Consider the following 50,222-nt stretch of genomic DNA (forward strand, 5'->3'; position numbering starts at 1 on the left):
GCGACTACGCCTACCACCAGCAGGACGCCCTCTACACCGACGGCATCTGGGCCTGCATGCAGCCCGAAGACGTCCGCTTCGTCTTCGTGTTCGTCTCCAAGACCCCGCCCCACCTGATCACCGTGCGGGAGCTGAAGGACCAGGAGCGGGAGATCGGCCGCGCCCGCAACGAGCGCGCCCTGCGCATCTACGCCGACTGCACCGCCAGAGGCGAATGGCCCGACTGGACCGGGCCCGTCACCGAAATCCCCCAGATCGGCCTGCCCGCCTGGGACGTCATCCGCCAGACCGAGGAGTACATGCAGTGACCGGAAACGAGATCGCCCACCGAGACGAGCAGCAGGCCGTCGCCACCACCCCGGCCGGCCCGCAGCCGACCGACGGCAGCACCGCGCTCATGCAGTGGGCCCAGGAAGCCGACCTCGCCTACCAGATGGCGCAGAAACTCGCCGCCACCTCCTTCGTCCCCCAGTCCCTCCGCGGCAAGCCCGGCGACATCACCGCCGCGATCCTCGCCGGCGCCGAACTCGGACTGAAGCCCATGGCCACCCTCAAGTCCATCGACGTCATCCAGGGCACCCCCGCCCTCCGCGCGCACGCCATGCGCGCCGTCGTCCAGAAGCAGGGCCACGAGATCGAACTCGTCGAGTCCACCCCCGAGAAGTGCGTCATGCGCGGCCGCCGCAACGGCTCCGACAACTGGCAGACCGTCACCTGGACCATCGAGCGCGCCCGCCAGATGGGGCTCCTCGGCAAGGACCAGTGGAAGAAGCAGCCGCAGAACATGCTCGTCGCCCGCTGCACCGGCGAGCTGTCCCGGCTGATCGCCTCCGACGCCCTCCACGGCATGCCCTACGTCAGCGAGGAGCTGGAGGGCACCACCACCGGCGAAGTCCTCCCGCCGAAGAAGGCGCCCCTCTCCGTGGCCGCCCTCACCGCCCCCACGCCCGAGCCGCAGCCCGCGGTCGACGAGCCCGCCTACAGCGTCGCCCGCGACGACCAGCCCGGCGGCTGGGACCAGAACGCCATCGACGACTCCGTCGACTGGACCCCCGAACCCGACCAGCAGTAACCGCCCGCCGCCGGGGCCCGGCCCACCCCAAGAGGGCCGGCCCCCGGCACCACTCCACCACACCACACCGTGAAGGAGCCGACCATGGCCCGCAAACTCTCGCCCGCCGAGCGCCTCGCCTCCGCCGAGAAGGACCTCCGCCTCGAGGAGATCGCCGACCAGTCCTCGTGGGACCAGTTCCTCGTCGAGCAGGCCGTCTTCCACTACGGCCAGCGCCACGACGACTTCAGCTGCAACGACCTGCGCGACGTGCTCCCCGAGCTGGGGCACGGCTTCCTCGGCGCCGCCATCAACTCGCTGCGCACCGCCGGGATCATCGCCCACACCGGCCGCATGGTGCCCTCCACCCAGGCCAACACCCACGGCCACCGCATCAGCGTCTGGGAACTCACCGACAAGGGCCGGGCCATAGCCGACCAGCGCGCCGCCCGAGCACAGCGGAGGGCCGCCTGATGCAGGACCGCTTCCTTGACCTGCTCCTGGTCTACGGGCCCGGCTTCGCTGTCTGCGCCCTCGCCTGGCTCGCCCGCCAGACCTACCGCAGCACCCGGCACCACCTCCGCCGCGCCAACCGCCAGATCGACGACGCCCTCACCCAGCCCGTGCCCGCCGCGGCCGACAACCAGCCCGTCACCGACACCGACCTCCTCGACACCATCACCGCCGCCTGGAACGCCGACACCCGGAAGGAGACACCGTGACCACCGCCAAGCCCCTCCCGCCGCACGGAACCTACGCCCGCGGAAACGGCAGCCCCGGCCGGCGCCCGCCCTGCCCCTGCCCGCCCTGCCGCGAAGCCAAGCTGAAGACCCGCAAGCGCCTCAACGTCGCACGGCAGCTCGGCCGGGCCGCGCGAGTCGACGCCACCGCCGCACGCGAACACCTGCACAAGCTCCGCGTCACCATGTCCTGGAGCCAGATCCAGGCCACGACCGGATGCGACGACCGCGGCCTGCAACTCCTCATCAGCGGCCAGCGCACCGAGATCAACCGCACCACCCAGGACAAGATCCTCGCCGTCGCGCCGGGCGCAGAACCTAGCCCCGGCATGTACATCGACGCCACCGGGCCCCGGCGCCGTCTCCAAGCCCTCTCCGCGATCGGCTACTCCGGCCGCCAGATCGCGCAGCGCATCGGCACTGCGGAAGCACGCATCCAGAAGATCGCCAGCGGTGTCCAGCCCACCGTCCGCTACGGACTCGTCCGCCGCATCAACAGCCTGTACGACCAGCTGTCCCAGACGCCCGCCCCCGCCGGCCGGTCCCGGACGCGGGTGATCCGACACGCACTCGACAACCACTACGCGCCTCCCGGCACCTGGGACGACGACACCATCGACGACCCGAACGCCCACCCGGAATGGACCGGGCACTGCGGCACCGACCGCGGCTGGTGGATCCACCAGAACCAGCAGCTGCCCACCTGCGCCCGCTGCGAGCAGGCGCACCAGGCATGGCTCGCAGCCCACGCCCACCTCGACAACCGGGCCTTCAACCAGGCCAAGTTCCGGGCCCGCGCCGAGGCCTCCCAGCGCGAAGCCGCACTGGCAGCCGACGCCCGCGAACTCCTCAGCCTGAACGTCCACATCGAGCAGGCCGCCGAACGGCTCGGCGTCACCAAGAACCACCTGCAGCAGGCCATGAAACGCCACCCCGCAGCCGCCACCGAACTGGCTGCCTGACCGCACGACAAAGGCCCCGCCACACGGCGGGGCCCAGCAAGAAGAGAGGAGGAGGGGAGATGTCAGTCGTCGGACTCGGCCGGCACGGCGCGTTCGCCGAGCGCCTCAAGAGCGCGCTCGTAGAAGTCCATGGGGACGAGCGCGGCAATGGGGCGGCGCGCCTTGGTGCGATCGACCACGACGAACGTGGTGTTGAGGTAGCGGACCTGAGCGCAAAGCTCCGTCACGTTGGACCGCAGCTCACCCATCGTCCTCTCCTCCGGACTCAGCTCGCGCGGGCCGGGGGCCCAGGGCGAGCCGCTCACGTTGTGCCTGGGGCGCTCGGCCTTGATGGCCTTCGACTCTGCCGCCAGGGCCAGGGTGCGCGTGTCGTGCCACTCGATGCTCTCGCTGGCTACGTCCCGCCACCACGGCGAGCTGTTCCTGTGCGAGGCGAAGCGCTGCTCAGTGTCGTAGGTGATCCCGACATACAGCAGCGCGCCGTCGGCATCGAAGAACCGGTACAGCGCGGTGGGGTGGTCGTCCAGGTACACGCGGAGTCTCCTCGGTCAGGCCGGGGAGTCGTTGCCCTCCGGCTGCTTCTTCGCCTCGATGGCTTCCGCGTCAGGCACGGGGACGATCGCGGCTACGCGCCGGCCGCGGCTGGTCACGTAGGTGACGCGGCCGTAGACGGCGGTCTCGTTGACGACGTCGGACAGCGACGCCCGCAGTTCGCGGATGCCGATCTCAGCGCTTGTGTTCGCAGGCATACACCCAGGGTAGCTGATGGACACCTGCGTACCCAAGTGTACACTAGTGGACACGAAGAACCGCCCTGAAGAGAGGCGTGATCACGCATGCCCAAACACCTTCAGACCTCTTCCGACCAGCAATAACGAGAGAAGCCTTCTATGCCATGGGTCAAGCTCGACGACCGCTTTCCTTCCCACCGGAAGATCGCGCTGTTGTCGGATCGGGCGTTCCGGCTGCACGTGTCCGCGATCTGCTGGTGCGCCGAGAACCTCACCGACGGGCGTATCGCCGACCGTGAGCTGGCCCTCGTGACCCGCGTGCGGGGCGTCAAGGCGACCGCGAAGCAGCTCGAGGACGCCGGCCTGTGGGACCGCACCGAAGACGGGTGGGTCATCCACGACTACCTCGACTACAACCCGTCCCGCGAACAGGTTCTGCTCGAGCGGAAGAAGAACGCCGAACGGCAGGAGCGGTTCCGGCGCCGCAAGAACGGCAAGCCGACCCCGCCCAACGACAGCGACCGTAACGCCCGTAGTAACGGCGTTACGCGAGACGACGAAACGCAGAACAGCGACACGACGGAAGCACGACGGCGACACGACGGCGACACGACGGCGACACGAAGCAGTGCCGTTCAGAACGAAGAAGCCCAGGCCAGCGAAGTTCGTAACGGCGTTACTAACGACGCCCCGACCCGACCCGACCCGAACCCCATATCTATGGCTGATGTAGATGGGGAGAGTGACGGTAGTAGTGCAGCCGAGCGCGACGCCTTCGGCGCCCTCTCCCCGATCGACAGCGACGGATGGGCCCTCGGCGACGGCCTCCGCCGCTGGGTGCTCAACACCTTCGGTGCAGGCATTGACGCCGACTACGAAGCCGCCCAGTTCCTGAGCCACTTCCGTTCCACCGGCCAGACCCGCCGCAACTGGAACGACGAGTTTCAGAAGTGGGTCCGCCGCTCCGCGAAGTTCGCGTCCGAGCGCGCCGCCCGCCCCTCGAACGTCATCGCCCTCCCCAACGGCCAGCAGCTCACCGGCACCGACGCCAAGGTCGCCGGCTGGATGGCCATCGCCGAACAACTCCGCCAGGAAGGAGACCTCGCGTGAACGCCGAAGAAGCCGCCGCGCTCCTCGCGCACTGCTCCGGATTCGACAACCGGCAGCCCTCCCTCGCAGCCGCCAAGTCCTGGGCTGCCGCCCTCGCGGACGTCCCGTTCGACCAGGACACCCGCGACGCTGTCGCCGCCTACTACACGACCCCGCCGCAGAACCCCAACGAGCGGCTGTGGATCCTGCCCCACCACGTCCGCACCCTCCGCGCGAAGATCCGCAACGCCCGCCTGGAGAACTTTCAGTACGAGCCGCTGCCCGACGAGACCACCGCCGAGTACCTCGCCCGCTACCGCGGCCAGGTCCAGGCCATCGCCTCCGGCCGCATAGCCGCCCCCACCAACCGCCCGGCGCTCGAGGGCGGACCGTCCCGCGAGTTCATGGCCGAGCTCGAAGCCCGCGGCTGGCAGGGCAACCGCGCGGTCCCCGACAGCGACGACGATCCCGCTGCTGAACTCGCGGACACGGTGCGCCGGTCCGGGCCGCTGGGTGTCGTCTGCCCCGCGTGCAAGGCGGAGATCGGCTTTCCCTGCAAGTCCAGCCACGGTACGAGGAAGCACCCGCTCGGCCGGCCCCTCGCCAAGCCGCACACCGCCCGCCTCCGGGCCGCCGCCGGTGAACCGCAGCAGACCCCGGAGGAGCGGGCTGCCGAAGAGCAGCGGATCCGGGAAGCGTCCGCCCGCGCGCTCGCCCGCCTGCAGGCCGAGCAGGAGATCCACGACGCCGACATCGTCGAGGAGGCGTCGTGACCGCCGACTGGGAGCCCGACGTCGAGGACGTCAAGGCGATGCGCGCCGAGGGTGGGGGCGCCGACCTGCGGGCGTTCATGCGGCAGCAGATCGCCGCCGGGAAAGCCCGCCGCGACCCCGCACCGCCACCGGCCGCGCCGCGGCCGCCCGGACACCGGCCCGGCGCCTGGCCCGCCGGCACCCACCCGCCCGGCCGCCCGCCCGAATGGGACCTGCCGCCCGCCGTCTGGGAGGCCGCCGTCCGCCACTACCGCAACACCGAGCACTTCCCCGACCAGCCCTGCGACTGCGGCAACTGCCCGCCCAAGGAGACCCGATGACCACCCGCCAGCCCGCCGCCTCCATGCCCGAGTCGATCCGGCACACCCTCCGCGCCAAGCAGCACCCGGCCCGCGCCGTCGCCTGCCCCCACTGCGGGGCCGCCGCCCACCGGCCCTGCGTGCTCCGCACCCGCAACCAGGTCATGACCCAGCCCCACCCGCAGCGGGTATCCGCGTGGGCGCAGACCGTCGCCTGCTGCCCCGAGTGCCAGGTCGAGCCCACCACCCCCTGCCACGACGAGGGCCGCGCCCGCTTCACCGTCCACGCCCGCCGCTACACCGAAGCCGAGGAGACCGCCGCATGAACGTGATCGTCTGCAGGGCCAGGTACTTCACCATCCGCCGCATCTGGTCCTGCCCCACCTGCAAGACCCGCCGCCGCATGGTCTTCCACGACGAGGCCTGGTACGGCACGACGATGACCTGCTGTCACTGCGGCGACAGCTGGCAGGACGGCGAGCTCTACCCGCGGCCCAACCACCGCGGCTGGCGCAAGGAGGCCGCCGCCAAGGCGACCGCCGAGTGGAACGCCGCCGGCCCCTACGACCGCGCCGCGCACCGGGCCTGGCTCGCCGCCGAGACGGGAGTCGACCTGTGACCCCCTACGAGCGGCTGATGGCGGAGGCGGTCCCGACCGGCACCTTCGGCCGCGCCCGCCCCACCACCCAGCAGCATGCCGAAACGGCGCCCGCCTGGACGGCGGAAGAGCAGGCCGCCCACCGCGCCGAACTCCTCGCCGCCCTCGCCCCCGCCCGCCCCCGCCGGCCGAAGCTCCGCGTCATCGACGGAGCCGCGGCCCGCACCAGCCGAGAGGACGCCGCCTGATGTACCGCCACGACGACGAGCTCACCCTGATGGACTGGTTCTGCGGGGCCGGTCTGCGGCTGGGGGTGGCCGCGTGATCGTCGACCTGTTCGCTGGCCCCCGCGGCTGGTCCGAGGGCCTGCGCCTGCTGGGCCTCACCGACATCGGCCTGGAGCTCGACACGGACGCCGTCCGCACCGCGAAGGCAGCTGGCCACGCAACAATCCAGTGCGACGTCACCCAGTACCCCACCCGCCCCTTCGCCAGCCACATCAAGGGCCTGAAGGGCTCCCCGGTCTGCACACCGTTCTCGGCTGCGGGCAAGCAGGGCGGGATCGTCGACCTGCCGCTCGTCTACCAGGGCGTCCACGACCTGGCACACGGACGCGACACCCGCGCACAGTTGGCCGGCGCGTGCAAGGACAGCAAGTCGATCCTCGCGGCCGAGCCCATGCGCTGGCTGCACGACCTGCGCCCTGAGTGGGTGTGCCTGGAGCAGGTGCCTGCCGTCCTTCCGCTGTGGCAGCAGTACGCCGCTATCCTGCGCAGCTGGGGATACAGCGTCTGGGTGGGCGTGGTGAACGCCGCCGACTATGGCCTGCCGCAGACCCGGCGCCGCGCCATCCTCATCGCCTCCCGCGTCCGGCCGGTCACCGCACCCGAGCCCACGCACGGCGAGAACACCGACACCGACCTGTTCGGCATTGCCCGCCTGCCGTGGGTGTCCATGGCCGACGTCCTCGGCTTGGAGCCCGGCCTTCGAATCAACACCCGCGGCGAGCGAAAGACGCAGGGCGGCAACGAGTTCCCATGCGATCAGCCGTCGTGGACGCTCACGGAGAAGGCCCGCTCCTGGTGGGTGCTGCGCCAGGGCAAGCGGTCCAACGCCACCGTGCGGCGCCTGGACCAGCCCGCCGGGACTCTCGTCGCCGGCCATGCCCGACACGACTTCCAGTGGGTCAAGGTCGACGGCCGCGACGACCTGGAGAAGCGCCCCCTGCTCCTCGCCGAGGCCGCCGTCCTTCAGGGATTCCGCGCCGACCATCCGTTCCACGGCAGCGAGTCGAAGCGGTTCCTGCAGATAGCCAACGCCGTCCCGCCGCTGCTGGCCGCGCACATCGTGTCCGCCGCCACCGGCATCCCCGTCCAGGCGCCCGCCGACCTGGCCGCCGCATGACACGGCGCACCGGCTGTCCCTGCCGCTAACAGGGACAGCCGGCCATCCGATCCCACCAGAAAGGCACCACCATGACCAGCAGCCCCGAGCAGCCGCGCCGCGCAATGACCATGCGGGAGATCCGCGAAGGGCTCGGCCACGTCCAGCCCGGCCAGCCCGAGCCCTACGTCCAGGCGACCGGCTACGTCGTCTCCTGCCTCCCGGAAGGCCACACCGACCGCTGGACCTTCACTGTCCAGGTCAAGTACGCGGGCGGCGACCGCTGGTCCGTCCGGCACGGCCTGCGGCACTACAGCGTCGACGGCGCCTGGGAGTACGAGCCCGACCACGGCGAGGACGACGCCGCCGAGGCCGCGTGGAAGCAGGCCCACACCTTCGACCACGACACGGCGCTGTGGATCGCCCGGGAGGTCGCGCCGTCGCTGACGTACCGCGGCTACACCGTCGCCGACGCCCTCGCTGAGCACCGCACCCCGTGAACGCAAGGACCGGCCGCCCCGCGGCTATCGGGGCGGCCGGCCATCCGATCCCACCACACGAGAGGCAACGCGCATGACCCTGCACCTGGTGCCGGTCCGCTTCCGCGACGCCGCCGCCTACGTCGCCATGTGGCACCGACACCACCCGCCGCCCGTCGGCATGGTCTTCGCCGTCGGAGCAGCCGACGACACCGGCACCCTCCGCGGCGTGGCCATAGTCGGCCGGCCCGTCGCCCGCCTGTACGACAACGGCCAGACCCTCGAAGTCACCCGCGTCGCGACCGACGGCACCCGCAACGCCTGCTCCCTGCTGTACGGCGCCTGCCGCCGCGCAGCCTTCGCCCTCGGCTACACGCGGCTCATCACGTACACGCAGGCCGGAGAGACCGGCGCGAGCCTGCGGGCTGCTGGCTGGCGCGTCCTGGCCGAGCGCCCGGCGCGCCCCGGATGGGACCGGCCTTCCCGCCCTCGCCACGCGACCGGCACCGAACTCATCCCGCGAACTCTGTGGGAAGCCGACGAACCCGCCTCCGCCTGACCGGCCATCCGATCCCACCAGAAAGGCACCACCATGACCACCAGCCCCGCCGTCCGGCCGTTCGCCGCCGAGCCCACCGAAGTCCTGCGCACCGCTCTTGGACTCGCCACCCGGCACGCCGAGCAGGCCGCCCGCTTCCGCCCCGCCCAGCCCGACGACGCCCTGCCTGCCGTCGTCGGCCTCCTGCGGGCCGAACTCCAGCACCGCGAGGGGACGCTGCTCCCGCCGCCGGAAGGCCCGGAGTACACGCCGTGCAGCAGCTGCACGCACATCGAGCCGGACCACCAGCCGGACGCGGGCCGGTGCCTGCTGTGCGACTGCCTGAGCTACGACCCCGCCTCTGCCTGACCCGTCCGGCCGCCCCCACCACGGGGCGGCCATCCGATCCCACCACACGAGAGGCACCACCATGACCACCACCCTCACCGCCGTCCGCGGCCTCACCATCAAGCAGCCCTGGGCATTCGCCATCGCTGAGGGCTTCAAGACCGTCGAAAACCGCAGCCGACGCACCAACTACCGCGGCACGCTCCTCATCCACGCCGGTGTCACCGCCGATCGGACTGTTCCGATCGTCCGCTACAGCCGAGACGCAGCCATCCGCTTCGACGAGCTCGGCGGCTCCGGCAACTTCTGGGACGCCCGCAGGCTGGTGCCCAGCGCTTTCTACAAGCCTCAGCCCACCCTTGCCCTCGCCGCAGTCATCGCCACCGCGCAGCTCGTCGGCTGCCACGAGGCCGCTGACGGCTGCTGTGCGCCTTGGGGGTTCGCGGATCAGTGGCACTGGGAGCTCGCGGAGGTCCGCCCTTTGCAGAGTGCAGTGGCTCGGAACGGTGCGCTCGGCCTGTGGAAGCCGGACGCCGACCTCCTCGCCGACGTGACCGCCTCTGCCTGATCTGACCCGTCCGGCCGACCCGATAGCCGCGGGGCGGCCCCACCACCCGGAGACCACGATGACCCACCAGACCCAGCCCATGTTCGGCGTCGACGGCTGCACCTGCATCCCGTTCACCCAGCAGACGAACCCTCCGCGCCACCTGAAGCCGACAGACACCATCGACATGATCAGCGGCTGGGAGCGGGGCCAGGACTGCCCGCACCACGCGCCCGCCGCTGTGTCTGCTGCCGTGGCCCCACCCACCAACCGGGCCGCACTCCGCGATCGCATCGCCGCCGCCATCTACGAGTGCAACAACCCGGGCTACCAGTGGGCGGACGCTCACCCGGACGACCGGCTTGCCTACGGCTTCGACGCCGACGCGGTGCTCGCGGTGCTGCCGACCACCGACCGGACCGCCGTCCTCCGCGAAGCCGACTGGATCGTCGAGCACTGCCCCGACCACGGATGCGTCGAACCCGCGACCGAGGTCTGCCACTGCGAGATCGCCGACCGGCTGCGCCGCATGGCCGACGAGACGGCAACCGAGCCGCCCCAGCCGTCCCTGCGCGAACGCCACCGGGCCGCATGGCACGCACTCACCCCCGACCAGCAGGCCGCGCGCCTCGCCGAACTCGACACGCCCGACGAACCCGCCGCCGAGACGCAGCAGGACGAGACGGCAACCGAAACGCCCAACGTGTACCTCACCACCCCATGCGACGCCTGCAACCACACCCTGAACTGGCACAGCAGCGGAGAGACCGGATGCACCGTCCCGCGCTGCGCCTGCGCCCGCTACTACCACGCCGCCGGGGCGCGGCAGGACGGAGCCGAGACGTGACCCGCCCGGCCCGTATCCGCCCCGCCCTGTCCGAGTGGGCGACCGACGTCCTCCGCCGCTGCTACCCCGGCGAACTCCCCGAGGGGGTGCTGGACCGGGCGGTGCGGATGCTCGCCACCGCCGACGGCAAGCTCACCCCCGACGGACGCGTCAAGCGCGGTGTGGGCGGGCGACTCCCGCGGCAGGGAGGCCGGCCGTGAGGGGGCTGACCGTCCGGCAGCGGCAGACGCTGCTCCTCGCGGCGGCCGGCAACACCAACGCCGGTATCGCCGTCCGGCTCGGCATCCACCCCGACACCGTCAACCGGCATCTCAGCGAGACGTACCGGCAGCTCGGCGCCCGCGACCGCACCCACGCCGTCGCCCTCGCGATCTACCACGGACACATCACCCTCGCCGACCTCACCGCCATCGCCACCGCCAACCAGACGCAGGAGGCAGCCGCATGACCGACCAGGAAGCCCCTGAGGGGCCGCAGGAGCGCCCGGAAGGGGGTCCGGCGGGTCTCGGTCCGTCCGAGCCGCTGACGGGCGCTCAGGCGGGCGCTGACAGCCTCGCGCACTCCTGCACCAACTGTGAGGGCGTCGACCCAGACACCTGCCTCATCAACCCCGGCCGACACCTCCACCTCCACAACGCCGGCCCGACCGTTGCCGAATGCGCCGAAGCCGACCGGCTCTGGCCCCTCCAGAAGCACGGCGAATAGCCACACCGCCCAACCCACCGCACCACCGCACAAGGAGCCGCCGTGATGTACGACGACGCACCCGCCCCGGCCTGCACCATCTGCCACGGGAACCTGTACGAGAACGAACTCGGCCACCAGGCCTGCCGTCCCTGCACCGACCGCGTCGACCTCAACCTGCGCGCCCTCGCCGGGCCCGACGGCCTGTACGCGCGGCTCAACCGCAGCCTCCGCCCCGGCAGCAGCAGCGGCGGGCCCGTCGTCTCCGGCAGCCGCACCGCCCCCCTGCCCGTCCGCCTCGAGCCGCTGTCGTTGGCGGCCCGCGGCGGCGTCGTCACCATCCTCCAGACGTGGCTCGTCGACTGGCACGAGACGCTCGGCTACCGGCACCCCCGCTGGGAAGGCGACCTCCAGCAGCAGTGCGACCAGGCCGTCAAGCGGCTCCGCGTCCTCCTCCCGTGGGCGGCCGAAGCCCACGGCGCCTTCGACGAGTTCTTCCGGGAGGTCGCCCAGCTGCGGCGGCAGTGCGAGACCGCCACCGGCGGTGAGAAGCCGCCCCGGCGGATAGGCGTCCAGTGCTCGTGCGGGCACACGCTCCGCGTCACCCTCGACACCGCCGGCATCCGCTGCCCCGCCTGCTCCACCCAGTACGGGCACTCAGAAGCACTCCGGCTGCCCCTCGCCGAAAGGAGAGCCGCGTGATCCTCGCCAGCATCGCGTTCGCCATGGCGACCATCGCCCTCGCCTACGCCATCCGCACCGCCCGCCAAGCCAGACGGCTGACCAGGCGGACCTACGCGGACCTCTACCGTGCCGCCATCCACACCAGCGGCGCCAACTACTACCGACGGCACGCCAACGCCAAGCACTGAACAGCGAAGGGCCCCGACCGCATCCAGCGGTCGGGGCCCTTCGCTGCGCTCAGGCGCGCGACACCTCGAGTGGCGCCGGCACCGGCGGAGCCGACAGGCCCAGGCCCTCGGCCAGCAGCATCCGCGCCGCCGTGTCCCGCTCGAACTCCGACCGGCCGACCGGCATCGACAGGATCCGCGAGCCGTCCCGGCGCTCGACCAGCGCGCCGAAGAAGCCACGGTCGGAGATCGCCGACTCCACCAGCTCCACATCGAACGCGGCCAGCAGCTGGGGGAGCGGAGTATCGAGCAGGTTGAGACGAGACTCCTGCGCTACGCTCATGACAGACCTTCTCTCTGGCGAGGGATGGGCTACAGATCAGCGAGGTGATGACTCGCTGGTCGAACCGGCCGGGCGGGTGATGACCGCCCGGCCGTTCGCTTGTCCGGACGCTAGTCCAAGTTCGTGATCAGAATGTCGGGCCGTCACCCGAACGGGTGACCGTCAGTGCGGCAGGACTTCGTCGAGGTACTCCTGCACCGGCCCGTACAGGCCGTAGGGCACGTACTCCTTGATCTCCGAGTGGGCGACCCAGGCGACCGCGTCGAGCTCCTCGTCGTCCGCGACCCGCGCCTCGCCCTGCAGCGGCTGGCAGGCGGTGTACGACATCAGCCGGCCCGTCTTCGGGTGCACCCGCTCCCCGAGGAGCTTCGTCGCGGCGACGACCAGACCGGTCTCCTCGGCCGTCTCCCGTACTGCCGCCTCCTCGGCGGCCTCCCCGTCCTCGATCTGCCCGGCCGGGAACTGCCACATCAGCTCGCCCTCCGACACCCGACGCCGCACCATGAGCACCTTGCCGTCGGCGACGATGATGGCGGCGGAGATGCCGGGCTTGTCGGTGGTCGTCTCGGTCGTCATGCGATCGCCTCCAGAGCGGTCAGGACGGGCGGAAAGATCTGCTCCTGCGGGATGAAGCGGGTCAGGCTGGCGCGCGGCACCCAGGTCACGTCGACGTTCTCCAACGGGTCGAGGTTCGCGGCGTCGCCGGCCAGGTGGTCGGCGAGGTAGTACGCGGCCACGACGCCGGTCACGGGGTGGACGCGCTCGCCCAGTTCCTCGCGGACCGTGCAGTGCACCCCCGTTTCCCCGTGGGTTTCCTGCACGGCGACGGTGGCCGGGTCGGCGCCCGGCTTCACCATGCCTGCGGGAAACTGCCAGCGCAGCTCCCCATCTCCGCGCCTGCACACCAGCAAGACGTCCTCCCCTCGCAGCACCACGGCGATCGCTACCCGCAACGCCTGCGCCTCCATGCGCGGAACCGGCGGACGCAGCAGGAGAGCGAATCGTCGCTGCACCGCCTCACCCGCCTGATCGTGTGCCGTGTCGAGGATCTGCTGAACCTCGCTGCGATGGACCATGCCGGGCGAGCTGTGCCACCGGCTGACGGTGCGCGGGGAAATCCCGAGACGCTCAGCGAACGCCTCGTTCGTCATCCGCATGGCCTCCTGCAGGAGGCACGCCGTCCGGCCTGTCCATGTACCGATGTCCACTGTGGGGGCTCCCGTGCTCGCTGCGCTCGGGTCTGGCGTGCTCGTGGCGACCTGGTGTCGCCCCGGTGTCTAGCCGTGCTCGCTATGTCGCTGTCGTGTCAGGGCGGTGTCCTTCTGCCGCGCGCGCGAAGCGCGTTGGCTGGACGGCATGAGAACTCGTTGCCTACCGGGAAGCGCGGGAGATCTGCTCTGCGCGCGAGCCCGTGACTCCGAAGTACTCGCCGACCTGGTCCCAGGTCCGGTCGTTCTTGAGCTCGCGGGCGATGCGCGCGCGCAGTTCCTTGAACTCGACTTTCAACTGCTCTTCCTGGGTGGCGGCTTCTCGGAGTCGCTCGGCAGGGTCGCTGATGGCGTCGAGAGCGGCGATCAGCGTGCGGCGGGCGTCGTCCGGAGAAGGGGTCATGGGACGAGAGTAGGCCCGTTCGGATGCGACTTCAAGCATGCGCTTGACGGCGCATCAGGAAGGGTCTACCGTCGAAGTCAGTCCTCAAGCACGCGCTTGAGGACGCCAAGCGTCGTCCACTCCTACCGGGCCCAGCCCGCGGACGGCACACAAAAGAAGACGGGCCGGACACCGCGACTCCTACCTCGCAGGCCGGCCCTCACCACCAGGTTCTAACGAGGAGATCCTGTGGCTACGCAGATCGTACAGGCGCCCACGAGCGCCGATCACGCGGGCGACACCGCCCCGCTTCCCACCGCCGCGATGCCGGCGCTGGCCCGCCTTCACTCCGCGTTCCCCGTCGTGCAGGCCGTGACCGTGTACGAGACGGCCGCCGTGCACGCCGTGCAGCTCGCCGCCCGCGCCGAGTCCGGCCACATGTCCGACCTGGACGCCGACGACCTGGCGCACGCCGAGGAGCTCATGGCCGGCGCCCGCGCCACCCTCGCCGCCGCCGGCCGCCTCGACCTGATCGGCGGCGAGTGATGGCGGGCGAGCGGGAGCGGCTGCAGCTGCTGAAGGCGCGCGCCCAGGAGATCGTGGACGGTCTGCCCGCGTGGGACGGCGAAGCGCCGGCCGTGCTGGTAACGGTCCTCGACCCGGTCACCCGGCAGCGGCTCGGCCACTGGTTCACCCCCGCCACCGTCGCCGCGCCCCAGCCCGCGTCGAAGCCGAAGCAGAAGCCGTCGGGGGCCCGTCGGCACCTGCGGCTCGTCGAGGAGGCGTCGTGACGGACGCCGACCGCGAGCGGATGCTCCGGGAGCTGCGCGAGGTCAACAAGCGCAGCGAGAACCGGCCCCGCTAGCACCCCCCCAGTCCGCCGCGGGTGGCGGACGTTTTTGACTCCCCTCCGGCCCGCCACCCGCGGCCACCAACCCCACCCACCGCACCCCTGAAAGGCACCGCTATGTCTCCGTTCCTGTTCTCCGCCGACCACGGCACCACCGACCTGGGCGCCCGGTTCCGCTCCGCGATCACCGTCGCCGAGGCGCTGACCCTGTCGATCTCCGAGGTGTTCGCCGAGTACGCCGAGGCCCGCCAGTCCGGCGACCAGGCCCGCATGGCCGCGGTCCTCGACTACGCCGCCGCCCTCGACCCCGACCTGGTCGACGAGCTCACCGGCTTCGACCGCTACCCGGCCGCCGCCTGACCCCCAGACCGCCGCCGCGCGGGCCCACCCCCTCCCGCGCGGCGGCACCCATCCACACAACCCACCGATCACCAACCGAGAGGAGCCCGTTATGGGCCTGTTCAGCCGTAAGCCGTCCGCCCCGACCACCACCGTCGACTGGGACGTCGCCCGCCGTGCCGGTGAGGCCGTGAACCGCGGTGACCTCGACGAGGCCGACCGCATCGTCAAGGCCACCAGCGACCCGAAGGCCCACGCGTTCGCCGCGTTCCGCTTCATCGACGACGCGGAGGACTGATGCGGCTCCTCGCCTGGCTGGCCGTGGTCGTGCCGTCGCTGGCCGTCGGCTTCGTCAGCCTCTCCGCCGCCAGCTCGATGGGCCTGGTGGAGCCCGTTCCGCTGATCGTCGCCGAGGCGGCAGCACTCGGAGCGTTCGCCGTCCTCAACCGCCTGGTCAGCGCCCGACTCGCCTCCCGCGTCCAGAACGACAGCTGATCACCCAACCCGAGAGGAGCCCGTCATGGGCTTGTTCACCCGCCAGAGCAACGAGAAGGCCGCCTACCAGAGCGGCGCCGACCGCGCCGACCGCGCGATCGAGGAGGGCAAGGTCGCCGAGCACGAGCAGCTGCTGACCGACCTGAACGCCCACCCGCAGACCCTGCGCGGCTTCCGCGACCGCCTCGCCGGCCGCTGACCCCCAGCCCCGGACCGGCGTGACGCTGCCGGATCGAATCCGGCCCGGGGCACGCACCACCCCACCTGATCACCAACCGAGAGGACTCCTCATGTTCGGACGCAAGGCCGCCCAGAAGCTCGACAACGCCGCTGCTGGCCTCCACAGCCGCTACGGCAAGGCCGGTGACGCCGTGGCCAACGCGGTGATCGCCCCCGTCCGCCGCCAGATCGACACCGGCTGCACCCGCTGCTCCCGCGGCAAGTGCAAGAAGCACTGACCTCCCAGCCCCGGTCTGGTCGATCCAGGGCCTACGCCGCGAAGGCAGGCCGGGGCGCCACTCCCGACCACCGAATCCCGCCCGACCCCTGGAGAGGTCGTCATGATCCGCATTGTCTTGTGGGCGCTGGCCGCCCTGTACCTGCTGCTCGTCGGCCTGTGGCCGCCGGCCCTCGCCCCCGTCGCGCTGGCCCTGTCCGGCGGCGCCACGCTCATCGCCGCCGTCCCGGGCGTCGTGTGGGTCGCCCTCGGCGTCATCGCCTGGCTGAAGCGCAAGCCCACCCCCGCCAAGACCGCCTGACCCCGGAAGGACTGATCCACCGTGACCGCCACGTCGATCGAGAAGAAGGTCAACGGCCACGCGCCGGCACCGGGCTTCGACGCTGTCGCGCTGGCCAAGGCGGAGGCGATCCGGACCAAGGCCGCCGCCGAAGCCGAAGCGCTCCGCATCGAAGCCGAAGCGAAGGCCGAGGCCGAGAAGATCCTTGCCACCGAGAAGGCCGAGAAGGAGCGCATCGCCAACGAGCGCGCCGCCATGCGGCTGGAGAAGGAGCGCGCCGACCACCAGGCGCACCTGGCGAAGAAGGCCGCCGAGACCGCCAAGGCCAAGGCCGAGGAGGAGAAGGCCGACCAGGCGCAGGCCGAGCAGGAGGCCGCCGAGGCCGAGCGGGCCGCCGAGCAGAAGCGCAGCGAGAACCTGTGGAAGTGGGGCGCCCGCGGAATCTACCTCGTCGGGCTGATCATCGCCGCGCCGGTGCAGTTCCTCGCGTTCTGGGACCCGCAGCGGCCGTTCCTCGTCGCCGCCCCCGCCCTCCTCGAAGGGCTCGCCCTCGTTCTCGCCTGCGGTGCCGCCTGGGCCGTCGCCCACCGGCGGGACGTCCTCCCGTACCGGATCGGCATCATGGCCGGCGCACTCATCGCCGCCGGGATCAACCTGTGGCACGGGCTCACCGACCCGGCGATCGGGCTGAACGCCGGCCTCATCGGCGCCATCGCCTCGTTGGGCGGTCCGATCGTCCTCATGGCCTACGAGCACGGCATCGCGCAGAAGGTCGACGGCATCCCCTCGTTCCGGGAGCGGCGCGCCACCGAGCGGGCCCGCCGCGAGCAGGAGGCCGCGCGGGAGAAGGCGCGCGCCGAGAAGCAGGCCGCCGAAGCCCGGGTCGCCGCCGAGAAGGCAGCCGCCGAAGCGCGCGCCGAAGAGGAGCAGCGGCGCAAGGACAACGACCGCAAGCAGCACCACCCGGAGGTGTGGGCGCTCGCCGACTCGATGCGCTCCGCCCGCGGCTCCCAGTACGTCACCGAGCAGATCTGGGCCGACGCCTGGTACCGCAAGACCGGCTCCAAGACCGTCGGCATCACCGTCGAGACCGAGGCCGAGACCCGCGCCGCGCAGGCCCGCATGAAGACGGCCACCGAGCTGCCCATAGAGGGGCCGTTGTCGCTGGTCAATTCCCAGCGACCCGCCCGCCAGAAGAAGGACCCGGAGACGCCCGATGGGCGCCGCAACAACGGCGGCACCCCGCCCCGCCGCCGCCCCGGCGACAGCCCGCCCCCGCACCCCATCGCCCGCGCCCAGGCGCGCCTCGAGCGCACCACCGACCAGACCGCGAAGGACACCCCGTGAGCATCGAGACGACCCCGAGCAGCAACCCCGACGACCCCGAGTGGAAGAGGCTCGTTGCCGACCTGGAGGCAGAGCCCGCCGACCCGGTCGGCGACCTTCCCCTCGTCCCGGAGTGGGCCCGCGACGCGGACGCCCGCAAGGCCGTCGCCCGCCGCGCCGCGCGCCGCGCGCGCCGTGCCGGGCGGCGGTGGCTGGCCCGCCAGCGCACCCCCCGCGGCCACGCCGCCCAGATCGCCCGCGGCACCCGCCGCACCCACGAATGGGTCGTCGGCTTCCACGGCGTCCACGTCCAGGCGGCCGCCCACCAGGCGCACCTCGCCACCCGCGAGGCCCGCGCCGCCGCCCGCCGCGCCCGGTACACGCTGATGCCCGGCCAGCGGGACAAGGCCCGCATGGTCGCCGACCGTGCGCAGACGCAAGCGCTCGCCGCGATCCAGCTGCACAAGCAGGCCCGGCAGACCGTCCGCCGCGGCCGGCTGCTGCGCGGATCCCTCGCCTACGGCACGCCGCTGCTGGTCGACACCGCCGCCCTGATCGAGTTCGGCGGGCTGGGCCTGGCCGGCGGCATAGCCGCCACCCTGTCCGTCGCCGCGTGGATCGGCCGCAAGCCGCAGGCCGAGGAGACCTGGGACCTCGGCCGGCGCAGCATCGGCGACGGCGACCGCCTCGACGAGCCCATGCTCACCCAGGCCTACCAGGCAGCCAAGGTCATCGGCGCCGACCAGGCCCTCACCATGGTCATGCCGTGCATGCTCACCGCCGACGCCCAGGCATGGGAGGCCGCCTTCGACCTGCCCGGCGGCACCCCCGCACGGAAGGCGCTCAACGCCACCGAGGCCCTGGCCGGAGCGCTCGGCGTCGCCGTGCAGCAGCTCCACCAGGCACGCGGTGACCGTGAAGGGCGGGTCCACCTTCGGGTGTCGCTGCAACTGCCGTTCACCGGCGCCCCCATCCAAGGCCCGCTCCTCGCGATGGACCGCGCCAACCTGTGGGAGGCAATCCCGATGGGCGTGAACCTGCGCAGCGAGAGCGTGTGGACGTCCTGGGTGGAGCGGTCCGGCCTCTTCGGCGGCGAGCCCGGCTCCGGCAAGTCCGCCGCGGCCAACGACCTGCTGCTCGCCGCAGCGCTCGACCCGACGGTCCGCCTGTACCTCGCCGACGGCAAGGCCGGCGCGGACATCACCCCGTTCGAGCCGATCGCCGCCATGTACGACACCGACGGCAACCCCGAGAAGCTGCTCGAGATCCTCACCCACATCTGGGAGGAGGAGATCCCCGAACGGCGGGCCCTCGCCAAGGAGTACGGTTCCCGCAAGCTCACCGCCGCCATGGCCGCCCGGGATCCGCGCGTCTGCTTGGCCGTGCTGCTGGTCGACGAGTGGTCGTCCTACGGGGCCGCCGCCGACCGCAAGACCCGCGAGGAGTGCGAGCGGCTGCTCCGGCTGATCGTGCAGCAGGGCCGCGCACTCGGCATCATCACCCTCGCCGCCACGCAGAAGCCCGACTCGGACTCGGTGCCGACCGGCATCCGCGACATCCTGTCCATCCGGTGGGCGATGCGATGCCTCACCCCGCAGGCATCCGACACGATCCTCGGCCAGGGGTACGCGTCCGCCGGCCACAACGCGCAGGACATCCTCAAGTCCCAGCGCGGCGTCGGCATCTACATGGACGGCGAAGGCGCCGAGCCCGAGCTGGTCCGCAGCTACTACTACGAAGACGACGAGGTCGAGGTGATCCTCGAGCGCGCGTACAAGCTGCGCGAGGGGGCCGGCACCCTGCCCGGCTCCGGCCCGTCGCTCGCCGACCGGCTCCGCGACGGCGGTGCGGACGGGGAGATCCTCGCCGTCCTCGTCGACACGTTCGGCGCGCGCGGTGAGGACGTCGACTGGCTGCCCGGTGCCGTCCTGCTGGATGCGCTGCGCGCCGCAGGCGTGGACGTCACCCCCGAGCGGCTGGCCGCTCTGGTGGTCCGCTCCGACGCCGACAAGGCGAAGCGGATGTGGGACGGGAGCCGGGTGTCCGGCTATCCCCGCGCGCTGGTGTTCGACACCGCGCAGCGGCTCCTCGAGCGGGTCTGAGACCCGGACCCAACCCGGACGGCCGCCCCGTATGCCCCGGAATGCCCCCGGACGGGGCGGCCTCCGACCTGGATGCGGAACTGCCGACCCGGACCTGCACAGGCCGAGTCGACACCGCCCCCGTCCAGGCCCCGCCTGGCCTCTGACCAGCGAAAACCGCCCGCCTGTCCGGGCCTTGTCCGAGTCCCTGCACCACCCCAAACCGGAACATTAAGGAATGATCATGGATGCCACCCGTGAGCAGGCGCAGCACCTCATCGACGCCGTCAACGACGCCATGGCGACCCCCACCGCCTACCGCGACGACACCCCCGTCCCCAAGATCGGAGACACCCCGCCCGTCCCGCAGCCCGACTCCCGCCGCGTCCCCGCCTGGGCCACCGGCGTCGCCGTCGCCTCCATCGGCATCGGCGCCGGCGCCGTCGGGATCGGCTGCGCGGTCTGGCTGGCCGCCAAGGGCCTCGCCGCGATCACCCTGACCGGAGTCCTCGCCGCCCTCTCCCCGTTCGTCGGCCTCGCCGCCCTGGTCCTCGCCATCGGTGCCGCCATCGCACGGGTGGGCCGTGCCAGCACCACGAACATCTACCAGGGCGCGGTCACCGTCACGTCGAAGACCGAGGTGAGCAGCACCGCGAAGGGCCTGTTCGCCCGCAACCGCAACCAGATCCGGGGGACGCGGTGAACACGACCGCCGACCTGAAGCTGCTGGGCGTCGCCGAGGTCAACGGGCAGCCGCTGGCCTGCGCCGCCTGCGGCAACACCTTCTCCCTCGAGGTCCACAAGCGCGGGCCGTTCGAGACCGGCGGGACGTGGATCTGCTGCCTGTCCTGCGGCGCCGGCCGCGAGAGTGCCGACGTCACCAACGGTCTGGTCGACGCCGTCCTCGCCGGATGGTGCGAGAAGCGCCAGGACGTCCTCGCCCGCGACACGTTCACCGCCGAATGGCGCGGCATCGTCTTCGCGGGGGAGCTGGTGCCGACGCTCGACTTCCACCAGGCGAAGGTCGCCGTCGAAGCCTGGCACGAGGTTGCCGCGCCCGAGGTGAAGCGCTGGTGGCGCGGGAAGAAGCGGTCCGCGAAGGCGAAGGTCAAGGCGCCCGTCCGCAAGGCGACCGCCGCAGTGAAGGCGTCGGGGCGGGAAGCGACCGCCGGCGTCAAGGCGCGCGCGCTCGGCGCGGTCTGGCAGATGCAGACCGGCGGCGCAGGCCTCCCCGGCCCGCGGGCCGTCCGCGGCTGCCCGGTGAAGGGCTGCCGCCGCGGCTGGCTCACGATCCGCACCCGCGTCCACACCGGCAGCGGGAAGAAGGGCAGCGTCCGCGTGAAATGCGCCGTCTGCACACGCACCGACGACAACTAGGAGACTCACGGCATGGTGCAACCTCGTAGACCGCGCGTCAGTATGAGGGACGCCTACGGGACGAAGAACTCGTCGAACGTCGGCCGGCGAATACCGCATGCCGACAAGGTCGACCCCGACGACCCGAACCGCACGGACATCCTGATCACGCTCCACAGGTTCGAGCTCGCCGGTATTGAGATCGACGATCGGGCGGTGGAAATAGCCACCAAGCTGACGCGCTGGCACATCAGCAACTCCGAAGAGAGGGAGCGAATAGCGGAAGAAGAAAGAGAGCGCCGACTCGCCGAAGCGCGGGAGCGGGACTGCTGGGTCTACTACCTTCGCTGCGGCCGTCTGATAAAGATCGGCATGACGACCAACCTCGCAACCCGATTTGCCTCCATCCGGCCTAACGAGGTGCTGGCCATCGAGCCGGGTGGCGCCGAGCGCGAAGCGCAGATGCATCGGAGATTCGCCGGACTGCGGGCAGGTGGTGAATACTTCCGCCCCGGCGCCGACCTCCAGCAACACATCAAGGAACTCCGCGAACAGCTTGGAGAGCCGAACTGGACCGCATCCATCGTTCCCGACGGCGACAACTGGTTCCCGGCAGACACGCGGGCATCAGACGGCACTTGACAGAGCAGTCACACCGAAGCGATCATCTGCTCAGATAGCCTTCGTGCGCTTTGAGCCCCACCAGTCTGGTGGGGCTCGCGCCATTTCCGGGGAGGTGAACGGATGCCTCCCGGCTACGTCTCCGCCGCAGATGCCGCCTACTACGCGGGCGTCCCCGTCGGCACCATCTGGCGCTGGGCCTCCGAAGGCCGCATCAGCAAGACCGGCCGCGGCAAGACCGCCAGCTACCTCGTGTTCGACCTACCCAAAGCGCGCCGAGACGAGTACACGCGCGAACTCCTCGAACCCGGCAAGCCGCCCCCGCTGCCCGCCGGAGCCCGCGCCGCCTAAGACCGGGGCGGACCCGGTCGCCGCCCCGAGTTCCGCCGCCGGTGCGCCCCCCGCCGCCGGCGGCGGAACCGTCCACCCCACACCCCAGCGCCGTGCGGCGCCCCAACACAAGGAGGGCCGCACCCATGGCAGACAACCTCAGCAACACAGCGGAAAACAGGGCGCTCGACTGGCTGATGGGCAACTCCACCACCGCGCCCACCACACCCCTGCGCGTCGCCCTCGTCACCGCCAACGGCAGCGACACCGCCGCCGGCACCGAAGTCACCGGCGGGTCCTACACGCGGAAGAACCTCACCACCGCCGCCGCCGTCAACGGCGCCACCAGCAACAGCGCCGACCTCGTCTGGACCGGCATGCCCGCCGCAACCGTCGTCGGCGTCGAAGTCTGGGACTCCGCCGGAACGCCGGTACGCCTCTGGCACGGGCCGCTCGCCGCCTCCCGAACCGTCCTCGCCGGCGACGAACTCCGCATCCCCGCCGGGTCCCTCACGTTCTCCCTGTCGTGATCGGAGGCAGCCGATGCCTCTCCTGACCACCCTCGTCGACAACTTCAACGACAACGTGATCGGCCCCAACTGGGGCGACTCCTACGGCGGCGCGGTAGAAACCGGCGGCCGGGCCCGCGTGCCGCTCGTCGCCGGACAGTACGCCGGCTACCAGACCGGCCGCGCCTGGACCCTCGCCGGAGCATCGATCTACCTCAAGCTCGTCACCCGGCCCGCCGCCTCCACCGGCACCGACGTATCCGCGAACTTCCTCGTCACCAGCCCGGTCGAAGGCACGTCGATCGGCTTCAAATACAACGCCGTCACCGGCAAGCTGCGCCTCCAGGCCAACGTCGACTACTACGACCCCAACGCGATCGAGCTCACCTACTCGGCCACCGACCATCTGTGGCTGCGGCTCCGCGAGGACGGCACCAACGTCTACTGGGACACCAGCGCCAACGGGTCCACGTGGACCAACCGGCGCACCCTCGCCACCCCCGCCTGGGTCACCGCCGCCGTCGACCAGTGCGCGCTCGACCTGTACGCCTACCGCGACGCCGGCGTCACCGACTACGCCGAATACGACAACGTCAACACGCTGGCTGACGGCGGCGTCGTCGCCGGAGCAGCCGCCCTCACCGCCGACAGCAGCCTCACCGCCACCAGCAAGGTCGCCGTCATCTCGGATGCCGCCCTCACCGCGGACAGCAGCCTCGACACCGCGGCACGGCTCACCGCCAACGGCAGCGCCCAACTCCAAGGCGACAGCGACCTCGGCGCCGACGCTGCGGGCAGCGACACCGGCGACATCGACTTCGCGGTCAGCAGGCCGACCTCAGGCTGGGTGGTGAGCGCGCCGTGGAGATAGCCGCCAGCAGCACCGAGTACGTGAAGGTCACCGCCACCGCCAAGGTCGGCGGCAGCCTCATCACCGCCGCGTCCCCGCCGAAGTTCGCGTTCCAGCCCACGTCGACCACCGGCAACCCGGCCACGGAGGACTGGCTGACGGGGGAGTGGAGCGCCCCGCACGCGCGGATCCTCGTCGGCCCGTCCGGTGGCGTCGTCACCCTGGAGCCCGGCGAATACCGGGTGTGGCTGTCCTGGGCTGCAGGCGTCGAAGCGCCCGTCTACCGGGCCGGAACGATCACCGTCTACTAGGAGACCGTCATGCCTACCAGCGACGCCGAGGGCAAGGACTGGTCCCTTCGGCTGTTCGAGCAGCACAAGCCGGACACCGTGTGCGATGTCGGCCCCGGCGAAGGCACCTACGCCAAGCTGTTCCGGCCCGCACATCATGGCGTGTGGTGGACGGCCATCGAGATCCACAAGCCGTACATCCGCAAGTACGGGCTCAAGAACACGGCCAAGCGCAAGGACATGTACGACGAGGTCCACAACCTCGACGCGCGTGAAGCCCCCGACCACCTCTTCCACCGGGACCTCGTCATCTTCGGCGACGTCCTGGAGCACATGCCCCGCGAAGACGCCGTCGCCCTCCTGCAGCGTGCCGAGCAGGCCGGCTGCTGGAACATCCTCGTCTCCCTGCCGATCGTCGAGTCCGAGCAGGGCGAAGTCGACGGCAACCCGCACGAAGCGCACCTCCACCAGTGGGACGCCGATGACATGGACGCCGTGCTCGCCGGACTCAGCGGCCGGGTCGAGTCCATGCGCGGCGGGACGCTTGGCTGCTGGTGGTGGAGTCGGCGCGCATGAGCGGCGGCTGGGATGGCTCCGACCGGAAGCAGCGCCTGCCCCGAGGGTGGGACCGCATCCGAGCCGAGACGCTCGCCAAGTTCCCGACCTGCGTCCTCTGCGGCGTGCGGCCCTCCACACACTGCGACCACATCCAGGCCAAGACCGACGACCACAAGCAGCTTCAAGGCGTGTGCGAACCCTGCCACCTGCAGAAGTCCAGCCGTGAAGGGAACGCCGCCCAGCGCGCCAACCCCCGGCCCGGACGCAAGAGGCCGCCCGAACAACACCCCGGGCTGAGGTGAAGATGGCGGCCTACCTCATCACCCACCCCCGGGATCAGAAGCTCGACAACCTCGTCATCGAAGACCCCGCCCTCACCCTCAGGTTCGAAGCAGGGTGGGCCATCCTCGCCGACGAGCAGGGTGTGTGCCTCGCCATTTCCAGCGGGCAAGGAGCGTCCATCCAGCGGGTAGACGAAGAGGAGCCCGCGCCACGGAAGGAGTGATCCACTGTGGCAAGCCGAGGACGAGCCAGCAGGGGCAACGCCGAGACCCTGCGCAGGTACTGGACCAGCGGCCCCGGCGCCGCCAAGATCCGCTGGGGGACGGCCGGCGACTGGACGCGATGCACCCGCCAGCTGCACAAGTACATGGGGTCCAGGGCCAAGGGCTACTGCCAGCTCCTGCACCGCAGGGCAACAGGCGTGTACACGGGATCACGAGCCAACGTCGGCAGGCGCAGGCGGTAGCCACGCAGGCCGGCTGCTGGGCACGCGCTGCGGGGGAGAGTGGTCAGGGTGCTGCACGTCGTGCCGCTGGGCGACGCGGTGGAGCACGAGGCCGATGACGACTGCATCTGCGGACCGACACTCAAGCCGATCACCGGCGACGGCGGGACGATCGTCTGGCTGATGGTCCACCACAGCCTGGACGGCCGCGAAGCCACCGAAGACGATCACTGAACGGTCACCGCCGGCCGACCAGGGTGGGGGGCTACCCCCCTCCCCCCGGATCTCCCGGATCGGGGCCGTATAGCACCTGACTGTCTGTACGGGTTCCCAAGGCCGGGGCCCGCCTTCACGCAGTGTGACCGGCAGCCCTGGAGGCGGCCGGCCGCACGCGTCTACATCCCGCCCCGCGCCCTGGTGGCGCGACCCGACCCTGGAGGTCTACATGGGCGTAACCGGACCGATCCCCAAGAGGACCGAGGAGCGCCGGCGCCGCAACAAGGACGACGGCCCCGAGCTGGTGCAGGCTCCGTCGGCGCCGCCCGCCGAGCTGCCGGACCTGCCGGAGCCGGATCCGAACTGGCACGAGATCGCCACCGACTGGTACCTGTCCCTGCGCGAGTCGGGGCAGGCGGCGTTCTATCAGCCGTCGGACTGGGCGGTGGCCCGGTATGCGGCGGAGCTGATGTCTCGCGGCCTGTCGTCGGACCGGCCGCCGAACGGCCAGTACGTGGCGGCGCTGAACAGCGTGATGACGTCGCTGCTGACGACGGAGGGCGACCGACGGCGGGCGCGGATCGAGCTGGAGCGGAAGAAGCCCGCTGGGATGAAGCTCGCATCGGTAAGTCCGCTGGACTCCTACCGTGACATCGCAGGGGGCTGACGAGCAGGTCCCCGACGTCGTCGAACCCTTCACGCTCGGGCCAACCTGGAAGCGCGGCCCGGACGGCCTCTTCGTGCTGCCGGAGTTCACGCTGGGCTGGCAGGCCCTGGCCTGGACGAAGATGTACCTACAGCACTACGTCGGCGAAGAGTGGCAGTACACGAATGAGCAGGCCCGCCTGACGCTGTGGTGGTACGCGATGGACCCGGTGACGCACCGGTTCCTGTGGCGAGACGGCGTCATTCAAAGGCTGAAGGGTCACGGCAAGGACCCGCTGATTGCTACGTGGGGCGCCTTCGAATTCGTTGGACCGTGCCGTTTCGGCGGGATCGCAGACGAGGACAACGAGTGGCGTATCCCGGCGGGGCAGCCGCTGGGTGTGCAGCATCCGGCGGCGTGGGTGCAGATGGCGGCGGTGTCGCAGGACCAGACGCGGAACACCATGACCCTGTTTCCGTCGATCTTTACGAAGCGGGCGATTGAGGAGTACCGCATCGATCTCGGCAAGGAGATCATCTACGCGGACAAGGGGCGGGCGCGGATTGAGGCGGTCACGTCCTCGCCGCGGGCTCTTGAAGGTGGGCGTCCGACGGCTACCTATCTGAACGAGACCCATCACTGGGTGGAGTCGAATCAGGGCCACGAAATGGCCGCGGTGATCGAGCGTAACGCCACGAAGTCGGCGGATGGCCAGTCCAGGACGATGGCGATCACGAACGCCTACGAGCCGGGTGAGGACTCGGTGGCGGAGCGCACCCGGGAGGCTTTCGAGTTGGCGCAGGCCGGGCGTTCGGCGGACACCGGGCTGTTCTACGACTCGCTGGAGGCTCCGGCCGAGGCGAAGCTGACGGAGGAGTGGATTCGGCCGACGCTACTGGCGGTCCGCGGGGATTCCGTGTGGCTGGACGTGGAGCGGATCACGGCGTCGATCCTCGACGTCCGTAACCCGCCCTCCCGCTCGCGCCGATTCTGGTTCAACCAGATCACGGCCGCGGAGGACGCGTTCCTCGCCCCGTATGAGTGGGACGCCTGCCGCCGGGAGGGTGCCGGGCTGCAGCCAGGTGACGAGATCGTGCTGTTCTTCGACGGCTCCAAGAGTGATGACGCGACGGGGTTGGCGGCGTGCCGCATGTCGGACGGGTTCGTGACCGCGGTGGGTGTGTGGCAGCGGCCGGCGAACTGGCCTTCGGATGTGCCGTGGCGGGTTCCGCGTGAGGAGGTCGACGGCACCGTGGACCAGGTGTTCGCGGACTACCGGCCGATCGCGTTCTTCGCGGACCCGGGCGCCGGGCACGACGATGCGGACGGCGAGCGGTACTGGGACGGCTTCATCGACGCGTGGGCGCAACGGTACGGGCGGAAGCTGAAGCTGAAGGCGGTGACGGGTGGCGCGAACCGGCACGCGGTGCTGTGGGACATGCGCGACCGCCGCCGCCAGCAGACGTTCACGGAGGCCACGGACCGCTTTTACCGGGATGTGCTGGAGCGGCAGCTGACGCATGACGGGCACCGGGTGCTGCGGCAGCACGTGGCGAACGCCCGCCGGCGCACGAACCAGTGGGGTTACACGATCGGCAAGGAGCACCGCGAGTCCGCCCGGAAGATCGACCTGGCGGTGTGTGCGATCGGGGCGCGGATGCTGCGCCGGATGATGCTGAACTCGACGGCGTGGTCGAAGCGTGGCCGGCCCGGCAAGGGGAGGGTGGTGGTCCTGCGATGACTGCGACGATCCCTGAGCTGCCTCTGCTCACGCTGTCGGACGACGAGAGTCGGCTGCTGACGGCGTTGAAGTCGGACCTGGTTAACCAGCGGTTCAAGCTGGAGTTGCTGGACAGCTACTTCAACGGCGAGCAGGTTCTGCGGGACTTGGGTATTTCGATCCCGCCGCAGCTGCGGACTCTGCACACGGTGATCGGCTGGCCTCGCACGGGTGTCGAGTCGCTCGAGGAGCGTCTGGACTTGGAGGCGTTCCGCTGGGCGGATGGCTCAGATTCGTCGGAGCTAGAGGAGATCGCCGAGTCGAACGACCTGTACGACGAGGCGTCGCTCGCGCACCTGGACGCGCTGGTGTACGGCCGTGAGTACGTGGCGGTCGGCTCGGGCGAGGAGGGGGATCCGCCGCTCATCACCTTCGAGTCGCCTCTGGACATGACCATGTTCTGGGATGCGCGTCTTCGGATGGCGACGGCGGCCCTGCGCACGGCGGTCGAGGACGGCGTGGACGTTGTGACCCTGTACCTGCCGGATCAGACGGTGTACGCGGCGCAGGTGGATGGCGGGTGGGAGATCTACGACCGGGACATTCACCGGCTGGGCATGGTGCCGGTGCTGCGGATGGCGAACCGGCAGCGCACGGCGGACCGGATCGGCAAGTCGGAGATCACGCCGGAGGTCATGTCGATCACGGATGCGGCGTGCCGCAGGTTGATGGGCATCGAAGTGGCCGCGGAGTTCTTCGGCGCGCCGCAGCGGTACATCCTCGGCGCCTCGGAGACGTCGTTCCAGGACGCGGAGGGCAACGCCAAGTCCGCGTGGGAGACGTACATCGGCCGTGTGCTGGCGCTGGAGCGGGACGAGGACGGCAACGTGCCGCAGGTCGGTGCGTTCACGGCTCATGACCCGTCCGGCCAGACAAAGATCATCGACCTGTACGCGCGGATCATGGCGTCGCAGCTGTCGGTGGCGCCGCACGTGTTGGGCTACAGCAGCGACAACCCGGCCTCGGCGGACGCCATCCGGTACGCGGACAACCGGCAGGTGAAGAAGGCCGAGCGCCGCATCAGGAGGTTCTCGGCGACGCACCGGGATGCCATGAGGTTGGCGTTGTGGTTCCGGAACGGAGAGCCGCCGCCGAAGGAGCGTCGCATCGAATGCGTGTGGCGGAACCCGGCGACGCCGACCCTGGCGGCCCAGACGGACGCCACGGTCAAGCTGGTCCAGCAGGGCCTCATTCCCGCGGACTCCGACGTGGCGCTGGAGATGGCGGGGCTGACGGAAGACCAGCGGCGCCGGGTGCACGCCGAGCGGCGCCGCAGCGCGGGCGCGGCGGCGGGCGGCCGGCTCATGGAGCGGCTCGCCGCGCTGAGCGAGGGCAGCGAGCTGCCTCCGGCTTCGGAGGTGGTGGCCGGTGGCGACGACGGTCTCGGACAGCAGTGACGATGCCGCTCGCTTCCGTGCCGCGCAGATCGGCTTGACGCGGCTGCTGGTGCGGGATGTACGCGGCTTGCGGCGGCTGATTCTGCCGACGCGGCTGCGGGAGTCGGTGCCGGACTGGCTGGCCGGCATGAACCTGGTGGTGGCCCAGTATTCGAGGACGTCGGCTGCTCTGGCTGCGGAGTTCTACGACGCGCAGCGGGAGGCGGCCGGCGTGCCGGGCCCGTTCGCGGTGCCGTTGGCGGATCCTCCTCCGGAGGAGCAGACAACGGCGTCCCTGCGGTGGGCGACGAAGGACCTGTGGCCGCGCGAGCCCGAGGTGGCGACCCCGGCCCAGCTGGAGCCGCTGGACGTCCGCCTGGACCAGGCGGAGAAGAAGGCGGAGCAGGTCGCGCAGAAGTTGGTGGCGGATACGGGCCGCGGCACTGTCCAGGCGGCGGTGCGGCAGGACCGGCAGGCCACGGCGTGGGCGCGGTCGGCGGCCCGGGGCGCGTGCAGCTTCTGCAAGCTGCTCGCCTCCCGTGGGGCCGTCTACGGCGAGGACACGGCAGATTTCCGGGCGCACGACGGCTGTCACTGCGGCGTGATCCCGGTGTTCAGGGGGCAGCGGTTCGAACTGTCTCCGCATGCCCGTGAGTGGGAGCGCCTCTACCGCGAGTTCGCGGAGGGGCACTCCGGCGATCAGCTGCGCCTGTTCAGACGGGCGCTCGCCGAGCACGACAGCAACCCGCTGCCGGGCTTGAACTGACCAACCCTTACGGCTGCCCCGGAGGCGGCCTTTCTCAGCCCCTGGAGGGCGAATCCACCATGCCCGAAAACGAGGAGACGACCGAGCAGGTCGAGTCGGCCCCGTCCGAGACCGAAGCTGCCCCGGAGGCGGCTACGTCCAAGGAGGAGCCGTTCGACCGGGAGCGCGCCGAGGAGAAGATCCGTAAGGCCAACTCGGAGGCGAAGAACCTCCGGGAGCGCCTGAAGGAACTGGAACCCCTCGCCCAGAAGGCGCGGGAGCTCGAGGACGCACAGAAGTCGGAGCAGGAGCGACTCACCGAGCAGCTCACGCAGGCCCAGGAACGCATCCGCACCGTGCAGCAGCGTGCTGTGCGCGCGGAGGTGCGGGCCCTGGCGGCGGCCGAGTTCGCCGACCCGGAGGACGCGCACGCCTTCCTCACTCTCGACTCCTACATCGACGACAGCGGGGAGATCGACGCGGCGGCGATCCAGCAGGACCTTGCGGACCTGCTGAAGCGTAAGCCGCACCTCGCGAGGTCGAGCGGCGACGTTTCGCCGCGTCCGCCGCGGCCGGACCGCTCGCAGGGTTCTTCGGGCAACGGCAGCCGCACCCCTACAAGGCCCGAGGAAGAGTTCGCCGGCTGGCTCGGCAACCTCCTCGGCAAGACCAGCTGAGAAAGGCAGGCCCCTCATGGCCACGACCCTGTCGGACATCAATCCGACTTTCCTCCCCAAGACGATCATCGGGCCGATCTTCGAGAAGTCGGTCGAGCAGTCGGCGGTCATGAGCCTGTCGCGGCGTGTGCCGCTGGCGATGACCGCGAACACGGCGGTGCCGGTGCCGCTGGACGTGCCGACCGCGGACTGGGTGTCCGAGGGCGGCCGTAAGCCGGTCTCCTCGGGCGGCGTCGGCATCAAGGAGATGTCCGGCAAGAAGGTCGCCGTGCTGATCCCGGTCAGCATGGAGGTCGCGAACTCCAACGCGGCCGGCCTGTGGTCGCAGCTGCAGAACGACCTGCCGACGGCGTTCGCCCGCGCCTTCGACATGGCGGCGATCCACGGCAAGACCATGTCGGGCGCCAACGGTCCGTTCGGCGACTTCCTCGCCGACACCTCGAAGGCGGTCAGCCTGGGCACCACCACGCAGGCGAACGGCGGCATCTGGGGCGACTTCGTCAAGGGCATGGGCGACGTCGTCGACGACGACTGGGACTACACCGGCACGGTCGCCGACCACCGCCTGAAGGCCCGCCTCCTGGGTGCGACGGACACGACCGGCCGCCCGATCCTGGTGGACACCACGCAGCCGGGAACCGGCGCGGCCCTGGCGGGAACGCTGATCGGCGAGCCGGTCGCCTACTCCCGCAGCGTGTCGGGCAAGCTGCGCCGCCAGTCCACGTCGGCGGACTCCGGTCTGCGGGCGATCGGCGGCGACTGGTCGCAGACGGCCTACGGCGTCGGCATGGACATCACCGTGCGGGTCTCCCGCGAGGCCACGTACATCGACGAGAACGGCGACCCGGTGTCGGCGTTCCAGAACAACCTCGTGCTGCTGCTCGCCGAGGCCTACTACGGCTTCGTCGTCGGCGACACGGAGGCGTTCGTCAAGTTCACCGGCACTCCGTCGGGGACCTGATGGGTGCGGTCCCGGCTTCCGCGCCGGGCGGGACCGCGCTCCGGATCGTGGCCCGCGTTCATCTGATGCCGCCGCAGCACAACGCGGGCGCCGAGCACATGCTGGTGTCGATGCTGCGGCCGCTGGTGGAGCGCGGGCACGACGTGCAGGTGTGGCTGTCTCGGTACGGCAAGGCCCACGAGGTCTACGACTACCGGGGCATCCGCGTGGTGCCGCTGGAGGCACGGCTGGACTTCCCCACGGCTGTGCGGCAGGCGGACGTCCTCATCTCGCACCTGGAGTGCGTGCCGTCGACGTCGGCTCTGGCCCGCGGCTACGGCAAGCCGGTGGTGGTGCTCTGCCACAACACGCACCGGCCCACGTTCCGGGACATGGCGGCGGGCAACACCGCCCTGGCCGTCTACAACTCGCGGTGGATGCAGGCGGAGGCTGAGCTGTTCTTCGCCGAGTATCCGAAGTCGGTCCGGCCCGGCGGCAGCATCATCGTCCGCCCGCCGGTGTTCGCCGACGAGTATGCGACGAAGCCCGGCAAGGCCATCACCCTGGTCAACTGCAACGTCGAGAAGGGCGGGAAGGTCCTCGAGGCCCTCGCCCGCCGCATGCCGGACCTGCAGTTCCTCGCGGTGCGCGGCGCCTACGGGGAGCAGGTCCTCCCGGACCTGCCGAACGTGGAGGTCCTCGACCATGTGGACGGGGCGGACATGCGTGAGCGGGTGTACGCCCGCACGCGGGTGCTGCTGATGCCGTCCTCGTATGAGTCGTGGGGCCGGGCCGGCGTGGAGGCGCTCGCCTCCGGTATCCCGGTGGTCGCGCACCCCACGCCGGGGCTGTGCGAGTCGCTGGGCGAGGCCGGGGTGTTCGTCGACCGCAGCGACGTCGACGGCTACGAGGCGGTCCTGCGGAAGCTTCTGACGCCTGCCGAGTACCGGCTGGCGTCGAAGCGGGCGAAGGCCCGCAGCGCCGAGCTGGATCCGTCTGCTGAGCTGGCCGCCTGGTGCGATGCCGTGGAGGCCCTGGCCTGAGGAGGTCCCCGTGGCGTTCGTGACTCCGACGGCCGAGCAGCTGGGCCTGTACCTGGACCTGCCGGAGATCAACGGGGCTCGGGCGGATCTGCTGCTGCAGCAGGCGGTGGCGCTCGCGGAGACGGTGGTGCGGCCGCTCCCGGACCGGGCAACCGCGGTGGTCCTGTCGGTGGCTGGCCGGGCCTACGTCAATCCGCAGCAGGTGTCCTACGAGACGATCGGCCCGATGTCGGTGCAGCGCCCTCAGGGCTCGGGCGGCCTGTATCTGACGAAGGCCGACAAGAGCGCTTTGAAGGCGCTCGCGGGCAGGGGTGGGGCGTTCACGGTGGATCCGACGCCGGCGGACGCGGACCCGTCGCCCACCTACCCGGTCGACGCCGACCTGCTCGTCGATGACGGCTGGCCGGAGCCGGGATGGGGGTATCCCTGATGCCCGGCCCGTATCCGTTCGGGGAGACGGTGCGGATCCTGCGCACCGGCCCGTCCCCGGGCCGGGATCCACGCGGGCAGCCGCTTCCGGGCCTCGACGAGTCGTTCGACGTGCCGGGGTGTGTGGTGACGCCGCGGCAGGAGTCGCCGGCGGTCGGCGGGTCGGAGCAGCAGGCGAGGGACACGGTCATCGTCGGCTGGACGGTGTACGCCCCGCCGGGCACCGTCATCCGCACCACGGACAAGGCCCGGATCCGGGGCGTGGTCTGCGAGATCACGGGCGAGCCGGGCGACTGGGGCCGCAGCCCGTTCACCGGGACGCGGGGTGCGGTGCAGTTCGCGGCGGACCGGGTCACCGGCTAGGAGGTGTGATGGCTGCACGGTTCAAGATGAAGCGGCAGGGTGTGGGCAAGCTGCTGCGGTCGGAGATGATCCGCGCGGACATGGTGCGCCGCGCGGAGAACATCAAGTCGGCGGCGGTCTCGCTGTCGCCGACCGGCGGCAGTGGCGACCCGCACCCGGGCCAGTACAAGGGCGCGTGGCAGGTGTCGTCGTCGACGCGCGGCGGGCGTCGCCGGGACCGTGCGGTGGCCTACGTCCACAACCCCACCTATTACGCCCGCTGGGTGGAGTACGGCACCGAACGCGTTCCCGCGCATCACGTGCTGCTGCGCGCGGCCGCGGCCGGGGGCGACTGATGGGCGCCGTCGGCTCGGTGGACGTCGAGCTCGAGGTGATGGTCGCCTTGCGGGCGTTTCTCGGCGACGACGTCGTGGTCCGCGACGAGCTGGACAACAACCTCGCGGCGGAGTTGCCGACGGTGCAGGTGCAGGTGGCTGGCGGTGACGACGACGGGATCCGCCTGGACCGCCCGTTCGTGGACATCGACGTCTATCACTCCACCCGCGGCGACGCGATCGCTCTGGCCGGCCTGATCCGCGGATGGGTGCTCACGCAGCTGCGCGGCAGCGTCACGGACACCGCGGTGTTCGGCCGGACCGGCACGATCTCCCGGCCTGCTGTGAGGCCTTACGAGAACACCGCCCTGCGCCGTGTGGGGGCGACCTACGAGATCTACTGTCACCCGGTCTCCTGACCGGCTGGGCCCGCGCCGGACCCTGTATCCCTGACCCCGCCGCACGCGGGGTCTTCGCATGTCTGGAGACCCTTCATGGTTTCGATCACCCGCGCAGCGGACCTGCTTGAGGTGGGGGCAAATGGAGGCGGGTGGGTAGCGCCACTCGGCACGTCGTCCCCCGCCGACCCGGCGATCCAGCCGGCGGCCCCGTGGCTGCCGCTGGGCGCCATCTCCGACGACGGCCTGGTGCAGGGCTTCGAGGAGGACACCCAGTCGTTCACCCCGTGGGGCTACACCGCCCCGATCCGCACCACCATCACGTCCTCGCTGCGCACGTTCGGGCTGACGGTGTGGGAGACGGGCCGCACCACGGTGCAGGCGCTGCAGTATCGCCTCGATGCTGCGGACCTCACCCCGGCTGGCGGCCTGACCACGTTCGCGGAGACCGCGTCCCCGACGCCGGACCGGCGCGCGTTCTGGTTCGTCGTCCTCGACGGCGACAACTTCCAGCGCGGCTTCTACGTGCCGGAGGGCGAGATCACCGAGCGCTCGGACGTCACGCACAAGCAGGACGAAATCGCCGGGTTCGAGTGGACGATCACCGCCTACCCGGACAACGCCGGCAACACGGTCTACCACTTCGACCGCCTCCCGGAGACCCCTGAGTACAGCGGGTCCTGAGCTGGTGGACGGGCCGCCACCCTGGCGCGGGCCCGGCCCGTCCACCTTTTACCCCTGCCCGCGCCCTGAACGAAGGAGGCCCGCGCCGTGGCCAGTACGCGCAGCACGACCGGTACCAGCAAGAAGCCCCGCAGCGCCTCGCGCGCCGCAAGCCGACCCGCGACCACCCGGCACGTGGAACCGGACGTCGACCGAGAGACCGAGGACGTCGAGATGGACCCGGCCGAGGCTCAGGAGATCGAGGCCGAGGGGCACTACGTCACCGCCGAACTGTGCGGTGAAGAGGTGCAGATCATCCCGCCGACAGCGTGGCGGTCATCCTGGCAGCGGATGCTGAACCAGGGCATCCTCGACGGCTTCGCCGAGAAGGTTCTCCACCCGGAGGACTACGAGTACTACCTCGAGACGGACCCGACGATCGCCGAGTTCATGGAGTTTGTGGAGACCGCCGCCTCCCGGTCCGGTGAGGGCCCGGGAAAATCGCGTGGACCCGCTCCGTCGTCGAGGCGTATGCGGAGGCGGTAGAGGGCGACCTCGCCTTCTACTACCCGAGGTCCGAGGACCAGATCGACGCCTACCACCGCGGAGAGATGACGGCCCGCCGGTTGCGGGTGCTCATCCAGCGCCTGCCGCCGGAGTCGGCGACGTGGACCGCGCTGCGGAACGCGGCCGACCCGGCGGACCTGGCCGAGCAGGCAGAGAAGGGCGAACCGGAGAAGGGTCGCTGGTCCCAGCTGGAGCAGCTCGTCGCGATCGTCGCGGACCGGGTGGCGCATCTGGAGTGGGCGCTGTGGTCGGTGAACATCGAGAAGAAGAGCCAACGCCCGGACCCGCCGGAGCCGCTGCGCCGGCCCGGTGTCGGGCCCCGCAAGAAGAAGCCGAAGCTCAACACCAACAGCGCTGATCGGTTGTTCCAGCTCATTCAGGGGGGCGCCGAGTAGCGCCACGGAGGAGGTGCCGTGGCCGCGATCAGCGTGGGCTCTGTCGAGGTCGATGTCGTCCCGAACGCTCGGGGTATCCGGGCGCGGATGCAGGCCGCGGTCGTCCCGGCCGCCGATGAGGTGGGCAACGAGGTCGCCCGCCTCATCGGGCGGCACATTTCCCGGGGTGTGGCGGACGCGGTCCGGCAGGGCGTGCAGAACGGCGCCCGTACCGCGACGCCCGCCGCTGTCCGGGGCGGCCAGCAGACGGGTTCGGCGTATGGCCGCAGCCTGAAGGCGAGCGTGCAGGCCGCGCTGCGGGACCTGCCGGAGATCCGCCTGGACGCGGACTCGACTCCGGCGCAGCGGGAGATCGCTCAGATCCGAGCGCAGCTTCGGACTCTCGCGGACGTCGAGGTGGGCGTCGACATCGACGCGGGTGAGGCGCAGGCGCGTATCGCTCAGTTGCAGGCCCGCCTTCAGCGTCTCGCGGCCTCCGACGTGGACGTCGACGTCCGCATGGATGTCACGTCCGCGTCCGCGCAGCTGGCAGCGTTTCAGGCTGCGGTGAACCGGCTGGACGGGCAGACGGCGAACGTCGACGTCGATACCCGGTCGGCGGCGGCGAACCTGCACTTGCTGGCGACGGCGGCTCTGGCCTTCGGCCCGGCGATCCTGCCGGTGCTGCCGGTGGTGGCGGCCGGCCTGGGCGCGGTCGCCGCCGCGGCGACGGCGGCGGGCGTCGGTCTTGGCGGTATCGCCCTGGTGGCGGTGCCTGCGTTCAAGCAGATCGGTGGTGTGCTGCAGGCGCAGAAGGCGGCGCAGGACGCCGCGACGAACGCGACGATGCGCGGTGGTCAGGCTGCCGCTCAGGCGGCGTCACGCGCGAACCAGCTGGCGAGCGCGCAGGCTGCGGTGGCGTCGGCGGAGCGTAACGGCGCCCGGCAGATCGCGCAGGCGCAGAAGGCTGTCACGGACGCCCGCCGGGCTGCCGCGCAGGCGGCGGCGCAGGCTTCCCAGCGTGCGGCTCAGGCGGCCCGCGCGGTGGAGGACGCCGAGGAAGCCCTCGGCGACGCCCAGCGGGACGCTCGCAAGGCGCAGGAGGATCTGACGGCCGCCCGCCGTACTGCGGCGCGGGAGTTGCAGGATCTGAACTCGCAGTTGGCGGGGTCGGTCCTGGACCAGCGGGACGCGGAGTTGTCGCTGACGGAGGCGACGGCGGAGCGGGACAAGGTCCTGCGGAACGCCAACGCGACGGAGCTGGACAAGCAGCGTGCGCTGCTCGCCTACGACCAGGCGGTGCAGCGGCTGAAGGACCAGCGCACGGAGACGGCCCGCCTCAAGCAGGAGACGGCGGCGGCGAACAAGGCCGGCGTCGAGGGCTCCACCACGGTGAAGTCGGCGCAGGAGCGTTTGGCTGAGGCGCAGGAGCAGGTCGCGGACCGCACGCAGGCGCTGCGGGACGCCCAGGCGGAGCAGGCGCGCACGGCGGTCGAGAACGCTCAGCGGATCAGCGAGGCGCAGCAGCGGATCGCGGATGCCCAGCAGGGTGTGGCGGACGCGCAGGTGCAGGCGGCGGAGCAGGCCGCGGCGGCGCAGCGGCAGCTCGCCCAGGCGCAGCAGGCGGGTGCCGGGACGGTCGACCAGGCGGCGATCGCGCAGGCGAAGTACCGTGCGGAGTTGGCGAAGTTGTCGCCGGCTGCCCGGCAGACGATGCTCGCGTACACGGGTCTGCGGGACGCGTTCGGGGAGTGGTCCCGATCCTTGCAGCCCGCCGTGATGCCGATCTTCACGCGGGCGCTGAACGGGCTGAAGAACAGCCTGCCCGGGCTGACGCCTTTCGTTCTGGAGGCGGCGGACGCCATCAAGGGCCTGCAGGACCGGGCGTCGGCCGGGTTCAAGAAGCCGTGGTGGCGCGAGTTCAAGGCTGACCTGGAGACGTCCGTGGGCCCCGCCATCGAGGGCCTCGGCGTCAGCTTCGGCAACGTGTTCAAGGGCATGACGGGCGTCGTGGGCGCCTTCCTGCCGCACATGGACACCATCAGCGCGCGCATGCAGAACCTCACCCGTCGGTTCGCCGACTGGGGTGTCAGCTTGAAGGACTCCCCGGAGTTCCGGGACTTCCTGTCGTACAGCTCGGACATGGCGCCGCGACTGGGCGAGGCCCTGAAGGAGATCGCCACCGCGGCGCTGCGGATCGCGCAGGCCATGTCGCCGATCTCGTCGATCGTCCTCGGCATCGTCACGAAGGTCGCCGAGGGCATCGGCTGGCTCGCCGACAAGGCGCCTTGGCTGGTGCAGACGATCTACGGCATCGCTGTCGCGTTCACCGTGTGGCGCATCGGCGTGATCCTGTGGACTGCGGCCATGAAGGGCGCGGCGATCGCTATGCGCCTGTTCAGTGCTGCCATGGCGATGAGCCCGCTCGGGTGGATCGTCATCGCCGTCATCGCGGTGGTCGCGGTCATCATCCTGCTGTGGAACAAGTGCGAATGGTTCCGCAACGCGATCAAGACCGTGTGGGAGGCCATCAAGACGGCGGCGCTCGCGGTGAAGGACTGGTTCGCCGGCCCGTTCGCGGACTTCTTCACGAAGACCATCCCGGCTGTGTTCCGGTCGGTGCTGGACTGGGTGAAGCGCAACTGGCCGTGGATCCTGGGCGCCCTGACGGGCCCGATCGGTCTCGCCGTCGTCTGGATCATCAAGAACTGGGACAAGGTCCGGGCCGGGCTGAAGGCCGGCTGGGAGTGGATCAAGAGGAACGTCTTGTTCCCGGTGAGGGACTTCTTCACCAAGACGATCCCCGGCTGGGCGCGCGCCCTCGCCCAGCGGGTCGGTGAGCGCTGGGACGCGATGATGGCCGGCCTGTCCAAGGGCTGGGGCTGGCTGAAGAAGAACGTGCTCTACCCGATCCGGGACTTCTTCACGAAGACGGTGCCGGGCTGGGGCACGACCCTGAAGAACAGGCTGGTCAGCGCATTCGACTCGGCGGCCGATGGTATCGGGCGCGCGTTCAGCGCCGTCCGTAGCGCCGCCCGCAAGCCCGTCCAGTACGTGGTGGACGTCGTGTACAACAACGGCATCCGCGGCGTGTGGAACCGGGTGGCGAGCGCCTTCGGTGCGCCGAAACTGAGCTACTACAAGTTCGCCTCGGGTGGCGTCATGCCCGGCTACACGCCGGGCCGTGACGTGCACAAGTTCATGTCCCCGACCGGCGGGGCGCTCGAACTGTCCGGCGGCGAGGCCATCATGCGGCCCGAGTTCACACGGGCCGTCGGTAGCGGGTTCGTGCACTCCCTCAACTCGGTCGCCAGGTCGCGCGGCTCGCAGGGTGTGAAGGCTGCCCTGGCGCCGATCCTCGGCGGCAACCCGCGCACGCCGACGGACACCTCCCTGCGGTACTCCACCGGAGGGGTGGTACAGAAGTTCGCGGACGGCGGCATCTTCGGCTGGATCAAGAAGGCCGGGTCGAAGGCCGTCGGCGCCGGGTCCGCAGCCTGGAACAAGATCAAGGAGGGTGCTTCCTGGCTGGGTGACACCCTCGAGGCGTCTGCCCGGGCGGGCGTCAACAAGGTCGTCGACCCGCTGTTGAAGAAGTTCCCCGGCATGGACACCGGTTTCGGCCGGCTGATCCGCCACATCCCCGACAAGGTGATCAACGCCCTGTTCGGGTACAGCAAGGAGGCCGACAAGCGGGGCGGCAGCGGCATCGGCGGCCCCCGCATCCAGGCGGCGCTGCGCTGGGCGAAAACCCAGCACGGCAAGCCCTACCAGTGGGGCGGCAACGGCAACCCCTCGTGGGACTGCTCCGGGTTCATGTCGGCGATCGAGTCCGTCATCCGCGGGCAGAAGCCTCACCGCCGCTGGGCGACGATGGCGTTCCGCGGGAAGACGGCCCCTCCCGGCTGGGTGAAGGGCGGCAACTCCCCATTCAAGATCGGCATCACGAATGCGGGCGTCGGCCACACCGCGGGCACCATCGGCAAGACCAACGTCGAGTCGAGAGGCGGCGACGGCGTCGTCGTCGGCTCCCGCGCCCGTGGCTACAAGGACCGCCTGTTCACCGACTGGTACGGCTTCAAGCCGGGGTCCTACGACTCCGGCGGCTACCTGCAGCCTGGGCTCAACCTCGCCTACAACGGCACCGGCCGGCCCGAGCCAGTGTTCACCACGCAGCAGGCGAACGCCCTCACCTCCCTCGCGGCGAGGGGTGGTTCGTCGGGCCCGGCTCGCTTCGAGGGCGACCTCTACCTCGACAGCGGGGAGTGGCTCGGCCGGGTGCGCGGTGAGGCGACGGCGGTCATGCAGGAGGGGCAGCGGCAGCTGCTCCGCACCATCGAAGCAGGCTGAGGAGGTCACATGGCGATCCCGGGAAACTTCCTCAGCCCCACGACGGAGAGCATCGACCCGAACACCTCCGGGTGGACGGCGAAGCTCAACGCGACACTGTCGAAGGGGACGGGCGGCCGGAACGGCGGGGACGGCTGCCTGGTCGTCAAAAGCATCGCCGCGGGCGAGATCCAGGCCCGCACCGTCTCCTCCTACCCGGTCACCGCGGGCACCGTGTACTACGCGTTCGCGGACGCGGCCGGGGTGAGCACGGAGCGGATCGGTATCCGCTGGCTGACGGCAGCGGGCACGGAGGTGGCGGTGTCGTGGTCGCTGACCACGCTCACCGCCTCCTCCGGCTGGCATCGCGTGTCCGTGGCCGCGCACGCCCCGGCGGGCGCCACGCAGGCGCAGGTCCTGCTGTCGTCCACCGAGACCGGGGCCGCTGTCTCCCACTACTGGGAGAACGTCTACCTCGGCCTGCCGCTGCGCACGGTCGGCAACCTGCTGCCGTTCAACACCGAAAGCTCCGAGCTGGACGCTTCCGGGTGGGCGCCCATCGTCAACGCCACCATCAGCAGGCAGGTCCCGGTCGTCAACTGGGCGGTCACCAACTGGCTGGCCGGCGGGCACACGCTCGCCATGACGGCGGTCGCCGGCGGCAACGCCAGCATCCTCGCCGTCGACCGGCCCGCCGCGACACCCGGGCAGGAGTACCTGGCCTACGCCTACCTGCAGCCGCCGACCGTCGCGTCGACGGCGTGGATCGAGCTGCGCTTCTACGACAGCGTCGGCAACCAGATCCAGGCCACCCGCTCGACGCTGGCGCCGCCGACACCGGCGACCGGCATGTACCGGCAGCGGGTGTCCGCCACAGCGCCCTCCACGGCGGCCACCTGCTCGGTGGCGGCCGGCCTCGACGGCGCGTCGGCCGGGCAGGTGCTGCGCCTGGAGAGCATCGTCATCGTCGCCGCGCCCGAGCTGCAGGCCGGCACTGTCGTGCCGTATGCGGACGGCTCCTTCGAGCAGGGCGTCGCCGGATGGACGGTCGCCTCCGGGGTTGCCTCGATCGCCCGCAGCAGCCCGTGGGGAGATGCCTCACTCGACGGCTCCTACTCGCTGCGCGTGTCCTCCTCGACCGCCACCACGAGCGTGCTCCGCTCGGCCCGCTTTCCCGTCCGCCCCGGCGTCAACTGGCGGGCACTCGTTCACGCCGGCGCGGACGTCCTCACGTGGACGTCCATCACGGTGAGGGTCCGCTGGTACGACGCCGCGAACACTGACCTGGGCGCCTCCACGGGGACCCCTTACGCGCTGCCGACCACGTCCTGGTACGCGCTGGCCTCGGATGCGGTCGCCCCGGAGGGCGCCACGCAGGCGGCCGTGGAGATCGTGGTCGCCGCGTCCGCGTCCGCGTCCGTCCTGTTCGTCGACGCGGTCGCCCTGTGGGAGGTGCTGCCGCTCACCGCGGTGACCGCCAACTCCGACGGCGGATACACCACGCTCACCCTGCGCGAGCTGACCGCCGACTTCGAGGTGACCGTGCACCGGGTCACCCCGGACGGGGTGCGCACCCTGGTCCGCGGCGATGGCGGGCTCATCGAACGGCAGCTCGTCGACTCCGACCTGATGGTCATCGAGGACCATGAGGCGCCGATGGGTGTGCCCGTCTACTACTACATCGAGTTGTACGACCCGGACGGGGAACGCTCCACCCGCTCCTCCAACACGGTCACGCTCACACTCGCCGACATCAACGAGGCCTGGCTGAAGGACCCGGGCAATCCGCAGCGGAACCTGCGGGTGCTGGTGGCGAAGGCCCCGGACTGGCAGCGGCCCATCGAGCAGAGCTCGGTCGTGGTGCGGGGCCGCCGCAACAAGGTCATCCTCAGCGGCAGGCGGCAGGGCCTCGAAGGTGAGCTCGCCGTGTGGACCCGCTCGGACGAGGAGCGGCAGGCGCTGCACCAGTTGCTCGACTCGGGCAGCACCCTGCTGTGGCAGACGGCCCCGGGGATGGGCGTCGGCGACATGTACGTCGCTGTCGGTCAGATTTCCGAGGGGCGGGTGGGTGCGCTCGCGCAGGAGGCGTGGCGGGCCTGGTCGCTGCCGCTGGTCGAGCAGGACATGCCCGTCACCACCGGCGTCAACGGTGCGAAGGGCCGCACGTGGCGGGACGTCCTCACCGAGTTCGGTACGTGGCAGGACGTCCTGGACACCTACGCGACGAACGAGGACTTGCTTCTCGACCGGCGGAGGTGAGCGATGTATCCCGTCTCCGACCGGTTCCTGGCCCGGCTCGCCGAATCCCACCGGGTGGCCACCGAGGTGAAGCTGTTCCTCACGGACGGCAGGGTCATCGACCTCGAGCACACCGGCGGTTCGGTGACGGTGGACCGCTCCCAGGCGATCCGCCGCACCTGCACCGTCACCGTCCCCGACCCAGCGCTCATCCCCCGCACGCCGGCCGACCAGCTCGCCACCTACGGCGCCCGTCTGCGGATCGCGCGCGGGGTGGAGTACGGGGACGGCACGCGGGAGCTGGTGCCGCTCGGGGTGTTCCGCCTGGACGACGTGTCCGGCGACGTCAACGACGGGCCGGTCACTCTCTCCGGCAAGGACCTGTCCGCCTGCGTCGCCGACGACAAGTTCACCGCCCCCTACACGGTGTCGGGGACGGTCCTTGACGCGATCGGCGCGATCATCGGCCGGAGCCTGCCCGGCACCGACATCCTTGCCCTGATTGACAACACGGCGATCGGCACCCGCACCTGGGACATTGAAGCCGACCCGTGGGCGGCCGCGCAGGAAGTCGCTGCCGCGGCAGGCGCCGACGTGTACGCCACCGTCGACGGCCTGTTCGCCGTGGCTCGCCTGCCCGCGCTCACCGACGTCGACCCGGTCTGGGCGGTCGAGGCGACGGAGGGCGGCGTGTACGTCTCCGCCAGCAGGGCCATGAGCAGCGCCGGCGTCTACAACGGGGTCCTCGCCCGCGGCGAGAACAGCAGCGACAACGCGCCCGCCGTCTCCTACCTCGCCACCGACGACGATCCCGGATCGCCCACCTACTGGGACGGGCCGTTCGGCCGGCGGCCGATGTTCTACAGCTCCAGCACGCTGACCACACTCGGCGCCTGCGAGCAGGCCGCCACCTTCAAGCTCCGTGACGCGCGCGCCCCCAACTCCACCGGCGACCTCAGCTCTCTGCCGAACCCGGCCCTGGAACCGGGCGACGTAATCCGGGTCACCCACCCCGACGGCACCCGCGAACTCCACCAGATCGCTTCCTTCAGCGTGCCGCTCGACGAGGGCGGCGAGTTTCCCATCACCACGATCAGCGCGCGGGAGGACGCATGACCTCCTCCACCCACGCCGTACACCGGGATCTCGCCTGGGCGCTGAAACAGCAGGCCCTGCGCGCCGGGGAGGGCTCGCCGGCGGTGCGTGGCGCGGACTGGCGCATGGCCGCCGTCACCGGCGTCAACGGCGACGGCACCGTCGCCGTCGACGGCATCCCCGCCGTGCGCTGCCTGGACACCTACGTGCACCCCGCGGTCGGCGACATCGTCCTCATCACGCAGTCCAGCAGCGGCAACTGGGCAGCCTGGGGGCGGACGTCGACGGGCGACATCGCCATCGGGCAGACCGTCACCGCCCGCAAGACCGTGTCCACGCCGCGCGCGTCGACGACGACCGTGGCCGTCGACCCGCACCTCGCACTGCCGGTCGTGCCCGGCATCTACAAGCTGGACGCGTTCCTCATGTACGACGGGGACGCTGCAGCCGACATGAAGCTGGGCTGGTCGGCGCCGGCCGGGACGACCGGCGCGTGGTGGCCCGGCGCCATGGATTCCTCCGGCGCCGCCTTCGCCTCCCTGCCCCGCTGGGGCGCCTTGTCCGACATCACCACGTCGACTCTGAACGTCGGCACGATCGGCGCGAACACGATCGTCGTCTGCCGCCCGGTCGGCACCGTCGTCGTCACCATCGCGGGCACGTTCGCACTGCAGTGGGCCCAAGGTGCGTCCAGTGCGACCTCCACCATCCTGCGGGGCCAGTCGACGCTCGAGCTACGGAGGATTGCCTGATGGCCAGCACGGACGACTACGGGCAGGGCGTCAACATCGCCTCGCTGACGGATGCCCCGGATGCGGAAACCCTGGCGAAGAACATCGCCAACGCCCTGGCGCCGCGGTCGGTGATGCGGTTCGCGTCGGCGTCCACCCGCGCCGCCACGCTGGCCGATGCGCACGCGCCCGTCCCCGGCATGATCACCTACCTGGGCGCGGAGGAACGATGGGAGGGAAGGCAGGGATCGTCCTGGGTGCAGATGACACCCGGCCCGTGGATCCCCCTCAGCTTCGCCTCCGGGTATGTGGCGTACTCCGGCAGCCCCGCCTACCGCCTGTGGGGGGACGTGGTGCAGCTCCGCGGGGCCATCACCCGCAGCAGCGGGCACCTCGTCAAGGGCACGGTCACTCTCTTCGCGACCCTCCCGTCCGGGTACCGGCCGTCGACCACGCAGCACCTGCCGGCTGCTGTCGGCAGCACCGTCGCCCCGGGCGGCCGGCTCGACGTCCTCACCAACGGTCAGATGTCGTACCTGATCGGCACGAGCGCCACCAACGACGTCGACGTCTTCAGCTTCTCCGGCCAGTCCTTCTCCATCACCTGACCCCGTCCCGACGCCCCGCGCCCCACCGGCCGGGGCTTCCCGCCCACCTGGAGGCCCCATGGCCAAGACCGGACCGCAGCGCTACCCGGGCGCATCCACCACCTACTGGTACGGATCGAAGTACCCCGGGTCCGCCATGGAGTCCAACGTCGTCGTCTGGCACACCACCGAAGGGACCGCCGTACCCGGCTACGACGGCGGCGCCTCGGCCCCGAACTTCACCGCGGCACCGGACTTCACCGCCAAGCGGCTCGTCTGGTATCAGCACTTCGACTTCGATGTCTCCTCCCGCGCCCTCGTCAACAAGGCGGGCGGCGTACAGACGAACACCCTGAACGTCGTGCAGGTGGAGATCGTCGGCACCTGCGACCCGGCCACCCACACCAGGTGGCAGAAGGCTGGCCGCGCCCACCTGTACACCCCCGAGCTGCCTGACTGGGCGATCCGCGACCTGGCCGCCTTCGCGAAGTGGGCCCACGACAACCACGGCGTACCCCTCACCAGCGGCGTCACCTTCAAGGCGTACCCGTCCAGCTACGGCAACTCCAGCGTCCGCATGAGCTACGGCCAGTGGGGCAACTACCGCGGCCACTGCGGACACCAGCACGTACCCGAGAACGACCACGGCGACCCGGGCCTGCTGCCCATGGCCGCCATCCTCGCCACCGCCAAGGGCGGAACCACCGCGCCGGAATCCAAGGAGGACGACGACATGCCCAGTGCCAAGGAGATCGCCGAGGCGGTGTGGGCGCACCCCATCGAGAACAAGGTCCGCCTGGACGACAACGGCAAGCCGAAGCTGACGCCGGCCTCGTCCTTCCAGCGCTCCGAGGACAGCCACTATGACGCCCTCGCCAAGCGCATCGACAACCTCACCACCCTCGTCGAGCGGCTCCTCGCCGCCAACGCCAAGGAGTCCTGACTCATGAAGATCTTCGGCAGAGAGCCCGCTCTCATCATCGCTTCGGTGTCCGCCGGCCTGTCCCTGCTCGTCACGTTCGGGTTCGGCCTCTCCGCCGAGCAGGCCGGCGCCATCGTCGCCGTCATCAGCGCCGTGTTCGCTGCGGCCACCGCCGCCGTCACCCGGCCGATCGCGCCCAGCGCGTTCACCGGCCTCGTCGCCGCCGTCGCTGCGCTCCTCGCCGCCTACGGCCTCGACCTGTCCGCCGAGAAGATCGGCGCCATCAACGCCGTCGTCCTCGCCGGGCTCGCCCTCCTGACCCGCGGGCAGGTCGCCCCGACCAGCCCGGCCGCGCCCGCCACTGCCGAACCGCCCCGGGCGGTCTGATGCCCTGCCGTGCGGCCCGGCGGGTCTACAAGAAGCTGGGCCGCCGCGGCTGCTTCCTCACGATCCTCGGCATCGGCAAGACGAGCTGGGGCATCAGCTTCCTCGTCACCCCGCCCGACGACCACGGCCTCCACCTGCTGACCCAGTTCTGCGGGCTCCGCCACTGGTCCTGGCTGTGGATCATCTGCGGACTCGTCACCTTCACCTCGGCGTTCCTCCGCATCGGCCGCGACTGGTTCGGCTTCGTCGCAGCCTTCATACCCCCCACCGTGTGGGCCATCGCCTACACCGTCGCCGCCATCAGCGGCGACTACTCACGCGGCGTCTTCGTCGCCATCTGGTATCTCACCTCGCACGTCGGGGTTATCTGGTGGGCGAGCACGGTGCCCGAATACTCGGTCCCCCCAGCGCCGCGACCGCCCCGGAGAGGCAAGGCGTCATGAACGTCGCCGAATGGGCAGGCATCGTCGGGGCCGCCGGCAGCATCCTCGGAGGCGGCGGATGGTTCGTATCCCGCGCCACCCGGGACGCCGCCCGGGCAACCGCCGCAGCGACCGAAGCCGCCGCCCGAGCTAACGCCGCACCCGCACAACAGGCGGCCAACCTTGCCGTACTGGAAGCCACCGTGAAGCGCGTGGACGAAGAGAACGGGCAACTCAGGGGGAAGATGTCCCGCCTGGAGCGTGTCGTCAGCGCGTTCGCCTGGACGACGGACCGGTGGGCCCGCCAGATGCTGCGGGCCGGCATCGAACCCGAGCCCGCGCATCCTCTGGTGGACGAGTACAACCGAACTGGAGTCTGAACATGCCCACCCCCATACCGCGCCACCCGCGGCGGGACGACACTGCCGCCGACATGGGCACCCTCGTCCTTCTCGGCCGCGAGGAACCCCAGCCCGTCCCTGCGCCGTCCACGAACCCGCTCCTCGAGCCCGACTGGCCCGCCGAGGAGGCCGAGTAGCGAAGCACCCCACCGCCCCGGCGGTGGGGTGCTTCTTCACGTCCAGGTCAGGCGCCCGCAGGGCCAGCGGAGTCGACGGTCACCGAGACAGCCGGCACCCAGTAGCCGGTCAGCCCACCCGCCGTGATCTGGAAACACGGCCGGCCGTTGACGATGGCCCGTCGGTCCGTCGGCGCATTCGACGGGCTGGCGAAGCTCACCGTCTTCGTATCGGTGACCGTGCCGTCCGCCGCGACCTTGTACGTGGCCACCGACGTGCCGCCACCCGGGAACGTCACGGTCCTCGCGGGCCGGTACTGCGTCGTCAGATGCTCCCCGAGCAGGAAGCTGTTCGGCCACGCCTCACCCACCCACCAGCCGCTGTAAGCGCCCGCGCTGATCCGGTAGTGGATCCCCCGCCCCTGGATCCGACGCCGCATCGGCGCCGGGGCCTGCGTCGCCCGCGAGAACGTGACACTCTTCGACTCCAGCACAGCGTCCGCCCTCGACGACGCCCACGAGCCGTCCGACGCCGTGTCGAACCGGTACAGCGTGTGCGTGCCCGCACCGAACTGGACCGTGCCGGACACGCCCGCCGCCGGATAGTCGTCCACCAGCCGGTCCGTGTGCTCGGCGAAATCCATCGACCCCGTCTGCCAGTGCAGCTGCCGGAACAGGTTGATGTGGTGCTGGTGGTAGGAGGCCGTCGGGATGCGGTGCGTCTGACAGTAGTAGGAGATCCACCGCTGGTTCCGCAGCAGCGGAAAGTACCGGGCGATGGTGGTGGCGCACCCGTCGTACAGGGCTGCCGCCTCCTGGCTGCCGGTCACCTGGTAGTAGTCCCACAGCCCGAACATCGCGAAGATCATGCCGTTGTACGTGTAGTCACCCGCGCCCGGCGTACTGCCCGGGTACTCCTGAATCCACAGGTAGCCGGCCGAGTTGACGTTGACCACCCACGGGGAGGCGTCGTCCGCGATCGTCAGCGACGCCAGCGCGCCCGCCGCCGCCGACAGATAGCGGGCCCGGTCCGCGTCGCACACCTCGTCCAGCTCGGCCAGCTGCACGAACAGGCTGATGGCCTCGCCCTGCGCCATCCCGGAGTACCAGGGCGCGTCGTAGTCGACGCCCGTGTGCACGGCGTGCGTGAACGGGAAGCCGTAAGGGAACCACCAGGCGTCCCGCTCCTCGACGTGCCGGTCGATGAGCCGCTCCGCCTGCGCGCGCGCCCGCGTCAGGAACACCGCGCGGCGCGCCGGGTCCGGCTCGGTGCGGTAGCTGGCTATGCAGCCCAGCCCGAACTGGGCCTGCCCCACCGGGTGGTCGAAGCCCGTGCTGCCGCCGTCCGGGTAGTACAGGTACTCGCCTGCCGCGTTCAGCCGGTACGCGCCGGTGGACGGTGACACGTTCTCCCACCTGGTGGGCCGGTCCCGCCACGGCCGCATCGACTCCGGCAGATCCGTTACGAGCTGGTAGCCCGCCTGGTTGTACGTCAGTTGCGCCATGCAACCAGTGTTGTGCATTGCGACCAAGAAGGCGAGATGGGTTGTACGGTACGGCCAAAAGGCCACGGTGCCTGAGCACGGCAACGCCCCCGCCTCCTCGCCGCTGACGCGGTGGGGGAGTGGGGGCGCTTCGCTGTGCTCAGGCGCCGCGCCCGACAACGATCCTGCGCCCGTCCCAACGCAGGATGTCTCCGAGGCTCGCGACCTGGGGCGGTTCACCATCGCGCTGGAAGGTGAGGCCGTTGGCTCCGATGCTGGCGTGGTAGCCGTGTCGTCGGCACCACTGGGTGGTGACGTCGAGGCGCAGCCCAAGGTGAAGGCGCAGAGTCATCGGATCAGCACCATCCCGGTTGCCGACCATGTAACGGAGCGAATCGCGCATGCGGCGCAGCCGGTCGGCTTTCCGCATGCTTACAGCACGACCCGCTTCACGGTCGTACTGGTGTGACACTTCCAGGAGATCGGTCACGGCTGCCTCCTCCGGTATGCCCTCAGTATGGCAGGGGAGCCACGCGGCCACATGCCTGGGCGCTTCGCTGTGCGGCCCTCAGAACTCCAGCTGCTTCTTCACCTCGGCCACGTGCGGCCCAGAATCCGTGGACGGCATCTCCCAGCGGTGCGCCTGCTCCTCACCGTCGATGTAGATGAGCGTCCCGCCCTTCGCCTGCTCCGGCGTCAGGTCGAACACCTGCGACCGCCACTGCCAGCCGCCCGGCTGCACCGGGTCCGCGTTGTTGTACTTGTCCATGACGACGTTGAAGGCGTTGCCAGACTGGGTGTCGACCATCTCCCCGTCGGCCGTCATCCACTTCCACCCGCCGCCCGAGATGGGCGCCGGCTCGTCCGCGGCGACCGCCGTCATCGCCTTGTCCTTCATCGTGACGACGGCGAACACCCCGTTCGCGGCGGTCTCCCCGGCGCCCTCCTCCACGAACACCACCGTGTCCGGCGTGATCTCCAGGACGCCGGTGCCGCCGTCGCCCGTCGTCCGGGCCGGCGTTCCCAGCTTCGCGCTGCCCTCGACCGCACCCGGCGTCGGCTCCTGGCTCGGCTGCGCAGACGCCACAGGCGGCTTCGCCTCCGGCTCGCCGCTGTCTCCGCCGCCGCACGCGGTCAGAGCGGCCAGGAGCAGAGCAGCCGTGGCTGCAGTGGTGCGAACACGCATGAGTCCCCCCAAGGTTGAACGTGAGGGACACCGTAGACCGCGTGTGTGGGAAGTGTGTGCAGGTGTCGCAGAGTCGTGACACGGCGCCACCCGGACGCGGGCTGAGTGGGCGTCGAGAAACGAACGGATGACGGGCTCTCGGCGGGTAACTACATCTCCCCAGGCGAGATATGACGAGAACTCGTGTCCTTAACTATGTCGCGCAAACGGTTCGTAAGCGCTACATTGAGTCCATGAGAATCGGATACGGGCGGGTCTCCACCCGCGACCAGAACCCCGACGCCCAGGAGGACGCACTCAAGGAAGCCGGCTGCGAACGCATCTTCGTCGACAAGGCGTCCGGCAAGCTCGCCTCCCGGCCTGAACTCGACAAGGCGCTCATCGCCGCACGCGAAGGCGACCAGTTCGTCGTCACCAAGCTCGACCGGCTCGGCCGAAGCCTGAAGAACCTGATCGAGCTGGTCGACCGGCTGAAGGAACAGAAGGTCGGGCTCGTCATCATCGACCAGGGCATCGACACGAGCACCAACATGGGGCGGATGTTCTTCCAGATCCTCGGCGCCATCGCCGAGTTCGAGCACGCCATGATGGTCGAACGCACCCACGACGGCCTCGCCGCCGCCCGGGCGCGTGGACGGGTCGGCGGCAGGAAGCAGGCCCTCAAGCCGCGTCAGGTCAAGCTCGCACAGGAGATGTACGACGAGCTGGGCGACGACGGCAAGCGTAAGCACACCGTGCAGGACATCGCCGACGAACTCGGCGTCGCCCGCACCACCATCTACCGCTACCTGGAAAGGAAAAGCGTGTGAGCGTCAACTACTACGCCTTCGGGCCGTTCCCCGGTGGCGAGCCGGACGGACCGGGTCTGCAC

General features: G+C 70.7%; 78 protein-coding genes (2 of these 78 only partly in view). 69 read left to right on the forward strand and 9 right to left on the reverse strand.

From position 1 onward, the window contains the following. From ACIF8S_RS29220 to ACIF8S_RS29240, 5 genes are all read left to right on the forward strand, one after another. Window positions 1-308, forward strand: partial view of a PD-(D/E)XK nuclease-like domain-containing protein gene (locus tag ACIF8S_RS29220; RefSeq protein WP_400003075.1) — the 3' end only. Its footprint begins 553 nt before the window's first position; only the last 308 of its 861 coding nucleotides appear in the window; its start codon lies off the left edge, out of view; the stop codon is at window positions 306-308. Then, the gene (locus ACIF8S_RS29225; RefSeq protein ID WP_400003077.1) at window positions 305-1,072 is read left to right on the forward strand and encodes a hypothetical protein; all 768 of its coding nucleotides are present in this window, start codon (window positions 305-307) and stop codon (window positions 1,070-1,072) included. The genes ACIF8S_RS29220 and ACIF8S_RS29225 overlap by 4 nt, the downstream gene beginning before the upstream one ends. An 84-nt stretch (window positions 1,073-1,156) precedes the next feature. Beyond that, window positions 1,157-1,525 (forward strand): hypothetical protein, encoded by a 369-nt coding sequence (locus tag ACIF8S_RS29230; RefSeq protein ID WP_400003079.1) that lies wholly within the window; start codon window positions 1,157-1,159, stop codon window positions 1,523-1,525. Continuing rightward, the gene (locus ACIF8S_RS29235; RefSeq protein ID WP_400003081.1) at window positions 1,525-1,773 is read left to right on the forward strand and encodes a hypothetical protein; all 249 of its coding nucleotides are present in this window, start codon (window positions 1,525-1,527) and stop codon (window positions 1,771-1,773) included. Before ACIF8S_RS29230 ends, ACIF8S_RS29235 begins: the two co-directional genes overlap by 1 nt. Then, window positions 1,770-2,753, forward strand: coding sequence for a hypothetical protein (locus tag ACIF8S_RS29240; protein WP_400003082.1), 984 nt, complete (start codon window positions 1,770-1,772; stop codon window positions 2,751-2,753). Before ACIF8S_RS29235 ends, ACIF8S_RS29240 begins: the two co-directional genes overlap by 4 nt. A gap of 62 nt (window positions 2,754-2,815) precedes the next feature. Here ACIF8S_RS29240 and ACIF8S_RS29245 read toward each other — a convergent pair whose 3' ends face one another. Both ACIF8S_RS29245 and ACIF8S_RS29250 read right to left on the reverse strand, forming a co-directional pair. Continuing rightward, the gene (locus ACIF8S_RS29245; protein ID WP_400003084.1) at window positions 2,816-3,286 is read right to left on the reverse strand and encodes a GIY-YIG nuclease family protein; all 471 of its coding nucleotides are present in this window, start codon (window positions 3,284-3,286) and stop codon (window positions 2,816-2,818) included. A 15-nt stretch (window positions 3,287-3,301) separates the two neighbouring features. Continuing rightward, window positions 3,302-3,502 (reverse strand): type II toxin-antitoxin system prevent-host-death family antitoxin, encoded by a 201-nt coding sequence (locus ACIF8S_RS29250; protein ID WP_400003086.1) that lies wholly within the window; start codon window positions 3,500-3,502, stop codon window positions 3,302-3,304. Window positions 3,503-3,643: 141 nt separating this feature from the next. Between ACIF8S_RS29250 and ACIF8S_RS29255 the strand changes: the two genes are divergently transcribed. The 17 genes from ACIF8S_RS29255 (at window position 3,644) to ACIF8S_RS29335 (ending at window position 11,941) form a co-directional block, all read left to right on the forward strand. After that, window positions 3,644-4,594, forward strand: a complete 951-nt coding sequence (locus tag ACIF8S_RS29255; protein WP_400003087.1) for a hypothetical protein — start codon at window positions 3,644-3,646, stop codon at window positions 4,592-4,594. Beyond that, entirely contained in the window at window positions 4,591-5,346 is a 756-nt protein-coding gene (locus ACIF8S_RS29260; protein WP_400003089.1) for a hypothetical protein, read from the forward strand. The genes ACIF8S_RS29255 and ACIF8S_RS29260 overlap by 4 nt, the downstream gene beginning before the upstream one ends. Continuing rightward, entirely contained in the window at window positions 5,343-5,666 is a 324-nt protein-coding gene (locus ACIF8S_RS29265) for a hypothetical protein (RefSeq protein ID WP_400003091.1), read from the forward strand. The genes ACIF8S_RS29260 and ACIF8S_RS29265 overlap by 4 nt, the downstream gene beginning before the upstream one ends. Beyond that, entirely contained in the window at window positions 5,663-5,971 is a 309-nt protein-coding gene (locus tag ACIF8S_RS29270; protein WP_367470551.1) for a hypothetical protein, read from the forward strand. The genes ACIF8S_RS29265 and ACIF8S_RS29270 overlap by 4 nt, the downstream gene beginning before the upstream one ends. After that, a complete protein-coding gene (locus tag ACIF8S_RS29275; protein WP_400003093.1) occupies window positions 5,968-6,264 on the forward strand; it encodes a hypothetical protein in 297 nt (98 codons plus the stop codon). Before ACIF8S_RS29270 ends, ACIF8S_RS29275 begins: the two co-directional genes overlap by 4 nt. Next, on the forward strand, window positions 6,261-6,491 hold the full coding sequence (locus ACIF8S_RS29280) for a hypothetical protein (RefSeq protein ID WP_400003095.1): 231 nt from the start codon (window positions 6,261-6,263) through the stop codon (window positions 6,489-6,491). Before ACIF8S_RS29275 ends, ACIF8S_RS29280 begins: the two co-directional genes overlap by 4 nt. Window positions 6,492-6,564: 73 nt before the next feature. Beyond that, window positions 6,565-7,647, forward strand: a complete 1,083-nt coding sequence (locus ACIF8S_RS29285; protein WP_400003096.1) for a DNA cytosine methyltransferase — start codon at window positions 6,565-6,567, stop codon at window positions 7,645-7,647. Between the two features lie 71 nt (window positions 7,648-7,718). Beyond that, window positions 7,719-8,126: a hypothetical protein gene (locus ACIF8S_RS29290; RefSeq protein WP_400003097.1), complete on the forward strand. Its 408-nt coding sequence runs from the start codon at window positions 7,719-7,721 to the stop codon at window positions 8,124-8,126. A gap of 73 nt (window positions 8,127-8,199) precedes the next feature. After that, window positions 8,200-8,664, forward strand: a complete 465-nt coding sequence (locus tag ACIF8S_RS29295; protein WP_400003099.1) for an XF1762 family protein — start codon at window positions 8,200-8,202, stop codon at window positions 8,662-8,664. 33 nt (window positions 8,665-8,697) lie between these two features. After that, window positions 8,698-9,012, forward strand: coding sequence for a hypothetical protein (locus ACIF8S_RS29300; RefSeq protein WP_400003101.1), 315 nt, complete (start codon window positions 8,698-8,700; stop codon window positions 9,010-9,012). Window positions 9,013-9,073: 61 nt separating this feature from the next. Further along, a complete protein-coding gene (locus ACIF8S_RS29305; RefSeq protein ID WP_400003103.1) occupies window positions 9,074-9,559 on the forward strand; it encodes a hypothetical protein in 486 nt (161 codons plus the stop codon). Window positions 9,560-9,617: 58 nt separating this feature from the next. Then, a complete protein-coding gene (locus ACIF8S_RS29310; protein ID WP_400003105.1) occupies window positions 9,618-10,385 on the forward strand; it encodes a hypothetical protein in 768 nt (255 codons plus the stop codon). Then, window positions 10,382-10,585, forward strand: coding sequence for a hypothetical protein (locus tag ACIF8S_RS29315; protein ID WP_210637185.1), 204 nt, complete (start codon window positions 10,382-10,384; stop codon window positions 10,583-10,585). Before ACIF8S_RS29310 ends, ACIF8S_RS29315 begins: the two co-directional genes overlap by 4 nt. Then, window positions 10,582-10,833: a helix-turn-helix transcriptional regulator gene (locus ACIF8S_RS29320; RefSeq protein WP_359518908.1), complete on the forward strand. Its 252-nt coding sequence runs from the start codon at window positions 10,582-10,584 to the stop codon at window positions 10,831-10,833. The genes ACIF8S_RS29315 and ACIF8S_RS29320 overlap by 4 nt, the downstream gene beginning before the upstream one ends. Further along, window positions 10,830-11,090, forward strand: a complete 261-nt coding sequence (locus ACIF8S_RS29325) for a hypothetical protein (protein ID WP_400003107.1) — start codon at window positions 10,830-10,832, stop codon at window positions 11,088-11,090. The genes ACIF8S_RS29320 and ACIF8S_RS29325 overlap by 4 nt, the downstream gene beginning before the upstream one ends. Window positions 11,091-11,135: 45 nt before the next feature. Then, window positions 11,136-11,771: a hypothetical protein gene (locus tag ACIF8S_RS29330; protein WP_400003109.1), complete on the forward strand. Its 636-nt coding sequence runs from the start codon at window positions 11,136-11,138 to the stop codon at window positions 11,769-11,771. Then, complete coding sequence (locus ACIF8S_RS29335) at window positions 11,768-11,941, forward strand: hypothetical protein (protein WP_400003111.1); 174 nt, start codon at window positions 11,768-11,770, stop codon at window positions 11,939-11,941. The genes ACIF8S_RS29330 and ACIF8S_RS29335 overlap by 4 nt, the downstream gene beginning before the upstream one ends. Window positions 11,942-11,990: 49 nt before the next feature. Here ACIF8S_RS29335 and ACIF8S_RS29340 read toward each other — a convergent pair whose 3' ends face one another. The 4 genes from ACIF8S_RS29340 to ACIF8S_RS29355 form a co-directional block, all read right to left on the reverse strand. Next, window positions 11,991-12,263 carry a hypothetical protein gene (locus ACIF8S_RS29340; RefSeq protein WP_400003112.1) on the reverse strand — a complete coding sequence of 91 codons (273 nt, stop codon included), beginning with the start codon at window positions 12,261-12,263 and terminating at the stop codon, window positions 11,991-11,993. Window positions 12,264-12,425: 162 nt separating this feature from the next. Next, window positions 12,426-12,839 carry an NUDIX hydrolase gene (locus ACIF8S_RS29345; protein ID WP_400003114.1) on the reverse strand — a complete coding sequence of 138 codons (414 nt, stop codon included), beginning with the start codon at window positions 12,837-12,839 and terminating at the stop codon, window positions 12,426-12,428. Then, window positions 12,836-13,420: an NUDIX domain-containing protein gene (locus ACIF8S_RS29350; protein ID WP_400003116.1), complete on the reverse strand. Its 585-nt coding sequence runs from the start codon at window positions 13,418-13,420 to the stop codon at window positions 12,836-12,838. The genes ACIF8S_RS29345 and ACIF8S_RS29350 overlap by 4 nt, the downstream gene beginning before the upstream one ends. Window positions 13,421-13,634: 214 nt before the next feature. Then, window positions 13,635-13,874, reverse strand: a complete 240-nt coding sequence (locus ACIF8S_RS29355) for a hypothetical protein (RefSeq protein ID WP_400003118.1) — start codon at window positions 13,872-13,874, stop codon at window positions 13,635-13,637. Between the two features lie 228 nt (window positions 13,875-14,102). Between ACIF8S_RS29355 and ACIF8S_RS29360 the strand changes: the two genes are divergently transcribed. From ACIF8S_RS29360 to ACIF8S_RS29580, 45 genes are all read left to right on the forward strand, one after another. Next, window positions 14,103-14,399 carry a hypothetical protein gene (locus ACIF8S_RS29360; protein WP_400003120.1) on the forward strand — a complete coding sequence of 99 codons (297 nt, stop codon included), beginning with the start codon at window positions 14,103-14,105 and terminating at the stop codon, window positions 14,397-14,399. Continuing rightward, window positions 14,399-14,644 carry a hypothetical protein gene (locus ACIF8S_RS29365; protein ID WP_400003122.1) on the forward strand — a complete coding sequence of 82 codons (246 nt, stop codon included), beginning with the start codon at window positions 14,399-14,401 and terminating at the stop codon, window positions 14,642-14,644. Before ACIF8S_RS29360 ends, ACIF8S_RS29365 begins: the two co-directional genes overlap by 1 nt. A gap of 176 nt (window positions 14,645-14,820) precedes the next feature. Beyond that, window positions 14,821-15,063 (forward strand): hypothetical protein, encoded by a 243-nt coding sequence (locus ACIF8S_RS29370; RefSeq protein ID WP_400003123.1) that lies wholly within the window; start codon window positions 14,821-14,823, stop codon window positions 15,061-15,063. A gap of 91 nt (window positions 15,064-15,154) precedes the next feature. Next, the gene (locus ACIF8S_RS29375; protein WP_400003125.1) at window positions 15,155-15,340 is read left to right on the forward strand and encodes a hypothetical protein; all 186 of its coding nucleotides are present in this window, start codon (window positions 15,155-15,157) and stop codon (window positions 15,338-15,340) included. Continuing rightward, on the forward strand, window positions 15,340-15,537 hold the full coding sequence (locus ACIF8S_RS29380; protein WP_400003127.1) for a hypothetical protein: 198 nt from the start codon (window positions 15,340-15,342) through the stop codon (window positions 15,535-15,537). The genes ACIF8S_RS29375 and ACIF8S_RS29380 overlap by 1 nt, the downstream gene beginning before the upstream one ends. A gap of 25 nt (window positions 15,538-15,562) precedes the next feature. Further along, window positions 15,563-15,736 carry a hypothetical protein gene (locus tag ACIF8S_RS29385; RefSeq protein ID WP_400003128.1) on the forward strand — a complete coding sequence of 58 codons (174 nt, stop codon included), beginning with the start codon at window positions 15,563-15,565 and terminating at the stop codon, window positions 15,734-15,736. 91 nt (window positions 15,737-15,827) lie between these two features. After that, complete coding sequence (locus tag ACIF8S_RS29390; protein WP_400003130.1) at window positions 15,828-15,995, forward strand: hypothetical protein; 168 nt, start codon at window positions 15,828-15,830, stop codon at window positions 15,993-15,995. 102 nt (window positions 15,996-16,097) lie between these two features. Next, entirely contained in the window at window positions 16,098-16,295 is a 198-nt protein-coding gene (locus tag ACIF8S_RS29395; protein WP_400003132.1) for a hypothetical protein, read from the forward strand. Between the two features lie 21 nt (window positions 16,296-16,316). Continuing rightward, window positions 16,317-17,621 (forward strand): hypothetical protein, encoded by a 1,305-nt coding sequence (locus ACIF8S_RS29400; protein WP_400003134.1) that lies wholly within the window; start codon window positions 16,317-16,319, stop codon window positions 17,619-17,621. Continuing rightward, window positions 17,618-19,702: an FtsK/SpoIIIE domain-containing protein gene (locus tag ACIF8S_RS29405; protein ID WP_400003136.1), complete on the forward strand. Its 2,085-nt coding sequence runs from the start codon at window positions 17,618-17,620 to the stop codon at window positions 19,700-19,702. Before ACIF8S_RS29400 ends, ACIF8S_RS29405 begins: the two co-directional genes overlap by 4 nt. A 223-nt stretch (window positions 19,703-19,925) precedes the next feature. Beyond that, window positions 19,926-20,384: a hypothetical protein gene (locus ACIF8S_RS29410; RefSeq protein WP_400003137.1), complete on the forward strand. Its 459-nt coding sequence runs from the start codon at window positions 19,926-19,928 to the stop codon at window positions 20,382-20,384. Next, window positions 20,381-21,058, forward strand: a complete 678-nt coding sequence (locus tag ACIF8S_RS29415; RefSeq protein WP_400003139.1) for a hypothetical protein — start codon at window positions 20,381-20,383, stop codon at window positions 21,056-21,058. Before ACIF8S_RS29410 ends, ACIF8S_RS29415 begins: the two co-directional genes overlap by 4 nt. Window positions 21,059-21,100: 42 nt before the next feature. Then, the gene (locus ACIF8S_RS29420) at window positions 21,101-21,679 is read left to right on the forward strand and encodes a GIY-YIG nuclease family protein (protein WP_400003141.1); all 579 of its coding nucleotides are present in this window, start codon (window positions 21,101-21,103) and stop codon (window positions 21,677-21,679) included. A 102-nt stretch (window positions 21,680-21,781) separates the two neighbouring features. Continuing rightward, window positions 21,782-22,009, forward strand: a complete 228-nt coding sequence (locus ACIF8S_RS29425; protein WP_400003143.1) for a DNA-binding protein — start codon at window positions 21,782-21,784, stop codon at window positions 22,007-22,009. A 125-nt stretch (window positions 22,010-22,134) separates the two neighbouring features. After that, complete coding sequence (locus ACIF8S_RS29430; RefSeq protein ID WP_400003145.1) at window positions 22,135-22,518, forward strand: hypothetical protein; 384 nt, start codon at window positions 22,135-22,137, stop codon at window positions 22,516-22,518. Window positions 22,519-22,531: 13 nt separating this feature from the next. Next, a complete protein-coding gene (locus tag ACIF8S_RS29435; protein ID WP_400003147.1) occupies window positions 22,532-23,368 on the forward strand; it encodes a hypothetical protein in 837 nt (278 codons plus the stop codon). Then, on the forward strand, window positions 23,359-23,658 hold the full coding sequence (locus tag ACIF8S_RS29440; protein WP_400003149.1) for a hypothetical protein: 300 nt from the start codon (window positions 23,359-23,361) through the stop codon (window positions 23,656-23,658). The genes ACIF8S_RS29435 and ACIF8S_RS29440 overlap by 10 nt, the downstream gene beginning before the upstream one ends. A 9-nt stretch (window positions 23,659-23,667) precedes the next feature. Beyond that, entirely contained in the window at window positions 23,668-24,213 is a 546-nt protein-coding gene (locus tag ACIF8S_RS29445) for a class I SAM-dependent methyltransferase (protein ID WP_400003151.1), read from the forward strand. A 286-nt stretch (window positions 24,214-24,499) separates the two neighbouring features. After that, window positions 24,500-24,700: a hypothetical protein gene (locus ACIF8S_RS29450; protein WP_400003152.1), complete on the forward strand. Its 201-nt coding sequence runs from the start codon at window positions 24,500-24,502 to the stop codon at window positions 24,698-24,700. 6 nt (window positions 24,701-24,706) lie between these two features. Beyond that, the gene (locus ACIF8S_RS29455; RefSeq protein ID WP_400003154.1) at window positions 24,707-24,943 is read left to right on the forward strand and encodes a hypothetical protein; all 237 of its coding nucleotides are present in this window, start codon (window positions 24,707-24,709) and stop codon (window positions 24,941-24,943) included. 48 nt (window positions 24,944-24,991) lie between these two features. After that, window positions 24,992-25,156 carry a hypothetical protein gene (locus tag ACIF8S_RS29460; protein ID WP_400003155.1) on the forward strand — a complete coding sequence of 55 codons (165 nt, stop codon included), beginning with the start codon at window positions 24,992-24,994 and terminating at the stop codon, window positions 25,154-25,156. Window positions 25,157-25,367: 211 nt separating this feature from the next. After that, a complete protein-coding gene (locus ACIF8S_RS29465) occupies window positions 25,368-25,805 on the forward strand; it encodes a hypothetical protein (RefSeq protein WP_400003157.1) in 438 nt (145 codons plus the stop codon). Continuing rightward, window positions 25,786-27,525 carry a terminase gene (locus ACIF8S_RS29470; RefSeq protein ID WP_400003158.1) on the forward strand — a complete coding sequence of 580 codons (1,740 nt, stop codon included), beginning with the start codon at window positions 25,786-25,788 and terminating at the stop codon, window positions 27,523-27,525. The genes ACIF8S_RS29465 and ACIF8S_RS29470 overlap by 20 nt, the downstream gene beginning before the upstream one ends. Beyond that, window positions 27,474-28,961 (forward strand): phage portal protein, encoded by a 1,488-nt coding sequence (locus ACIF8S_RS29475; RefSeq protein ID WP_400003160.1) that lies wholly within the window; start codon window positions 27,474-27,476, stop codon window positions 28,959-28,961. Before ACIF8S_RS29470 ends, ACIF8S_RS29475 begins: the two co-directional genes overlap by 52 nt. Next, window positions 28,933-29,706 (forward strand): hypothetical protein, encoded by a 774-nt coding sequence (locus ACIF8S_RS29480; protein ID WP_400003162.1) that lies wholly within the window; start codon window positions 28,933-28,935, stop codon window positions 29,704-29,706. Before ACIF8S_RS29475 ends, ACIF8S_RS29480 begins: the two co-directional genes overlap by 29 nt. A gap of 59 nt (window positions 29,707-29,765) precedes the next feature. Further along, window positions 29,766-30,362: a hypothetical protein gene (locus ACIF8S_RS29485; protein WP_400003164.1), complete on the forward strand. Its 597-nt coding sequence runs from the start codon at window positions 29,766-29,768 to the stop codon at window positions 30,360-30,362. A 16-nt stretch (window positions 30,363-30,378) separates the two neighbouring features. Then, complete coding sequence (locus ACIF8S_RS29490) at window positions 30,379-31,323, forward strand: phage major capsid protein (RefSeq protein ID WP_400003165.1); 945 nt, start codon at window positions 30,379-30,381, stop codon at window positions 31,321-31,323. Window positions 31,324-31,370: 47 nt separating this feature from the next. Then, complete coding sequence (locus ACIF8S_RS29495) at window positions 31,371-32,345, forward strand: glycosyltransferase family 4 protein (RefSeq protein ID WP_400003167.1); 975 nt, start codon at window positions 31,371-31,373, stop codon at window positions 32,343-32,345. 10 nt (window positions 32,346-32,355) lie between these two features. After that, window positions 32,356-32,775, forward strand: coding sequence for a hypothetical protein (locus ACIF8S_RS29500; RefSeq protein ID WP_400003169.1), 420 nt, complete (start codon window positions 32,356-32,358; stop codon window positions 32,773-32,775). Continuing rightward, window positions 32,760-33,137, forward strand: a complete 378-nt coding sequence (locus ACIF8S_RS29505) for a hypothetical protein (protein ID WP_400003171.1) — start codon at window positions 32,760-32,762, stop codon at window positions 33,135-33,137. The genes ACIF8S_RS29500 and ACIF8S_RS29505 overlap by 16 nt, the downstream gene beginning before the upstream one ends. Window positions 33,138-33,145: 8 nt before the next feature. Then, window positions 33,146-33,472: an HK97 gp10 family phage protein gene (locus ACIF8S_RS29510; protein ID WP_400003173.1), complete on the forward strand. Its 327-nt coding sequence runs from the start codon at window positions 33,146-33,148 to the stop codon at window positions 33,470-33,472. Then, window positions 33,472-33,870, forward strand: coding sequence for a hypothetical protein (locus ACIF8S_RS29515; RefSeq protein ID WP_400003175.1), 399 nt, complete (start codon window positions 33,472-33,474; stop codon window positions 33,868-33,870). Before ACIF8S_RS29510 ends, ACIF8S_RS29515 begins: the two co-directional genes overlap by 1 nt. Before the next feature lie 75 nt (window positions 33,871-33,945). Beyond that, window positions 33,946-34,533 (forward strand): phage tail protein, encoded by a 588-nt coding sequence (locus ACIF8S_RS29520; protein WP_359519019.1) that lies wholly within the window; start codon window positions 33,946-33,948, stop codon window positions 34,531-34,533. Window positions 34,534-34,620: 87 nt separating this feature from the next. Further along, window positions 34,621-35,058 (forward strand): hypothetical protein, encoded by a 438-nt coding sequence (locus ACIF8S_RS29525; protein ID WP_400003177.1) that lies wholly within the window; start codon window positions 34,621-34,623, stop codon window positions 35,056-35,058. A gap of 65 nt (window positions 35,059-35,123) precedes the next feature. Beyond that, a complete protein-coding gene (locus tag ACIF8S_RS29530) occupies window positions 35,124-35,474 on the forward strand; it encodes a hypothetical protein (RefSeq protein ID WP_400003179.1) in 351 nt (116 codons plus the stop codon). 18 nt (window positions 35,475-35,492) lie between these two features. Beyond that, a complete protein-coding gene (locus ACIF8S_RS29535; RefSeq protein ID WP_400003181.1) occupies window positions 35,493-39,803 on the forward strand; it encodes a hypothetical protein in 4,311 nt (1,436 codons plus the stop codon). 9 nt (window positions 39,804-39,812) lie between these two features. Next, the gene (locus tag ACIF8S_RS29540) at window positions 39,813-42,041 is read left to right on the forward strand and encodes a hypothetical protein (RefSeq protein ID WP_400003183.1); all 2,229 of its coding nucleotides are present in this window, start codon (window positions 39,813-39,815) and stop codon (window positions 42,039-42,041) included. A 3-nt stretch (window positions 42,042-42,044) separates the two neighbouring features. Further along, a complete protein-coding gene (locus ACIF8S_RS29545) occupies window positions 42,045-43,136 on the forward strand; it encodes a DUF5047 domain-containing protein (RefSeq protein ID WP_400003185.1) in 1,092 nt (363 codons plus the stop codon). Further along, entirely contained in the window at window positions 43,133-43,867 is a 735-nt protein-coding gene (locus tag ACIF8S_RS29550) for a hypothetical protein (RefSeq protein ID WP_400003187.1), read from the forward strand. Before ACIF8S_RS29545 ends, ACIF8S_RS29550 begins: the two co-directional genes overlap by 4 nt. Continuing rightward, window positions 43,867-44,454 (forward strand): hypothetical protein, encoded by a 588-nt coding sequence (locus ACIF8S_RS29555; RefSeq protein WP_400003188.1) that lies wholly within the window; start codon window positions 43,867-43,869, stop codon window positions 44,452-44,454. Before ACIF8S_RS29550 ends, ACIF8S_RS29555 begins: the two co-directional genes overlap by 1 nt. A 58-nt stretch (window positions 44,455-44,512) precedes the next feature. Next, complete coding sequence (locus tag ACIF8S_RS29560; RefSeq protein ID WP_400003189.1) at window positions 44,513-45,376, forward strand: hypothetical protein; 864 nt, start codon at window positions 44,513-44,515, stop codon at window positions 45,374-45,376. A gap of 3 nt (window positions 45,377-45,379) precedes the next feature. Beyond that, window positions 45,380-45,742 carry a hypothetical protein gene (locus ACIF8S_RS29565; protein WP_400003191.1) on the forward strand — a complete coding sequence of 121 codons (363 nt, stop codon included), beginning with the start codon at window positions 45,380-45,382 and terminating at the stop codon, window positions 45,740-45,742. Next, window positions 45,742-46,185 (forward strand): hypothetical protein, encoded by a 444-nt coding sequence (locus tag ACIF8S_RS29570; RefSeq protein ID WP_400003192.1) that lies wholly within the window; start codon window positions 45,742-45,744, stop codon window positions 46,183-46,185. The genes ACIF8S_RS29565 and ACIF8S_RS29570 overlap by 1 nt, the downstream gene beginning before the upstream one ends. Continuing rightward, complete coding sequence (locus tag ACIF8S_RS29575) at window positions 46,182-46,544, forward strand: hypothetical protein (RefSeq protein WP_400003194.1); 363 nt, start codon at window positions 46,182-46,184, stop codon at window positions 46,542-46,544. Before ACIF8S_RS29570 ends, ACIF8S_RS29575 begins: the two co-directional genes overlap by 4 nt. Window positions 46,545-46,546: 2 nt before the next feature. Further along, window positions 46,547-46,702 carry a hypothetical protein gene (locus ACIF8S_RS29580; RefSeq protein ID WP_400003196.1) on the forward strand — a complete coding sequence of 52 codons (156 nt, stop codon included), beginning with the start codon at window positions 46,547-46,549 and terminating at the stop codon, window positions 46,700-46,702. Between the two features lie 47 nt (window positions 46,703-46,749). Here ACIF8S_RS29580 and ACIF8S_RS29585 read toward each other — a convergent pair whose 3' ends face one another. From ACIF8S_RS29585 to ACIF8S_RS29595, 3 genes are all read right to left on the reverse strand, one after another. Then, on the reverse strand, window positions 46,750-48,186 hold the full coding sequence (locus tag ACIF8S_RS29585) for a D-glucuronyl C5-epimerase family protein (RefSeq protein WP_400003198.1): 1,437 nt from the start codon (window positions 48,184-48,186) through the stop codon (window positions 46,750-46,752). A gap of 139 nt (window positions 48,187-48,325) precedes the next feature. Then, on the reverse strand, window positions 48,326-48,655 hold the full coding sequence (locus ACIF8S_RS29590; protein ID WP_400003200.1) for a hypothetical protein: 330 nt from the start codon (window positions 48,653-48,655) through the stop codon (window positions 48,326-48,328). A 78-nt stretch (window positions 48,656-48,733) separates the two neighbouring features. Further along, complete coding sequence (locus ACIF8S_RS29595; RefSeq protein ID WP_400003202.1) at window positions 48,734-49,252, reverse strand: hypothetical protein; 519 nt, start codon at window positions 49,250-49,252, stop codon at window positions 48,734-48,736. Window positions 49,253-49,584: 332 nt separating this feature from the next. On the opposite strand from ACIF8S_RS29595, the gene ACIF8S_RS29600 reads away from it, so the two are divergent. Both ACIF8S_RS29600 and ACIF8S_RS29605 read left to right on the forward strand, forming a co-directional pair. Then, window positions 49,585-50,160, forward strand: coding sequence for a recombinase family protein (locus ACIF8S_RS29600; protein ID WP_400003204.1), 576 nt, complete (start codon window positions 49,585-49,587; stop codon window positions 50,158-50,160). Next, window positions 50,157-50,222: the 5' end (the start) of a hypothetical protein gene (locus tag ACIF8S_RS29605; RefSeq protein WP_400003205.1), read on the forward strand. 282 nt of this gene lie beyond the right edge of the window; only the first 66 of its 348 coding nucleotides appear in the window; it begins with the start codon at window positions 50,157-50,159; its stop codon lies beyond the right edge, outside the window. The genes ACIF8S_RS29600 and ACIF8S_RS29605 overlap by 4 nt, the downstream gene beginning before the upstream one ends.

It is taken from the genome of Streptomyces sp. NPDC085937 (genome assembly GCF_044540535.1).
Classification (GTDB): domain Bacteria; phylum Actinomycetota; class Actinomycetes; order Streptomycetales; family Streptomycetaceae; genus Streptomyces.

Bases quoted from the DNA above. Each gene is read 5' to 3' on its own strand.
- ACIF8S_RS29410 (WP_400003137.1), top strand. From the start codon at position 19,926: ATGGATGCCACCCGTGAGCAGGCGCAGCACCTCATCGACGCCGTCAAC.
- ACIF8S_RS29275 (WP_400003093.1), top strand. From the start codon at position 5,968: ATGAACGTGATCGTCTGCAGGGCCAGGTACTTCACCATCCGCCGCATC.
- ACIF8S_RS29425 (WP_400003143.1), top strand. From the start codon at position 21,782: ATGCCTCCCGGCTACGTCTCCGCCGCAGATGCCGCCTACTACGCGGGC.
- ACIF8S_RS29420 (WP_400003141.1), top strand. From the start codon at position 21,101: ATGAGGGACGCCTACGGGACGAAGAACTCGTCGAACGTCGGCCGGCGA.
- ACIF8S_RS29230 (WP_400003079.1), top strand. From the start codon at position 1,157: ATGGCCCGCAAACTCTCGCCCGCCGAGCGCCTCGCCTCCGCCGAGAAG.
- ACIF8S_RS29330 (WP_400003109.1), top strand. From the start codon at position 11,136: ATGTACGACGACGCACCCGCCCCGGCCTGCACCATCTGCCACGGGAAC.
- ACIF8S_RS29600 (WP_400003204.1), top strand. From the start codon at position 49,585: ATGAGAATCGGATACGGGCGGGTCTCCACCCGCGACCAGAACCCCGAC.
- ACIF8S_RS29450 (WP_400003152.1), top strand. From the start codon at position 24,500: ATGGCGGCCTACCTCATCACCCACCCCCGGGATCAGAAGCTCGACAAC.
- ACIF8S_RS29385 (WP_400003128.1), top strand. From the start codon at position 15,563: ATGGGCTTGTTCACCCGCCAGAGCAACGAGAAGGCCGCCTACCAGAGC.
- ACIF8S_RS29435 (WP_400003147.1), top strand. From the start codon at position 22,532: ATGCCTCTCCTGACCACCCTCGTCGACAACTTCAACGACAACGTGATC.
- ACIF8S_RS29380 (WP_400003127.1), top strand. From the start codon at position 15,340: ATGCGGCTCCTCGCCTGGCTGGCCGTGGTCGTGCCGTCGCTGGCCGTC.
- ACIF8S_RS29585 (WP_400003198.1), bottom strand. From the start codon at position 48,186: ATGGCGCAACTGACGTACAACCAGGCGGGCTACCAGCTCGTAACGGAT.
- ACIF8S_RS29310 (WP_400003105.1), top strand. From the start codon at position 9,618: ATGACCCACCAGACCCAGCCCATGTTCGGCGTCGACGGCTGCACCTGC.
- ACIF8S_RS29515 (WP_400003175.1), top strand. From the start codon at position 33,472: ATGGGCGCCGTCGGCTCGGTGGACGTCGAGCTCGAGGTGATGGTCGCC.
- ACIF8S_RS29490 (WP_400003165.1), top strand. From the start codon at position 30,379: ATGGCCACGACCCTGTCGGACATCAATCCGACTTTCCTCCCCAAGACG.
- ACIF8S_RS29520 (WP_359519019.1), top strand. From the start codon at position 33,946: ATGGTTTCGATCACCCGCGCAGCGGACCTGCTTGAGGTGGGGGCAAAT.
- ACIF8S_RS29430 (WP_400003145.1), top strand. From the start codon at position 22,135: ATGGCAGACAACCTCAGCAACACAGCGGAAAACAGGGCGCTCGACTGG.
- ACIF8S_RS29305 (WP_400003103.1), top strand. From the start codon at position 9,074: ATGACCACCACCCTCACCGCCGTCCGCGGCCTCACCATCAAGCAGCCC.
- ACIF8S_RS29365 (WP_400003122.1), top strand. From the start codon at position 14,399: ATGGCGGGCGAGCGGGAGCGGCTGCAGCTGCTGAAGGCGCGCGCCCAG.
- ACIF8S_RS29250 (WP_400003086.1), bottom strand. From the start codon at position 3,502: ATGCCTGCGAACACAAGCGCTGAGATCGGCATCCGCGAACTGCGGGCG.
- ACIF8S_RS29300 (WP_400003101.1), top strand. From the start codon at position 8,698: ATGACCACCAGCCCCGCCGTCCGGCCGTTCGCCGCCGAGCCCACCGAA.
- ACIF8S_RS29545 (WP_400003185.1), top strand. From the start codon at position 42,045: ATGTATCCCGTCTCCGACCGGTTCCTGGCCCGGCTCGCCGAATCCCAC.
- ACIF8S_RS29255 (WP_400003087.1), top strand. From the start codon at position 3,644: ATGCCATGGGTCAAGCTCGACGACCGCTTTCCTTCCCACCGGAAGATC.
- ACIF8S_RS29350 (WP_400003116.1), bottom strand. From the start codon at position 13,420: ATGCGGATGACGAACGAGGCGTTCGCTGAGCGTCTCGGGATTTCCCCG.
- ACIF8S_RS29345 (WP_400003114.1), bottom strand. From the start codon at position 12,839: ATGACGACCGAGACGACCACCGACAAGCCCGGCATCTCCGCCGCCATC.
- ACIF8S_RS29560 (WP_400003189.1), top strand. From the start codon at position 44,513: ATGGCCAAGACCGGACCGCAGCGCTACCCGGGCGCATCCACCACCTAC.
- ACIF8S_RS29340 (WP_400003112.1), bottom strand. From the start codon at position 12,263: ATGAGCGTAGCGCAGGAGTCTCGTCTCAACCTGCTCGATACTCCGCTC.
- ACIF8S_RS29390 (WP_400003130.1), top strand. From the start codon at position 15,828: ATGTTCGGACGCAAGGCCGCCCAGAAGCTCGACAACGCCGCTGCTGGC.
- ACIF8S_RS29510 (WP_400003173.1), top strand. From the start codon at position 33,146: ATGGCTGCACGGTTCAAGATGAAGCGGCAGGGTGTGGGCAAGCTGCTG.
- ACIF8S_RS29505 (WP_400003171.1), top strand. From the start codon at position 32,760: ATGGGGGTATCCCTGATGCCCGGCCCGTATCCGTTCGGGGAGACGGTG.
- ACIF8S_RS29355 (WP_400003118.1), bottom strand. From the start codon at position 13,874: ATGACCCCTTCTCCGGACGACGCCCGCCGCACGCTGATCGCCGCTCTC.
- ACIF8S_RS29235 (WP_400003081.1), top strand. From the start codon at position 1,525: ATGCAGGACCGCTTCCTTGACCTGCTCCTGGTCTACGGGCCCGGCTTC.
- ACIF8S_RS29465 (WP_400003157.1), top strand. From the start codon at position 25,368: ATGGGCGTAACCGGACCGATCCCCAAGAGGACCGAGGAGCGCCGGCGC.
- ACIF8S_RS29570 (WP_400003192.1), top strand. From the start codon at position 45,742: ATGCCCTGCCGTGCGGCCCGGCGGGTCTACAAGAAGCTGGGCCGCCGC.
- ACIF8S_RS29290 (WP_400003097.1), top strand. From the start codon at position 7,719: ATGACCAGCAGCCCCGAGCAGCCGCGCCGCGCAATGACCATGCGGGAG.
- ACIF8S_RS29550 (WP_400003187.1), top strand. From the start codon at position 43,133: ATGACCTCCTCCACCCACGCCGTACACCGGGATCTCGCCTGGGCGCTG.
- ACIF8S_RS29325 (WP_400003107.1), top strand. From the start codon at position 10,830: ATGACCGACCAGGAAGCCCCTGAGGGGCCGCAGGAGCGCCCGGAAGGG.
- ACIF8S_RS29565 (WP_400003191.1), top strand. From the start codon at position 45,380: ATGAAGATCTTCGGCAGAGAGCCCGCTCTCATCATCGCTTCGGTGTCC.
- ACIF8S_RS29530 (WP_400003179.1), top strand. From the start codon at position 35,124: ATGACGGCCCGCCGGTTGCGGGTGCTCATCCAGCGCCTGCCGCCGGAG.
- ACIF8S_RS29395 (WP_400003132.1), top strand. From the start codon at position 16,098: ATGATCCGCATTGTCTTGTGGGCGCTGGCCGCCCTGTACCTGCTGCTC.
- ACIF8S_RS29445 (WP_400003151.1), top strand. From the start codon at position 23,668: ATGCCTACCAGCGACGCCGAGGGCAAGGACTGGTCCCTTCGGCTGTTC.
- ACIF8S_RS29555 (WP_400003188.1), top strand. From the start codon at position 43,867: ATGGCCAGCACGGACGACTACGGGCAGGGCGTCAACATCGCCTCGCTG.
- ACIF8S_RS29575 (WP_400003194.1), top strand. From the start codon at position 46,182: ATGAACGTCGCCGAATGGGCAGGCATCGTCGGGGCCGCCGGCAGCATC.
- ACIF8S_RS29485 (WP_400003164.1), top strand. From the start codon at position 29,766: ATGCCCGAAAACGAGGAGACGACCGAGCAGGTCGAGTCGGCCCCGTCC.
- ACIF8S_RS29375 (WP_400003125.1), top strand. From the start codon at position 15,155: ATGGGCCTGTTCAGCCGTAAGCCGTCCGCCCCGACCACCACCGTCGAC.
- ACIF8S_RS29580 (WP_400003196.1), top strand. From the start codon at position 46,547: ATGCCCACCCCCATACCGCGCCACCCGCGGCGGGACGACACTGCCGCC.
- ACIF8S_RS29540 (WP_400003183.1), top strand. From the start codon at position 39,813: ATGGCGATCCCGGGAAACTTCCTCAGCCCCACGACGGAGAGCATCGAC.
- ACIF8S_RS29370 (WP_400003123.1), top strand. From the start codon at position 14,821: ATGTCTCCGTTCCTGTTCTCCGCCGACCACGGCACCACCGACCTGGGC.
- ACIF8S_RS29295 (WP_400003099.1), top strand. From the start codon at position 8,200: ATGACCCTGCACCTGGTGCCGGTCCGCTTCCGCGACGCCGCCGCCTAC.
- ACIF8S_RS29270 (WP_367470551.1), top strand. From the start codon at position 5,663: ATGACCACCCGCCAGCCCGCCGCCTCCATGCCCGAGTCGATCCGGCAC.